The organism is Paenibacillus sp. PvR098, assembly GCF_017833255.1.
GTDB lineage: Bacteria > Bacillota > Bacilli > Paenibacillales > NBRC-103111 > Paenibacillus_G.
In genome coordinates, this window is record NZ_JAFIBU010000001.1 from 4,278,644 (window position 1) to 4,320,000 (window position 41,357).

43 protein-coding genes and 1 pseudogene (1 of these 44 cut by a window edge) are annotated in these 41,357 nt (G+C 48.3%); 30 read left to right on the plus strand and 14 right to left on the minus strand.

Annotation, left to right across the window (positions count from 1 at the left end):
• The 3 genes and pseudogenes from queF to JOE45_RS21225 all read left to right on the plus strand — a co-directional run.
• Positions 1-414 carry the 3' portion of a preQ(1) synthase gene (queF, locus tag JOE45_RS21215; protein ID WP_210022476.1) on the plus strand. The gene continues 81 nt to the left of window position 1, outside the view, so the window shows 414 of its 495 coding nt (coding positions 82-495); its start codon lies beyond the left edge, outside the window; its stop codon occupies positions 412-414.
• Between the two features lie 258 nt (positions 415-672).
• Positions 673-1,374, plus strand: a complete 702-nt coding sequence (locus JOE45_RS21220) for a YHYH domain-containing protein (protein WP_348632569.1) — start codon at positions 673-675, stop codon at positions 1,372-1,374.
• 96 nt (positions 1,375-1,470) lie between these two features.
• Positions 1,471-2,528, plus strand: a pseudogene (locus JOE45_RS21225) (transposase); the annotation flags it as partial.
• A gap of 120 nt (positions 2,529-2,648) precedes the next feature.
• On the opposite strand, the gene JOE45_RS21230 reads toward JOE45_RS21225, so the two are convergent.
• Both JOE45_RS21230 and JOE45_RS21235 read right to left on the minus strand, forming a co-directional pair.
• Entirely contained in the window at positions 2,649-3,497 is an 849-nt protein-coding gene (locus JOE45_RS21230; RefSeq protein ID WP_210022475.1) for a polysaccharide deacetylase family protein, read from the minus strand.
• A 133-nt stretch (positions 3,498-3,630) separates the two neighbouring features.
• Positions 3,631-4,104, minus strand: coding sequence for a ribonuclease H-like YkuK family protein (locus JOE45_RS21235; RefSeq protein WP_210022474.1), 474 nt, complete (start codon positions 4,102-4,104; stop codon positions 3,631-3,633).
• Between the two features lie 198 nt (positions 4,105-4,302).
• Here JOE45_RS21235 and JOE45_RS23930 point away from each other — a divergent pair, with 198 nt between their 5' ends.
• The 5 genes from JOE45_RS23930 (at position 4,303) to JOE45_RS21255 (ending at position 8,799) form a co-directional block, all read left to right on the plus strand.
• Complete coding sequence (locus JOE45_RS23930) at positions 4,303-4,434, plus strand: hypothetical protein (RefSeq protein WP_280874672.1); 132 nt, start codon at positions 4,303-4,305, stop codon at positions 4,432-4,434.
• A 160-nt stretch (positions 4,435-4,594) separates the two neighbouring features.
• Positions 4,595-5,074: a hypothetical protein gene (locus JOE45_RS21240; protein WP_210022473.1), complete on the plus strand. Its 480-nt coding sequence runs from the start codon at positions 4,595-4,597 to the stop codon at positions 5,072-5,074.
• A 16-nt stretch (positions 5,075-5,090) separates the two neighbouring features.
• Complete coding sequence (locus JOE45_RS21245; protein ID WP_210022472.1) at positions 5,091-5,789, plus strand: AIM24 family protein; 699 nt, start codon at positions 5,091-5,093, stop codon at positions 5,787-5,789.
• 94 nt (positions 5,790-5,883) lie between these two features.
• A complete protein-coding gene (locus tag JOE45_RS21250) occupies positions 5,884-7,749 on the plus strand; it encodes an MHYT domain-containing protein (protein ID WP_210022471.1) in 1,866 nt (621 codons plus the stop codon).
• Positions 7,750-7,908: 159 nt separating this feature from the next.
• The gene (locus tag JOE45_RS21255) at positions 7,909-8,799 is read left to right on the plus strand and encodes a metal-dependent hydrolase (RefSeq protein ID WP_210022470.1); all 891 of its coding nucleotides are present in this window, start codon (positions 7,909-7,911) and stop codon (positions 8,797-8,799) included.
• An 87-nt stretch (positions 8,800-8,886) separates the two neighbouring features.
• On the opposite strand, the gene JOE45_RS21260 is transcribed toward JOE45_RS21255, so the two are convergent.
• Entirely contained in the window at positions 8,887-10,347 is a 1,461-nt protein-coding gene (locus JOE45_RS21260) for a CAP-associated domain-containing protein (protein WP_210022469.1), read from the minus strand.
• Between the two features lie 189 nt (positions 10,348-10,536).
• Positions 10,537-10,683 carry a hypothetical protein gene (locus JOE45_RS21265; RefSeq protein WP_210022468.1) on the minus strand — a complete coding sequence of 49 codons (147 nt, stop codon included), beginning with the start codon at positions 10,681-10,683 and terminating at the stop codon, positions 10,537-10,539.
• Positions 10,684-10,850: 167 nt separating this feature from the next.
• On the opposite strand from JOE45_RS21265, the gene JOE45_RS21270 reads away from it, so the two are divergent.
• From JOE45_RS21270 to JOE45_RS21315, 10 genes are all read left to right on the plus strand, one after another.
• The gene (locus tag JOE45_RS21270; protein ID WP_210022467.1) at positions 10,851-12,326 is read left to right on the plus strand and encodes an aldehyde dehydrogenase; all 1,476 of its coding nucleotides are present in this window, start codon (positions 10,851-10,853) and stop codon (positions 12,324-12,326) included.
• 16 nt (positions 12,327-12,342) lie between these two features.
• Positions 12,343-13,128, plus strand: coding sequence for a 2-keto-4-pentenoate hydratase (locus JOE45_RS21275; RefSeq protein WP_210022466.1), 786 nt, complete (start codon positions 12,343-12,345; stop codon positions 13,126-13,128).
• 27 nt (positions 13,129-13,155) lie between these two features.
• Positions 13,156-14,040, plus strand: a complete 885-nt coding sequence (locus JOE45_RS21280; protein WP_210022465.1) for an acetaldehyde dehydrogenase (acetylating) — start codon at positions 13,156-13,158, stop codon at positions 14,038-14,040.
• Between the two features lie 19 nt (positions 14,041-14,059).
• Positions 14,060-15,088: a 4-hydroxy-2-oxovalerate aldolase gene (gene dmpG / locus JOE45_RS21285; RefSeq protein ID WP_210022464.1), complete on the plus strand. Its 1,029-nt coding sequence runs from the start codon at positions 14,060-14,062 to the stop codon at positions 15,086-15,088.
• 9 nt (positions 15,089-15,097) lie between these two features.
• Positions 15,098-15,880, plus strand: coding sequence for a 2-keto-4-pentenoate hydratase (locus JOE45_RS21290; protein WP_210022463.1), 783 nt, complete (start codon positions 15,098-15,100; stop codon positions 15,878-15,880).
• A 29-nt stretch (positions 15,881-15,909) separates the two neighbouring features.
• Positions 15,910-16,104, plus strand: coding sequence for a 4-oxalocrotonate tautomerase (locus JOE45_RS21295; protein ID WP_210022462.1), 195 nt, complete (start codon positions 15,910-15,912; stop codon positions 16,102-16,104).
• 157 nt (positions 16,105-16,261) lie between these two features.
• Entirely contained in the window at positions 16,262-17,548 is a 1,287-nt protein-coding gene (locus tag JOE45_RS21300; RefSeq protein WP_245247108.1) for an aromatic ring-hydroxylating oxygenase subunit alpha, read from the plus strand.
• Between the two features lie 25 nt (positions 17,549-17,573).
• Complete coding sequence (locus JOE45_RS21305) at positions 17,574-18,077, plus strand: aromatic-ring-hydroxylating dioxygenase subunit beta (RefSeq protein ID WP_210022461.1); 504 nt, start codon at positions 17,574-17,576, stop codon at positions 18,075-18,077.
• A gap of 39 nt (positions 18,078-18,116) precedes the next feature.
• Positions 18,117-19,016, plus strand: a complete 900-nt coding sequence (locus JOE45_RS21310; protein ID WP_210022460.1) for a VOC family protein — start codon at positions 18,117-18,119, stop codon at positions 19,014-19,016.
• 27 nt (positions 19,017-19,043) lie between these two features.
• Entirely contained in the window at positions 19,044-19,991 is a 948-nt protein-coding gene (locus JOE45_RS21315) for a substrate-binding domain-containing protein (RefSeq protein WP_210022459.1), read from the plus strand.
• 80 nt (positions 19,992-20,071) lie between these two features.
• Here JOE45_RS21315 and JOE45_RS21320 read toward each other — a convergent pair whose 3' ends face one another.
• Together JOE45_RS21320 and JOE45_RS21325 are read right to left on the minus strand one after the other, a co-directional pair.
• A complete protein-coding gene (locus tag JOE45_RS21320; protein WP_210022458.1) occupies positions 20,072-20,965 on the minus strand; it encodes a LysR family transcriptional regulator in 894 nt (297 codons plus the stop codon).
• 35 nt (positions 20,966-21,000) lie between these two features.
• The gene (locus JOE45_RS21325) at positions 21,001-21,936 is read right to left on the minus strand and encodes an amidohydrolase family protein (RefSeq protein ID WP_210022457.1); all 936 of its coding nucleotides are present in this window, start codon (positions 21,934-21,936) and stop codon (positions 21,001-21,003) included.
• A 113-nt stretch (positions 21,937-22,049) separates the two neighbouring features.
• Between JOE45_RS21325 and JOE45_RS21330 the strand changes: the two genes are divergently transcribed.
• The gene (locus tag JOE45_RS21330) at positions 22,050-22,817 is read left to right on the plus strand and encodes an IclR family transcriptional regulator (RefSeq protein WP_210022456.1); all 768 of its coding nucleotides are present in this window, start codon (positions 22,050-22,052) and stop codon (positions 22,815-22,817) included.
• A gap of 45 nt (positions 22,818-22,862) precedes the next feature.
• On the opposite strand, the gene JOE45_RS21335 is transcribed toward JOE45_RS21330, so the two are convergent.
• Positions 22,863-23,120 (minus strand): hypothetical protein, encoded by a 258-nt coding sequence (locus JOE45_RS21335; RefSeq protein ID WP_210022455.1) that lies wholly within the window; start codon positions 23,118-23,120, stop codon positions 22,863-22,865.
• Between the two features lie 138 nt (positions 23,121-23,258).
• On the minus strand, positions 23,259-24,077 hold the full coding sequence (locus tag JOE45_RS21340) for a dienelactone hydrolase family protein (RefSeq protein WP_210022454.1): 819 nt from the start codon (positions 24,075-24,077) through the stop codon (positions 23,259-23,261).
• 154 nt (positions 24,078-24,231) lie between these two features.
• Here JOE45_RS21340 and JOE45_RS21345 point away from each other — a divergent pair, with 154 nt between their 5' ends.
• From JOE45_RS21345 to JOE45_RS21375, 7 genes are all read left to right on the plus strand, one after another.
• Positions 24,232-25,590, plus strand: a complete 1,359-nt coding sequence (locus JOE45_RS21345) for an MFS transporter (RefSeq protein ID WP_210022453.1) — start codon at positions 24,232-24,234, stop codon at positions 25,588-25,590.
• Between the two features lie 308 nt (positions 25,591-25,898).
• Positions 25,899-26,618 (plus strand): class II aldolase/adducin family protein, encoded by a 720-nt coding sequence (locus tag JOE45_RS21350; protein WP_210022452.1) that lies wholly within the window; start codon positions 25,899-25,901, stop codon positions 26,616-26,618.
• 93 nt (positions 26,619-26,711) lie between these two features.
• Complete coding sequence (locus tag JOE45_RS21355) at positions 26,712-27,437, plus strand: isochorismatase family protein (RefSeq protein WP_210022451.1); 726 nt, start codon at positions 26,712-26,714, stop codon at positions 27,435-27,437.
• Positions 27,438-27,519: 82 nt separating this feature from the next.
• Positions 27,520-28,587 carry an ABC transporter substrate-binding protein gene (locus JOE45_RS21360; protein ID WP_210022450.1) on the plus strand — a complete coding sequence of 356 codons (1,068 nt, stop codon included), beginning with the start codon at positions 27,520-27,522 and terminating at the stop codon, positions 28,585-28,587.
• A 41-nt stretch (positions 28,588-28,628) separates the two neighbouring features.
• On the plus strand, positions 28,629-29,651 hold the full coding sequence (locus JOE45_RS21365; RefSeq protein ID WP_210022449.1) for an ABC transporter substrate-binding protein: 1,023 nt from the start codon (positions 28,629-28,631) through the stop codon (positions 29,649-29,651).
• Between the two features lie 75 nt (positions 29,652-29,726).
• Positions 29,727-30,527 (plus strand): ABC transporter ATP-binding protein, encoded by an 801-nt coding sequence (locus JOE45_RS21370; RefSeq protein ID WP_210022448.1) that lies wholly within the window; start codon positions 29,727-29,729, stop codon positions 30,525-30,527.
• On the plus strand, positions 30,528-31,334 hold the full coding sequence (locus JOE45_RS21375; RefSeq protein WP_210022447.1) for an ABC transporter permease: 807 nt from the start codon (positions 30,528-30,530) through the stop codon (positions 31,332-31,334).
• A gap of 104 nt (positions 31,335-31,438) precedes the next feature.
• Here JOE45_RS21375 and JOE45_RS21380 read toward each other — a convergent pair whose 3' ends face one another.
• Positions 31,439-32,011, minus strand: a complete 573-nt coding sequence (locus JOE45_RS21380; RefSeq protein WP_210022446.1) for an MFS transporter — start codon at positions 32,009-32,011, stop codon at positions 31,439-31,441.
• Positions 32,001-33,443: an FAD-binding oxidoreductase gene (locus tag JOE45_RS21385; RefSeq protein ID WP_210022445.1), complete on the minus strand. Its 1,443-nt coding sequence runs from the start codon at positions 33,441-33,443 to the stop codon at positions 32,001-32,003. Before JOE45_RS21385 ends, JOE45_RS21380 begins: the two co-directional genes overlap by 11 nt.
• A 201-nt stretch (positions 33,444-33,644) precedes the next feature.
• Between JOE45_RS21385 and JOE45_RS21390 the strand changes: the two genes are divergently transcribed.
• The gene (locus tag JOE45_RS21390; protein WP_210022444.1) at positions 33,645-33,833 is read left to right on the plus strand and encodes a hypothetical protein; all 189 of its coding nucleotides are present in this window, start codon (positions 33,645-33,647) and stop codon (positions 33,831-33,833) included.
• Between the two features lie 66 nt (positions 33,834-33,899).
• Here the strand turns inward: JOE45_RS21390 and JOE45_RS21395 are convergent, their stop codons facing one another.
• Complete coding sequence (locus tag JOE45_RS21395) at positions 33,900-35,429, minus strand: phospholipase D family protein (protein ID WP_210022443.1); 1,530 nt, start codon at positions 35,427-35,429, stop codon at positions 33,900-33,902.
• A gap of 234 nt (positions 35,430-35,663) precedes the next feature.
• Between JOE45_RS21395 and JOE45_RS21400 the strand changes: the two genes are divergently transcribed.
• The 3 genes from JOE45_RS21400 (at position 35,664) to JOE45_RS21410 (ending at position 38,098) form a co-directional block, all read left to right on the plus strand.
• Positions 35,664-36,605 (plus strand): S-layer homology domain-containing protein, encoded by a 942-nt coding sequence (locus JOE45_RS21400; RefSeq protein WP_210022442.1) that lies wholly within the window; start codon positions 35,664-35,666, stop codon positions 36,603-36,605.
• A gap of 209 nt (positions 36,606-36,814) precedes the next feature.
• Positions 36,815-37,606 (plus strand): alpha/beta fold hydrolase, encoded by a 792-nt coding sequence (locus JOE45_RS21405; RefSeq protein WP_210022441.1) that lies wholly within the window; start codon positions 36,815-36,817, stop codon positions 37,604-37,606.
• A gap of 33 nt (positions 37,607-37,639) precedes the next feature.
• The gene (locus JOE45_RS21410; protein ID WP_348632570.1) at positions 37,640-38,098 is read left to right on the plus strand and encodes a thiol-disulfide oxidoreductase DCC family protein; all 459 of its coding nucleotides are present in this window, start codon (positions 37,640-37,642) and stop codon (positions 38,096-38,098) included.
• A gap of 151 nt (positions 38,099-38,249) precedes the next feature.
• On the opposite strand, the gene JOE45_RS21415 is transcribed toward JOE45_RS21410, so the two are convergent.
• From JOE45_RS21415 to JOE45_RS21425, 3 genes are all read right to left on the minus strand, one after another.
• A complete protein-coding gene (locus JOE45_RS21415) occupies positions 38,250-39,146 on the minus strand; it encodes an alpha/beta hydrolase (RefSeq protein ID WP_210022440.1) in 897 nt (298 codons plus the stop codon).
• A gap of 152 nt (positions 39,147-39,298) precedes the next feature.
• Positions 39,299-40,528 (minus strand): ABC transporter permease, encoded by a 1,230-nt coding sequence (locus JOE45_RS21420; RefSeq protein WP_210022439.1) that lies wholly within the window; start codon positions 40,526-40,528, stop codon positions 39,299-39,301.
• Positions 40,525-41,274, minus strand: coding sequence for an ABC transporter ATP-binding protein (locus JOE45_RS21425; protein ID WP_210022438.1), 750 nt, complete (start codon positions 41,272-41,274; stop codon positions 40,525-40,527). The genes JOE45_RS21420 and JOE45_RS21425 overlap by 4 nt, the downstream gene beginning before the upstream one ends.
• Positions 41,275-41,357: the final 83 nt, after the last annotated feature.

Sequence of the window (41,357 nt, forward strand, 5' to 3'; positions counted from 1 at the left end):
GAGATGCTCGAATCGTTCGATAACAAGCATCCGTATCGCGACTATTTTGTCAAATTTAATTGTCCCGAATTCACGAGCCTGTGCCCGATTACCGGACAGCCGGATTTCGCTACCATTTATATCAGCTATATTCCGGATCAGAAGATGGTAGAAAGCAAATCGCTCAAGCTGTATTTGTTCAGCTTCCGCAATCACGGCGACTTCCACGAGGACTGCATGAACATCATCATGAACGACCTCATTAAGCTGATGGAACCCAAGTATATCGAAGTGTGGGGCAAGTTCACCCCGCGCGGCGGCATCTCCATCGATCCTTACTGCAACCACGGTCGTCCGGGAACAAAGTATGAGCAAATGGCGGAACACCGCTTGTTGAACCATGACTTGTATCCGGAAAAGGTAGACAACCGATAAGTGGGTATAAGGAACACGTATAAGGATGTTTTTATCGGTGGATCAGGCTCTCTATGCTTATTAATAATACCGAATCTAACGCGATATCATAAGCCGTGAGCCCGTCTTTGACGGGTTTCGCGGTTTTTTTAATATAAATTATGGTTGTGGGTCTGTTTGATCGATAAATGAAATGTAATACATTAATTAAAGTATTTTCTAAAGAATCATATTGTGGTATATTTTGGATGTTGAGTTATTATTAAGGAGTGTGTGTTAGTGAAAATATCAAAATTGACATGTGTCTTATTCATGCTATCTCTTTTGTTTTCATCTGTTTCTATTGCACATTCTGGTAGAACTGACTCCAGTGGGGGGCATAATTGCTCAGCAAAGTCCATTTCCAAAGGGTTATGTTCAGGTTATCACTATCATAATGGTGGTTCCTCGTCATCTAGTGGGAAATCATCTTCATCTACATCTACTTCGTCTTCGTATGATAAACCCTATTCTTCCCCTTCTTATACCACACCAATAGAAGTGATACCTGAAGGTTATGTAAAAGCTGCAATTCCATCTTTTAGTGTTGTGGTAAATGGGCAAAGTGTATCCAATTCTCTTACGAGGTATCCGGTTATTGAGTATAAAGATATTACCTATTTCCCAATGACTTGGAATTATACTCAAGCACTGGGCATTGAAACTAAATGGGACAACGAAATAGGTTTTGTCATTAGGAAAACTGACAATAAAGCTGCTGATTTGGTGCTAGACTATGGTTCTACCTCTTCAAAGCTTGATGCAAAAGGGCCTGATTTCAATGTGTTTGTGAATGATGTTTGGATTGATAATTCTAAGGAACAGTACCCTATTTTAGTGTTGAATGATGTCACATATTTCCCTATGACATGGTATTATGCAGTAGATGAACTGGGGCTTACAATTAAATTTGAAAACAATACTTTCTATATTTCCAAATAAATTGCTGCGAAATTTCTGTATATCTAACACAAAACATTAAATCTTAAATAGCGCACGGCAATGATGATAGAATATAAAGGCGTGCATGACGTTAACAAAACGCTGTTTGCCACCATTGAAGAAGCTGAAAAACAAGATGAACGAGCACATGGCAGCCAGGACCTCTGCGAACTAGGCGAATCTTCGAAGATGACTAGTGATAAGCTAGAGCTCGCCGTCAAGCAACTGGAAGAAAGACTGCAGGAAAAACCAAAGGACAAGCCGCTGAAGAGGGCCTTGCGCATACTACGAAAAGACCTCCTTCCTCGCCTTCAAAAGTATGAAACGCATGAAGAAATTTTAGGGAACCGGAACAGCTACAGTAAGACCGACAAAGACGCCACGTTTATGCGGATGAAAGAAGATCACATGCGAAACGGTCAGCTCAAACCGGGTTACAATGGGCAGATCGGTACGGAAAACCAATTCATCCTCGGCTACACGGTACACCAGCGGCCTACAGATACGCGCTGTCTCATCCCACATCTCGAAAAAGTAAAAACGCTGCTGCCGGGCACCGTCATCGCCGACGCAGGATACGGCGGCGAAGAGAACTGCGACTATTGCGAGCACAATAAGGTCGAAGCTATTGTCAAATACAGCACCTATCACCGTGAAAAAAGCAAGGCATGGCAAAAGGACATTAGCAAAATCGACAACTGGACCTATAACACCGAACAAGATACGTGGACATGCGCGGCTGGGCAACCCCTCATTTTCCGGAGAGTAAGCAAAGAGAAAACGGAAAGTGGCTACGAAATCGAGTACCGTCATTACCGGAGTGAAAGTTGTGAAGGATGTCCGCTGAAACCGCATTGTACAAAAGCCCAGGGTAATCGCGAAGTCAAAATAAGCATGAAGTATTGCGATTAAAGAATCAGGCACGTGAAAAACTCAGTAGCGAAGGAGGCTACGCGCTAGCAGTTCGACGTATGATCGAACCGGAGCCTGTATTTGGTGACATGAAGAACAACCGCGGATTCAAAAGATTCCTGCTTCGAGGCTTACCCAAAGTAAGTCTGGAGGTCGGGTGGCTTTCGCTTGCCCATAACCTGCTGAAGAAAGCGGCAGTAGACGCAAAAAGCAAAGGAGTTAAGCACATGCAAGCTGCTTAACTCCTTTGCTCATTTAAAAGTTCATTTTTCCTGAATATCAGCCGTGTCCCGCGCGTCTTTAATTTTCACTTTTGGGACACCCTCTTTTTGTGCTTCAACTTGCTCATTCGGCGTCCGCCGCTACGGAAGGTGCATGACCCGTTCAATCCGAAGCATGATTTGTTTGTCCAGAACCTCCGGCTGGATTTTCGGATTGCCCGCGTTGATTCTTGGTATTTCCATCGGATGACTGGAGCGTGTCGCCATTTCGTTCACGATGGTAAACGCATAATGAAATCCGGCTTCTGTGATCAACTCCTGCGCAGTCTTGGAGAAAATCCCGAACGGGTAAGCGTAAGTATCAGCCGCATGGCTGCCGCCATAGATCTCATTCAGCTTGCTGGCACACGCTTTGCTGTCGCTCCGCACTCGTTCAACATATTGCTCCTCAGTCTCGCCGCCGAGTCTGCCGGTGAGGGCGGCTTGGTCGTCCTTTTTATAATGAAGATTGTCGGAATGGCATTGAAAGTCAAACATACCTTGGCGGTAGCTCAGCATTTCCCGAATCTGCTCCCTTGAAAGCGTTGGAATCGTCGGAGCCGTCGGATCGTCCAAATCCGTGGTGACAATGAAATTCACTGCCGGGATGTCGAGCTCCTTAAGAACGGGATAAGCGTAATTATAGAAGCTTTGATACCCGTCGTCGAACGTAACCAACACCGCTTTATCAGGGACCGGGGCTCCCTCGTAAAATTTCTGGAACTCGCTTAAAGTGATGAAGCGGTATCCCTTGGATTGAAGATAGCTCAATTGGTCACGAAAAAGCGTGCTGGACACGGTGCTTGAGCTTTTGTCCGTATCGTGCACATGGTGGTACATGAGAACAGCGACTTGGTTGCTGTAACGCTCCGTCACCGTAGGTCCCCAGGTATCGAAAGCGCTGATCAGGACGGCTGCGAAGAGCAGCGCGGCACATATTTTTTTGGTCATGAAGAATCTCCTTCATCGGGTTGGAAGAAAATAAAGCCTATAGTCAGTTATAGCGATTCTTGGACCGAATATCAAGCAGAGGCCATTTGCTATTTTTTTGAGTCTAATAGGTGGTCTTCTGTATTCTCTGGCTTCACTCCGCAAACCGGTCCGCCACCGAACTGGCGCCGAAGGATAACGGCTTGATTCGTGCTTCGTATCCAACGGAGGTGACCCAGCCGCAAATTTCCTGGATCAGTACCTTGGTCTCGCCTTTTTGACCGATGTCAATGTGAATCTCAAGCGGCCACGCTTGCAGAAGATCGCTCAAGCCGTTCTTGTTCAAATGTTCTACCAGCTCCAGGCTAAGCTCGGTTTCCCGATAAATCCGCGAACGCAGGTCGTGAAGCGGGCGGCTGGTTAGCTTGCGATAGAAGAAGCGGGCACCATTGCCGACCCGATGAATGATAAGCGCTGTGACAAGTGTAGTCGAACGTTTCGTTGTGTGCGAATCGGTGCCAATGACTAATTTGTAAGCTGCATTCGGGTCTTCCTTAACGTAAGCATGCAACTGCTCTACCATTTCTTCAACGGTAACGGAGCCCCATGTCGGGCTGACAAAAATCATAACTCTCCGCTCCTTCCGCATATAAAGAAAGCTTCTGTTATTTATTTTACTCCAAAAAGCGGCAAAATAGTTTTTTCTCAACCAAAATGTGGGTTTGCCCAATTGATTTTTTGAAAAATTCAGAGTGAGGCAGTATGTATTATCATATAATAACACTAAAATGTAAACGATTTCGGTTGGCAAAGGAGACTTGGCGCCATGGAGGGGAGATTGTCTGTCGGTTTGCTTGTCGGAATCATGCTCAGTATTCCGATGTGGCTGTCCTTGATCGGCTGGATACGGCTTATCGTGTCTGCTGTAGGCTTTTTGTCAAAGCTTCGCTTTATTTAATACATGACATTCAGTGTCTTACCTATCACGAACCGTGATTTCCGGATGGAAAGCACGGTTTTCTTCCATTTGAATAGGGGGATCCCCTGTATCTTTTTGTCAGAAAAAGATGTAAAATATATAATATATGCCGTTTTTTGTGTTAAAGGGAGGGACAAGCATGATCAGCGGAAACGAGACCTTCATTCGTAGAGTTGTTTGTTTATGGATAGGAATGATCGGACTGCTGCTGTTAGTGCTGCCTGTTTCGACCGTGCAAGCCGGCTTAGTAGATCGGATTAAAGATATATACGGGATGCCCGAGCAGTTAGGTCAACTCCAGGAGCAATATAATGATGCTAAGCAAACGCTCGAGCAGAACCGAGCGCAGCTCGAAGAGACGCTCAAGCGATCGGAGGAAGCGGCACAGCGCTATCAAGAGACCGAAGAACGTCTCCGGCAGGAGAACGAACAGCTTCGTGCCCGTAACGAGCGGCTAGAGGAGCTGATAGGGAAATGGGAGGCGGCTGAGCGAGCACAGGAAAGAAGAACTCGACAGATCGTCACTACGGCAATGACGGCTGCAGGGCTGGTGCTGCTTTATTTTGTGCTCACGCGATTGGTTCGGGTTGCGGTCTGGCGGCGTAACCGGAACGGTTAGCCCTGGGAGGTGCGGGATGAAGATTCACGTAGATGGAATGAGTGCGGAAGGACAAGCGGCGGCTGTAGAGCTCGAAGAGGATGAGTCCGTGTGTGTGCTTCATCCGCGTCAAATCATCGCGTTCCAAGGTCATTCGGTAAGTCGCGAAGATCGTCTGCTTAGCCTGTCCGGTATGTACAGTAAGAAGAAGTGGATCGAATCGCGGCTGTCCGGCCCAGCCCGCTTTGTGCTCGGAGTGCCGGTCGGATACAGCTTCAAAGCATTGGAGCTGCCTGACGATAGTAATTTGCTGTTCGATATCAAGCACGTTCTTATGTACAGTCAAGGCATGCAGCTGCAGAGCCGGCTGCAGAAGATCAAGCAAGCACTCGTCACCCGAGATTGGATTCGGATGAAATTTTCAGGCGGAGGCACCATCGGCCTGCTGTCATGCGGTCCGTTGTGTGAGCTTACCATCGATCAAGACCGGCCTGTATATGTGGATATAGGCTGTCTTGTGGCTTTTCCGGAAGATGCCAAGCTGCAGCTTTGCGTGTATGGGAATCCGCTCGCCAGCCAGCGGATGAATTACCATTGGGAGGTTACCGGAAGAGGAAAAATATTACTCCAGCCTGCTAGACCGGAACGGGGGATGATGGATCCTCTTCAAGGGGATTCTCTCCTTCGCCGCCTGCTGCGGGAGCTGCTTCCGTTTGGAAACGTCATGATTAAATGAATATGAAAATAAGCTGTTAAAAGCGGTAAATTACTGAACAGTGGTTGGAATCCTTCATCGGTTTCAACATAAAGCCCGGAATCGAGGTGTAGGCATGGAACATTTGCACGGAACCTATAGCTTCCCTCTCGTTGGTTTGTCGATCGTTATTTCGTTAGTCTCGTCTTATTACGCAATCACCCTGTGCGAGCGGGTCTTGACTTTTAACGGACGGGCAAGAGCGTTACGGATTTGGCGTGGCTCCGGCGTCATGGGGCTAGGAATATGGTCGATGCATTTTGTCGGTTTGCTTGCTTTTCAATTGCCTGTCGATGTTCAATATGATATCCCGTTTCTTATTTTATCCATGGTGCTGCCGGTGTTCGCCTCTTGGGCTGCGTTGTCCGTGATCTTGAGCCGTTCGGTATCCGGTTTTCATGTGTTTTTCGGGGGCTTGTTTATGGGGTTGTCCATTACGGGTATGCATTACACCGGTATGGCGGCGTTACGGCTTCCGGGAACCATTTCGTTTAACCCGTATTGGACGGGTTTGTCTGTCTCGATTGCCTTCATTACTTCCTTCGTGGTCCTGTATGTGGGGGGGGGCCGCCGAAGAGGGCGCAAGTCTTCCCGCTGGTCTAAGGTCGGTTCGGCCGCTCTGCTTGGGACAGCTATTGCCGGCATGCATTATGCCGGGATGATGGCAGCCGAATTCAAAACATATGTCTCTCCATCCGGTAGTGCCCAAAAGAGCGAGGAACTACTGCTTGCTTATTGGATTGGCGCCGCGGCTCTTCTGTTTCTGATGTTAATTTCCGTGATCCAGTTTATGGACAGAAGATTTGCTTTACGGCTTGCGGACTCGAACAAAAAGAGGTACGATTTTATTTTTGAACATAATCCCGATATGGTGTGTCTGTTTGATTTAGACGGTCGGCTCCTGCGGACCAATCCGGCAGCGGAACTTATCACGGGATATGACCGGGAGATGTTTCTGAGCCGTCCTTTCACCCGCTTCCTAAGCCGGAGGGACAGTATAAAAATCCGCTCCTGCTTCGCCAAGGTAGTGATGGGAACGCCGCAGACGGTCGAATGTACGATAAGGCATAAGTTGGGATACCCTGTACATTTAAGCACGACAATTGTTCCTATGATTGAAGGGGAGAAGATTGTAGATATTTATACGATTTCAAAGGACATCACGGAACAGAAAAAAACGGAGCAGCAGCTGCTTCAAGCTAAGAAGGAAGCCGAACAGGCGGCTAAAGTCAAAAGCGAATTTTTGACGGTGATGAGCCACGAAGTCCGGACGCCGCTCAACGGAGTTATCGGAATGAGCGAAATCCTAATGGATACGGAGCTGGATGAGGAGCAGCAGGAATATGTGAAGATTATCAGCAAGAGCGGCAAGGATCTGTTGTCTGTCATTAACGATGTGCTCGATTTCTCCAAAATCGAATCGGGAAAAATGTCGTTAAAGCCGGAGATTTTTCATCTACAGGGTTGTTTGAACGACACGCTGCGTTTGTTTATTCCCGAGGTACGGCAGCGCGGATTGAGTCTCGCGTTTTACGTGGATCCGGCTGTGCCGGAGATTATCATTGGCGATGAAGGACGGCTCAAGCAGGTGTTAATCAATTTGATCGGCAATGCCGTCAAATTTACGGAACATGGGAAGATTGAGGTGTCGATTCGCCAAGCCTACCGAAAGGGGGAGCAATTACAGCTTGAATTCATGATCCGAGATACAGGAATCGGCATTCATGAGTCGTATATTGCTGATTTGTTCCAGCCCTTTTATCAATTGGATTCCGGTGCAAGAAGGCATGGAGGTACGGGTCTGGGTCTTTCGATCAGCAAGAAGCTGGTGGAGCTGATGGGTGGGACAATTCGCGCGGAATCGGTCCCAGGGCAAGGCTCTACGTTCACCTTCTCCATTCAAGCGTACTGCAGTGAAGATAAAATCGCCGTTCAGCTATAGCTGAGCGGTGATTTTTTTGCGCTAAACAGCGGCTTCACTATAGAGCCAATGACTTGCATATGAAATGCAATCGTATCCATTTGTCTCCATAACCGTACATGAGCTATACTAAAGTAAGTAGATGTTCAGTCACGTCAAGAGGGGGAGAGACACGGCTAGATGGATACGATTACGCATACGCTGTTTGGTTTAACGCTATATGGCGCCGTAAATAAAACCCGCATGACACGCAGGGAGAAGCAGGCGCTCCTGTTCACGACCGTAACAGGCTCGCAAATTCCCGACATCGATGTGATCTCCGCTTGGTGGGATACGGCGGGGCGCTATCAGATGTGGCATAGGGGATTAACCCATTCGCTCTTCATGGTGCCGGTTTTTGCAGCCCTGATTGCTGGCATTGTCCGGCTTCTATGGAAGGTCAAGGGCTGGAACTGGTTTGTCATCGGCTTGATCGCCGTGTTCATCCACAGCACCAGCGATTTGTTCAACGCTTGGGGGACTGGCTATTTGGAGCCGTTCTCGACCGTGCGCATTACTTTCGGAACCATCCCGATCGTCGATTTGGTGTTCTGGGCGCTTATGCTCGGCGGATGGCTGTGGGTCTTTCTTCGCAAACGCAGCGGTCGGTTACAGGGGCCTTCGCACCGAGTTTACCGTACCGTATGGCTGCTGATCGCCCTGCACGTGGGATTGCAATCTGTCCAGGGCTATACACTCTATAAGCAGGTAGATCACCAATATGAGCAGGTGGCGCTTGCCGCGGATTTCGTGCCGGGGACGTTCACGGTTATCGGGAAGAATGGCGACACGATCGTCCTGTCCCGGGGAACGGTATGGACTGGCATTCATCCGGTGACCCAACTGAAGTCGAATGAAGATGCCGACTTGGAGACACTGTTTGCCACCAATCCGAAGGCAAAGACGCTGTACGAGTGGTCGCCGTTCGTTGTCATCGTGGAAGACGACAAGCGTCTTGGCTTGTACGATCCTCGCTTTTACCGGAACGGTCAATCATTTCTCTTCGAATACATGGAGAAGCAGGGGCTTTGATCTCTCCTGCAGAGCTATACCAACGAAACAACGCCTCTTTCCTGGCAGCATGCCAGGAAAGAGGCGTTGTTTCTGTTTCACAATGATTTAGGGCGTGTAAAAATTTTGTGTGTAATAGATGTTGAGTTTTCCGCCGAAGTGCACTCCGACACCCAAGCGCTTAAAGCTGCCAAGCAAATTTTTGCGGTGGCCTTCAGAGTTCATCCAGCCATGATGGGCGAAGATGGCGCTCGTTTGGCCTGCGGCAATGTTCTCGGCTGCAGCGCGGAATCTGAGGCCGTCCTGCTCCATTCGGTCAAACGGGCTAAGACCGCTTAGATTCGAATGGTCAAAGTAGCCCTTGGCGGCCATATCTTGACTATGTTTGCGAGCTGTGGAGGCTATTGCATCATCCCAGGCGAATGGCGCAAGCCCTAGCTTGGCTCTTCCCGCATTGGCAAGGTCGATGCTTTGACGCTCGTAAGCTCTTGCCAGCGCATCGCTGGCTTTGGGGTAGAAGGCTTCCAGCGAAATCTCCGTTGACTTGCCGATCACTTGGACTCCAGTGACGACATTGCTCCGATGCAGGTCGTAGAAGAAGGTGACATAAGCATCGCTAATCTCATAGGTTCCGTGCTCGCCTTTGCCGTAATTCGTCATGAAACGGGTGTTGCCTTTCAGTATGAACGAAACCGGGGTGCCGTACTGCTTATCCACTTCAGCTTTGCCTGAACCATCGGCTATTCCGCGGTCAGTGCGCCAATTGGCCGATGGAGAGTATAGCGCAACGACTTTATTTCCGCTAATGCCGATTTGCGCGTAGTCGTTGTAATCTTGGTTGTAAATATACCAGTGAAAGCCATACTCGCTTGCATCCTTGCGAGCGGGTGCTCCGAGCTTCTCTGTCACTGAATCGACGGTATCGCCGATCGCAATGCCTTTCACGGATATCGCAGCATTCGCAGCCGCTGGGATGCTAGGTTTGGACTGGGCAGGCGCTGCATGCAAGCGGAAGGAATTTTGCTTCATATTCAGAATGAACTGAACCGCTTCGGCACGGGTTAATTTGTCCACTGCTTTATAACCTTCGATCGTAGCGGCGGTTTTCCCTTGAGACAAGCCCTGGTCCAGCAAATAACGGATGGAATCGTTCAAGCCCATCGTGCCGTTTTGCGTGGCAGCGATTAATCTCGCCACATATCCCCGGTTGTATAAGCTTCGGTTAGCATTATTAAGAACAGGCCACTGCTGCCCCCATGCATAATTATAATAAGGCTCGTACCAAGCAGCGCCGGGTCCAGCAGTAGACACGGCCGTTTCCGGGTAAGCACGTAGAAGCATGGCGAGAAACTCAGGTTCGGAAACCACTTGGTCGGGACGGAAAGTGCCGTCCTCATATCCATTAACAATGCCGTTATCTGCTGCCCATGTGACGGCTTTAGAGCTCCAATGGCGAGATGTATCCTTGAAGCCGCTTAAGCCAGCAGCGGTGGATGAGGGGACAACGGATAGTAGGGTAGTAACCCCTAGGGTAACCGACAGGACATAAGACAACCATCGTTTATTCAAAACGCATTCCTCCTCTTCCCTATAGTGTTCGTGTCCACCTTACTATATTAGTCGGTTTTTATATTGTACATGTCAAGCGCAACCATTTTGTTATATAATTTCATTACCAACACATTATTGGAGGGGTAATCAAAGAGCCGCCTATTGCGCGGGGCAACAGGCGGCTCTTTGTGGCTTGCTCTTATAGCGTTAGCGCTTGTTCTTCTTGGCGGTATCGCTTGCTTTTGCGGCTTCGCGAGAAACGGTGTCTTCCGCCAGCTTGTCACCGAATTGATCCAGTCGGCTTGGACTGCTTGCAGGTCCGTCATTGTCCGGTTTACTGTTTCTTCCACTCATGAACGATCACCTCCATGTGATAGCGTGCCTAAACTTCCGCCAGATTATAACCATACATTCGAGTTCCATATAACAGAACGCGGACCTTGTGAGGGCCGGGCTTCGGATTTAAGATGAAACTATCCAAAACTATAACAGGTTTTACTATGCTGAGGAGGATGGTTTCAATGCAGACACAATCCGTGAGCAAGCCACAAACAAAGGCAATCGACTGCATGCATTTTATTGACGGGAAATACGTTCCATCATTGAATGGAAAGACGTTTGATAACATCAATCCGGCAACGGAAGAGGTGATCGGTAAGGTTGCTGAAGGAGGCAAGGAAGAGATTGATCTCGCCGTTGCCGCCGCCAAGAGAGCGTTAAACGGCCCTTGGAAGACCATGACGATGAATGAACGAATCGCTGTTCTCCGCAGAGTGGGGGACTTGATTCTGGAGCGTAAGGAGGAGCTTGCCGAACTGGAGTCAATCGATACCGGTAAACCTATTTGGCTTTCGAGCAGCATCGATATTCCGAGGGCCGCATATAATTTTCATTTTTTTGCCGATTATTTGCGTTCCGACGGGACGGAAGCATATCAAATGGATAACGTGGCTATTAACTACGCTATTCGCCGTCCGCTCGGCGTCGTGGGCTTGATCAATCCTTGGAACCTTCCGATGCTGCTGATGACCTGGAAGCTGGCCCCATGTCTGGCTGCTGGAAACACGGTTGTGATGAAACCGGCTGAGCTAACACCGATGACAGCGACGCTTCTCGGTCAAATTTGTAAGGATGCAGGAATTCCCGATGGCGTGGTGAACCTGGTGCACGGCTTCGGACCGGATTCCGCCGGCTCAGCTTTGACAGAGCATCCTGACGTCAACGGGATTTCGTTCACTGGCGAAACGACAACCGGGAAAATCATCATGAGTGCCGCATCGAAAACCTTAAAACGTTTATCTTATGAATTGGGCGGCAAAAACCCGAATGTTATTTTTGCGGATTCGAATTTGGACGAAGTGATTGAAACTACGATGAAGTCCAGCTTTATCAATCAAGGGGAAGTTTGCCTCTGCGGATCGAGAATTTATGTGGAGCGTCCTGCATATGAATCATTCTTGGAGAAGTTCGTAGCAAAAACCAAAGAGCTCGTTGTAGGCGATCCATTTGAAGCCAAAACGAAAGTGGGCGCTCTGATCAGTGAAGAACATTTTCACCGGGTAAACAGCTACATCGAGTTGGCCAAGCAGGAAGGCGGCACGATTCTCACTGGAGGCCAGAGACCGGAGGGGCTTGATAAAGGCTTTTATCTAGAGCCTACCATTATCGTAGGGCTGGATAGCAACTGCAGAACCGTAAAGGAAGAAATTTTCGGGCCGGTCGTCACGGTCATTCCCTTCGATACGGAGGAAGAAGTTTTGGCTCAAGTGAATGACACTCACTATGGATTAAGCGCTTCCATTTGGACTAACGACCTGCGCCGTGCACACCGTGTTGCCGGACAAATCGAAGCAGGCATTGTATGGGTGAACACCTGGTTCCTGCGCGATCTCCGCACTCCTTTTGGCGGGATGAAGCAAAGCGGCATCGGCCGCGAGGGCGGAAAGCACAGTCTTGAATTTTACTCTGAGTTAACCAATATCTGCATTAAGCTTTGATGAAGGAGGAATAGCGGTGAATGTGATTAAGAGCGTGTCATTCGCGGACCATCTGGCGCAAGCGGAGCAATCGGGAGCCGGCGTAGAGCCATTAACCGTTTTGGAGCCAAACATCACGATCGAAGAAGCCTACCATGTCCAATTAAAGACCATTGAACGAAAAGTCGAGGCCGGAGCCAAAATCGTCGGAAAAAAAATCGGCCTAACCTCGCTCGCCATGCAAAAACTGCTTGGTGTGGACCAACCGGACTATGGCCATTTGTTGGATAGCATGGTGGTAGAAAACCAAGGGGCAATTCCGTTCAACCGCGTTCTTCAACCTAAAGTGGAGGCGGAAATCGCCTTCAAATTAAAACGGGACCTGATCGGACCCCGGGTGACGGTGACCGACGTATTGCTAGCTACGGAATATGTGGTGCCTGCGCTTGAGATTGTGGACAGCAGGATCAAGGATTGGAAAATCAAGCTCCAGGATACGATCGCTGACAATGCCTCCTCCGGTTTATATGTATTGGGCGGTAATCCGGTGAAGGTGCATGAAGTGGATTTGGCGCAAATCGGCATGGTCTTGTATAAGAATGGTGAAATGGTGAATACCGGGGTAGGCGCGGCGGCTCTTGGCCATCCCGCCAGCTGCGTAGCGTGGCTCGCGAACAAATTATTCGAATTCGGTATCGTATTAAAAGCGGGCGAGGTCATTCTTTCCGGTGCGCTATCTGCAGCGGTCAATGCGGAGCCAGGAGATTCCTTCAGCGCACGATTGGCTCATCTTGGCGAAGTCAGCGTAAGGTTTACCGACTAAATCATGATGTAAGGGGGAAGGTACAGAATGTCTAAGGTGAAAGCGGCTATTCTAGGTTCAGGGAATATTGGGACGGATTTAATGATTAAACTTGGACGCTCCGAAATATTGGAGTTAACGGCGATGATCGGGATCGATCCCGAATCGGACGGCCTGCGCCGGGCTAAGGAAATCGGATGCCGGACATTTGCCGGCGGTTTAAAACAGTTTTTAGAGGAAGCTCCGGAATTAGCAGACATCGTGTTCGACGCCACCTCGGCCAAAACTCATATCCGTCATGCCAAAATGTTAAGAGAAGCGGGTAAGCTTGCCATTGACTTGACGCCGGCGGCTGTAGGGCCTTATGTCATTCCGTCTGCGAACCTGAACGCGCACATGGATGCGGACAATATTAATTTAATTACATGCGGAGGCCAAGCTACCATTCCTATTGTACATGCCATTAACCGTGTTCATCCGGTGAGCTATACCGAAATCGTAGCCACGATTTCAAGTGCGAGCGCAGGCCCCGGAACGCGCGCCAACATCGATGAATTTACAGAAACGACGTCTCATGGTCTTGAACAAATCGGTGGAGCCAAAAAAGGAAAAGCGATCATTATTATGAATCCTGCGGAACCGCCGATCCTTATGCGGGATACGGTATATGCGTTAGTGGAGGGGCAGATCGACGAAGCCGCCGTATCGCGCTCCATCACGGACACGGTAAGCTATATCCAATCGTACGTTCCGGGTTACCGACTTCGTACCGAGCCGATATACGATGGCAATAAAGTGACCGTGTTCCTGGAGGTGGAGGGAGCAGGGGACTATCTGCCGAAGTACTCCGGCAATCTCGATATTATGACGGCGTCTGCGGTTAAAGTGGCGGAAGAATTCGCTAAAAATAGAATAAGCCAATCTGCGGTGTAACGGGAAGGGGAGAATGAAAGTGTCACAACAACGCGATGTAGTGATAACGGAGGTTGCGCTTCGTGACGGGAGCCATGCTATTGCTCACCAGTATACGGTTGAGCAGGTCACGAGTGTAGCTAAAGCCTTAGATGAAGCGAACGTGCCTTTTATCGAGGTTTCTCACGGTGACGGACTTGCCGGCTCGTCCCTGCAGTACGGATTATCACGGACCAATGAAATGGAATTGATTGAGGCTGCCGTTTCGGTATGCCAAAATTCGAAAGTTGGCGTGCTCCTGCTGCCGGGCATCGGTACGATTAAAGATTTAAACAAAGCCGCCCAGCTGGGAGTTGGGATGGCTCGTATTGCAACCCACGTTACCGAAGCGGACGTATCAGCGCAGCATATTGCCAGATCCAAAGAATTGGGACTGACGACAGTGGGCTTTCTGATGATGTCGCATATGGCCCCGGTACAAAAGCTGGTGGAGCAGGCCAAATTGATGGAAAGCTATGGCGCGGATACGGTGTATGTCGTGGATTCCGCGGGGGCTCTTCTTCCTCATCAGGTGAAGGAGAGAATCAGCGCGCTCAAGCAAAGTCTTTCGGTCAACATTGGCTTCCATGCCCACAACAACCTGTCCTTGGCTATGGCCAATACGCTGGTGGCTATGGAAGAAGGGGCAACCTGGATTGACGGCAGCGTAAGATGCCTTGGCGCTGGCGCGGGCAATACGCAGACAGAGGTTTTGATTGCGGTATTGGATCGCATGGGCATTCAAACCGGAATTGACCTATATCAAATGATGGACCTTGCTGAGGAGATTGTCGCTCCAATTTTAACTACACCGCAGGAAATTACTAGAGACGGCCTGGTGCTCGGTTATGCGGGGGTTTATTCCAGCTTCCTTCTGCATGCGCAGCGTGCCGCCAAAAAATTCGGCCTGGATTCCAGGGATATTCTGGTGGAATTGGGCAAGCGTAAAGTGGTAGGCGGACAAGAAGATATGATTGTAGATGTCGCTTCAGAAATTGCCAAAAAGACAAATAAAGTAGCTTCGCTCTAGGAGGATGTTATGGATCGAAACCAATATATCAATATAGCCCAATTCTTGATCGATGCTGAAGTCGGTACAAGGGAAGTCACCCGAATCACCGCGGAGCATCCCGATCTGACCGTTGAGGAGTCCTACCGAATTCAAGAGGAACTCGTCGGTATTAAGCTTGGGCAGGGCTATCGCATCATAGGCCCCAAGATGGGGCTGACGAGCCACGCCAAGATGAAGCAAATGAATGTGGAAGAGCCGATTTACGGTTACATTTTTGATTACATGGTGGTCGATGGCAATGTGCTGCACCTGAACGAATTGATTCATCCGAAGGTGGAGGCGGAAATCGCTTTTATTCTCGGGGAGGATCTTGAGGGCCCAGGGGTTACCAACGAGCAAGTGTTCGCTGCAACAGAATATGTGGTTCCCGCTCTAGAGATTATTGACAGCCGATATGAAAATTTTCAATTTACTCTCCCGGATGTGATTGCAGATAATTCCTCTTGTTCGCGGGTGTTTATCGGTTCAACGATGAGAAAGCCGGAAGAATTGGAGCTGGATTTAGTAGGCGTTACCCTCTCGATTAACGGCGAACTGAAAGATATGGGCGCGGGCGCCGCCGTATTAGGTCATCCCGCTCAATCAGTTGCGATGCTGGCTAACATGCTGTCCCGCAGGGGACAGAAACTGAAGGCAGGCCAGGTCATCCTTACCGGCGGAATTACCGGTGCCTTGATGCTCTCGCTAGGGGATACGGTTACCGTCAAATGGGATGGTCTAGGAACGATGGAATTCAGAGTAGAAGAGTAGTCAAAAACATAACGGAGTTGAAATGAACGATGCCTATTGTAAATATTCAGATTCTTGAGGGACGTTCCCCTGAGAAAGTGAAAGAATTAATCATAGGGGTTACCGATGCCGTTGTTGATAAACTTGAGGTCAAAAGGGAGTCCGTCCGCGTACTGGTAACGGAAGTTCCCAAGACTCACTGGGGGATTGGCGGGGTTTCCGTTTCCGATATTCCAGGCAGATAAGAGAAGCCGCTCCTTGATAGGGGGCGGCTTTTCTCATGGTCATAAATTTTGTCAATGGGTGCCGATTGACACTTTCAATTGGAGCATTTGAGAGAACTGTCTTATTATTGAAATAGAGAAAAGACATTTGAACTTAAAGCTAGAGGAGGAAACTCAATTGCAATGTAAACGCTTTATCATCGATGATCCGGAACGCATGCTGTTTAAGGTAAGCCGTTCCGTTTTTACAAGACCGGAACTATTGGACAAAGAGAACGAAATTATCTTTAATAAATGCTGGATATATGTGGGACATGAATCAGAAGTGTCGAAAAAAGGCGACTTCGTCACAAGAAATGTCGCGGGCAGGCCGATTATATTTAATCGGGATAGCGGCGGTCAAGTGAATGCGTTTTTCAATACATGCTCCCATCGCGGAGCAATCGTATGTCGGGAAAGAGAAGGCAATTGCAAAACTTTCCGCTGCTTCTATCATGCGTGGACGTTTAGTAACAAAGGGGATAACATTGCGATCCCTGGAGAAGATTCATATCCGCCTGGTTGGGATAAATCCCATATGGGATTGCACAACGTTCCGCGTTTGGAAAGCTACAGGGGCTTCTACTTTTTGAATTTCGATAAACATGCGATTTCGTTGGACGAATATTTGGCCGGTGCTAAGGAATACTTGGATCTGATCGCAGACCAATCCGAAATCGATGAAATGGAAATTATTCAAGGTACCCAGGAGTATGACATGAAGGCGAATTGGAAGCTGCTTGTGGAGAACAGCTTTGACGACTACCATGTGGTGCCTACGCACATTACTTATTTGGACTATTTGAAGGATTCCGGTGTGGAGATCGCTCTTCCCAAAGGCCTGTTAATGCCGGCGCACGGGATCGGCAAGCCGCTTGGCAACGGGCATGCCGTCATCGATAACAAAACCTATAGGGGTCGGCCGATCGCACGGTGGATGCCCATCTACGGGGAAGATGCCAAACCGGTGATTGAGGAGAAGCGAAAAGAGCTTGTGCAGCGGCTGGGTGAAGAGAAGGGGATGCGAATAGCGGAAACAAACCGGAATCTCGTGATATTCCCCAATCTCGTCATCAATGATGGCTCCTCGATTACAGTCAGAACCTTCTTCCCGGTTAGCCATAATCAGATGAAGGTAACGGCTTGGGCATTGGGCCCCAAAGAAGAAGGCCCGGTAGCAAGAAGAGTCAGGCTGGACAGTTATTTAACCTTCTACGGACCGGGGGGATTTGCCACTCCAGACGATGTGGAGGCATTAGAAGTTGCTCAGCAAGGATACGAGACGTATCAAGAAGTCGAGTGGTCCGATATTTCACGTGGGCTGCACAAAGAAGAACAGCTGAATACGGATGAAATTCATCTGCGTACGTTCTGGAGAAGATGGAACGAATTAATGACAGGCGAGACGACACTGGGTACAAACTAAGTACATGCGGCTAGGAGGAGTTCATATGAGCGAGAGGACGACAACGCAAGATTTTGAACGATCTGACGTTGAAGATTTTTTATATCACGAAGCTTATTTGCTGGATGAATGGCGGCTGGACGAATGGGGAGAGCTGTTGACAGAGGACGCTTGGTATCTTGTCCCGCCCAATGATGTGCCAAAAGGCAATCCGGAAAACACGTTATTCCATGTTGCGGATAACATTGACCGTATTCGTTCGAGGATCAAAAGGTTGAAGAGCCGTCACGCCCACGCGGAGAACCCGCACTCCCGAACAAGAAGACTGATTACCAATGTTCGAATTACGGCTCGCGATAGCGAGATGATTTCCGCATCCGCCAACTTTATAGTGATGAGATACAGAAGGAATGAACAGATCAGGCAGTACGTCGGTGTGTATGAATATAAATTTGCAGTCGAGGACGGGCAACTGAAAATTGCCGAGCGCAAAGCAATATTGGACGCCGAGGAATTGGGGCAGCTGGGCTCGATAAGCATTTTGCTTTAACTCGTTAGTGAATACCTAGACGAAATAGGAGGGTTGAATATGATCCGTTATACAAAGCTTGGCTATATTGCGCTCAACGTGACGGATGTGCAGCAAAGCGTGAATTTTTACCGGGACATGGTTTGTTTGGATCAGGTTGGGGATATCAAGGAGGATATCGCCTTTCTATCGTCCAGTTCCGATTACCACAATCTGGTTTTGAATAAATCCGATAAACCGGGACTCAAGAGAATTGGGTTTGAAATGGAAAGCACGCAGCAGCTGGAGAAAGCTTTCGATCTTCTGGAGAAAGCCGGATGTCATCCGGTAGAGGTAGATAAAGCGGAAAGATCCCTGCTTAAAATCGATAAGGCGTTCCGGTTTAAAGATCCCAACGGAGTCACTTTCGAATTATATAATCGGATGATGCAAAGAGCCAAGCCTTATCAACCCGACCCGATTAAAGTGTTGAAGCTGGATCATATTGTGCTGCGTGTGCCTAATCTTCAGGAGACCGTACGTTTTTTCACAGATGTGTTGAACTTTAAAATATCCGACACCCGGCATAAACCGGATGGTGAAATGTACTTTGCCTTTATGCGCTGTTTTCCTAGCCCGTTTCATCACTCCTTCGGTATTTCGCAGGGCGATGATCTTCGCATGTTTCATATCGCCTACAAGGTAGCGGATATCAACGATGTGGGAGCAGCGAGGAATCGTCTTCTGAATTATAATGTACCGGTTATTTTCGGTCCTGGTCGTCACTTGGCCTCGGGTAGTATTTTTATGTATTTTCTGGATCCGGACGGCTTGACCTTGGAATATACGCTGGGCATGGAGGAATTTCCGGAGGAGAACCCTCGGGAGCCAAGAATGCTGGACAACTCGCTGCGCACCACGGATATGTGGGAAGGCGCGTCCGACCCGCGAATCGGGAAGGTCGGGCACGTAGAAGTGTAATTTAAGAACAAAGGAGTTGAACGAACATTGTCTAAGCGTAATTTGAAAATCGGAAGCACGTTTTACCTTCATACGATGGCGCTGCTTAACCATTCTATCGAAACGAAGGGATTCGATTATACTCCCGAAAATGTAAAAAACATTGATGAGTGCACCTTGCGAACGGTTAAAGGTGATTTCGATATCGGAGAAATGTCTTTGGCTACGTTTCTCAAGGTCCAGGAAAAGGATTCCAGCTTGAAGGCGCTGCCGGTATTTTCCCGAAAAATCCCTCAGGTTTATGCCTTTTGCTCCAAAGAATCGGACTTAAACAGCTATAAGGATTTAAGAGGGAAAAAAGTGGCCGTATTTCAGTACTGGGTTACCGCTTCGATCTGGCACAGATGGCTGTTGACACATCATTACGGAGTAGACACGAAGGATATCATTTGGTGCCCGCTTCGTAAGGATCGAATGGACAACATGCCTTACCCTGAGGACCATCAGATGAATTGGGAGTACTTGGGGGGGACACCCGAAGACCTGCTGCGCAGCGGAGACATCGATTGCTTCTTTTACGCCCGAAAGCCTGATCGCTTTGAAGGCCTGCGGTGGTTATTTCCGCCATCCCCCGAAGAACAGATTCAATTCGTTCAACATTCGGGAATCACTCCCATTACGCATGTGATGGCGATCAAAGATGACATCGTGCAAAGCTCTCCGGAAATCATTGATGAGATTATGGAGGTGTACGAGAAATCCAAGGCGTTGGGCTATCGGGAAGTGGCACACATGTCAAGCCTTTACCTGCCATTCGCCGATTGGCATCTGCACCAAACAGAATCCAGCCTGGGCGGCAGGGATTGGAACGAGAACGGCTGGTCCGAAAACAAGCCTATATTGCAAACCTTCTATCAAGCGTGCATTGAGCAGGGCTTTATCCAGCATCCGTATGATTTGTCGAACAGTTTTATCCCTTATGATTATGAGAAATAGCGTTCAAAAAAACGAACGATTGCTTACTAAAAAAGCCGGCTGCGGGATACCCCTCAGCCGGATGCTTTGAAACATGATCGCTATCGCTGCTTAAACAGCTTCTTTGTAGCACATACTACGGTTTCCTGAATCTCTTGCTGCAGCTGGGATCCGAGCACCAAATAAATTGGGGCTGTTGGAAGAGGCTGATTTATCGGCAGCTCGACAATCGTTCCGTTTCTCAATTCTTCGCTAACAATCATTTCTTGCAAAAAAGCAACGCCAAGTTCTTTTCTTACCATCATTTTGATCCAGCCCAGGTTGTTGATTTCCACCATCTGAACATCCTTTAAATTGTTTTTTTTCAAGTATTGTTCAATCAGCTGGGTGGTCAAAAACGGCTTGCTGTACGTGATAATACGTTCCTTCTTCAATTCAGTGGTAGAAATGGTTCCGGCTTGAGTTAATGGATGCTCCGGTGAACAGACCAATATCGTTTGTTCATTTACAATGTGAATGGCATTCAAGTCTTTGACTTCGGAAGCGGACTGGATATAGGCGAGACCAATATCTACGGTGCCTGAACGAATATCTTCAAGTATTTCTTTCGTCGTGCTGATGTTTACTGAAAAATCGATATGTGGAAAAATGCTATAAAGCGCTTTCAGTAACTCTGGCATGATTTCCACACCCATGTGATTGGGGCATGCGATGGTGATGGTTTTTTGTTCGTGTGATGATTCCTTTAAGGCCAACAGGCAGTTTGTAATATTTTCATAAGCTTCGCGGAAATAAGGCAGCACCTTTTCACCTGTAGGGGTGAGGATCACCTTTCGTCCGCTGATTCGGTTGAACAGGGAATTTTGTAATTCCTGCTCCAGCATTTGTATGCGAACGCTGATTGTAGGTTGGGTGACGAATAACGCTTCCGCAGCGGTGGAGAAACTGCCTTTTTCAACAACCATGAGGAAGGCTTCTATGTTTTTTAATTCCATGGGTAAGGGATCACCTCTGTTGTGAAGATAATGCATTAGCCGCTCATCAGGCTTTGAAAACCCGAGGTACCTTCGAATTGTGGGGGCCAAGCGCATAGATCAAAAGGAAAATCCGAACCAGGCACCACCTGCTCTTTACCAGCCAAGTCTATTAAATATTGTAAAGCATCCGTATTCCAGAGTACAGTATCAAACCAGAATCTTTTTAAATATTCAACCGGCGGGGCTTGAAGAACAGAGGAGACTGCTTTCCATTGCTCGTAACCTTTGTTCATACGACCGATTTGATAAGGTAAAAATCCTCCGCCATGTGCTAGCAGTAGTTTTACTTGAGGGAATCGGTCCAACCAGCCGCTTAATAAAATATCTGCGGAGCAAACGGTTGTTTCCCAAGGCACACCGATCAGATTGGGCATCATTCGATTCTGGAGACGAGGGTCCTCACAAAGAAGCGGGTGGATAAATAAAATGGCACCCAGGCGGTTTGCTTCCTCCCATAACGGGATAAAATCAGGGTGGGTCAGCATTTTGTCCGTAAGGCCAGGGCCGATAATGGCGCCTTTGAGTCCGGAAGACATGGCCCGATTCAATTCACCTGCGGCAAGAAGCGGATCGTTCAATGGCAGAGAAGCTAAGGCGTAAACCGAATCATGACGCCTGGACATGTTCGCTAACGCATCATTATAGACTTTAGATAATTCTTCAGTTATATCGCTGGTAAATTCGTAAAGAAACAACTGCGGTATCGGTGAGACTAACGACTGAACTACGCCTGCACGTTTTTGTTCCGAGAGATACAGGCTTTCTTGGACAAATGCTTCTTTTAATTCAAACGACCATTTTCCGTTAACCGTCAGAAATTCCGCCTTTGCCGGATCTTTTTTTTCCCATTTGGCGTTTACTCGAGCATGGTTGTCTCGGAGCCAGAGCATAACCTCGTCCGGAATAAAATGAGTGTGTACATCGTACATGAGATAAGCCTCCTGAGTAATAGGGTTATATCCTTAATGTAATACGCTGAACGGGTACGGTAAAGACGGCTGTTCCTGTATGTGAAATCAAACTAGCTAGGAGGAAACATTTCATGGCCAAGCAGCAAGAAACGTTATCTTCTGTGCATAATGCGCTCCGCATTTTACGGGTTTTTACCCATGAAAATCCGGAAATGGGAATCAGCGAATTGAGTGTGCGTCTGGGACTGGCAAAAAGCACAGTGTTCCGTTTGCTTCGTACGTTAAGCGAAGATCATTTGGTCGAGAAAAATAAAAAATCGCAAAAATACCATCTGGGATTGGCGGCATTAGAGCTAGGCTTCGCTGTGTATCATGAAATGGAATTACGAAAGGTTTCCCTGCCTTTCCTTGAACGCTTGACAAAAACCTTGCGAAAGGTTGTCCATATGGGAGTTTACGATAACGGAGAAGTCGTTTATATTTGCAAACTGCTCCCTGACGATCATTTAGGGACTATCACGCAGATTGGGCGCAGAGTTCCGTTGCACTGCACTTCTGTAGGCAAGATCTTGCTGGCGCATCAAAGCGAAAGCGAAATTTCGAGATTACTGCAGAACGAATTAATCGCGTATACGGGCAAAACAATAATCCATCATGATAGGTTGAGGAGCTGTATTGCCGATATTCATAAGAAAGGCTACGCCGTAAGCCATGATGAATTGAAAATGGGCGTCAGCTCCGTTTCGGTTCCGGTAGTTAACGACTACGGGGAAGTCATTGCCGCGATCAGCGTAGCCGGATCAACGGCACATTTTTACGATAGCCAGGTCCAGCAGTATATCCGCGAGTTGAAAACATGCAGCCGGATCATAACGGAACGGTTAGATATGCAGGAATAAAGTTTTCGAAACCCTCACCGTGCACAAAGTGCACCTTGAGGGTGATTATTTTTTCACGGGGGAAACCACAGCGGATTCATAATCCGTCTGATCACTTACCCAATGCTCCTCCGACAGAACGGACTGAACAACAGCTTGTTCCACCTCTGACTCCCCCCAGTTCAGCATGAGTTCGATTGCTTCCTCATTATCCATTACTTCAGTGAACAAGTTGTGGGCACTAAACCAATAGCTGCGTTTGCCGGTTAATTCATTATAGAAACTGACAGTACCCGGTCGGAATGGATGTTCAATGATTTTCATAACTGAATCCCACCTTTTTGCGAATCGTAATCCGTAATGGCAACGGTATATCTGTATATACAAAATAATAATAAGGGCAGTGCACCGGAGGAACAACCTGCCTGTTCTTTTATACGGAATGAGCCTGGGGTGATTCCATTATGATCCTAGATGTAGGTTGAGAAAACCCAGGGTACGAGAGAATGCATCTCTGGATGCTTGGATTCGGTAGGATTTGCGTGTGTCATTAAAGAAAGCGTGAGGGGTCTCATCGTAAACATGATATTCAAAGGGTTTGCCATTCTCTTTCATCACTTCGGCAAATGCAGGAATTTGCTCCGTAATTCTCGTATCCAGCTGTCCATAGAAACCGATGACAGGACACTGGATAGCCGAGATGGTTTCCGCTTCCGGTGGATTGCCGTAATACACGACTGCACATGACAATCGGGGATCATGGACCGCACCATAACCGGATAAAGCGCCGCCCATACAAAAACCTAATGCTGCGACCTTGGCTCCCCGGCTTGAAGCATATTGCTCCTGCAAAAACCGGCTTGTTGCCAAGATCTGTTCCAAGTGTTGAACCGGCGAAGTGGCGGCGAACATGGCCTCAATCGTTTCGACGATACGGTTCTGCTGCTCCTGAGAATAAGAGGAAAGAACCTTGTTCCTTGCATTCACATCACGCCATCCTGGGGGAGGCAGCTGGTCCATAAACACTTTGGCAGCTTCGATCCTCTCAGCTGTGAAATGGTTTGGACGTATTTCGTTTCGAGAGAACAGATCCGGTGCGAAGGCCGTATACCCTGCTCGGGCCAGCCTGTCGGTTACATCCTGAATGTGTTCGTCCACACCGAAAATTTCCTGCAGCACCATAACCGCTGGCAGACCAGATTCCGGCTGAGCCGGTTTGGCGGCATATCCAATATATTCCCCTTGTTCTCCATATTGTACCCATTCGGAAACAAAACCCATTTCATACATCCTCCTTTGAATTTCCTTAGTTTCTTTCATTATTTTACCATCATTGTTTGCGAATTGGCACTCAAAAGTTCATAATGAACTTAGCGTCGATCAGACATGACATGGGTAACTCATTCGATAGAGGATAAATAATGGAGGCTTGGAAATGGAACAAAGCGAAAAGAAACGCCGGCTTTTAATCATTGCCGTAGCTCTGGGATTTATCCTCAATCCTTTAAACACTACCATGATATCTGTAGCTTTTTCCCGTCTTCAAGAGGATTTTGGACTTTCCTTCATGGATATTTCCTGGTTGATTTCGACGTATTACTTGGCAAGTGCCATTAGCCAGCCGGTGCTAGGGAAGCTTAGCGATTTGTTCGGAAGAAAACGGCTGTTTCTCTTAGGTTTGCTGCTGGTTACCGGCTCTTCCATATTGGCGCCTCTATCCCCGGGATTTCATTGGCTGCTGGGTTTTCGTGTCATTCAAGCAATTGGGACTTCTGCGCTTTTTCCATCCGGAATGAGTATTGTTCGCAGCGTGGTTACGGAAAATCAAGCACGTGCGCTTGGGATTTTATCGGTGTTCTCCTCTACATCAGCCGCTTTTGGGCCCTCCATAGGTGGATTGTTGATTCATTACGGCGATTGGCAGGCTATTTTTTTAATTAATTTTCCTGTCATTCTTGTCTCGTTTTTCTTGGCTATAAAAGTCATGCCCGCAGATTCAAAGCAAAAGATGACAATGAAAATCGATCTTTGGGGGATTGTGCTGTTTTCTTTGCTGGTTTTTGTATGGCTGTTTTTTTTACTCTCCTTAAGTAACGGAGGGAACTGGTGGCTGCTCGGTGTCGGGTTAGCGCTAGGTTTTTGCTTTTATCGGTTTGAAATTCGTCAAGCCCAGCCTTTTATTGATATTCATTTCTTAAAAAATAACATGCATGTGACTCTGATCTACGTTCAATTCGTTCTGGTGAACATCGTGTTTTATTCCATCACCTTTGGCATTCCTATGTATTTGCAGAATGCCCGGCATTTTGATACACAACAAGCCGGGCTGTCGATGTTATTCCTCTCCGGCTTCGCCGTGTTGATTACACCCATTGTTGCAAGATGGCTGGATAACAGAGGTTCGGAGTATCCCCTGTTACTCGGGACACTGACCGTGATCGCAGGAATGCTTCTGTTCATGACGGTTCAAGATAACTCTGGACTGATCTGGTTCTTTGTCGCGCTGTCTTTTCTCGGAATAAGCACAGGAATCAATAATTTGGGCTTGCAAACCGCTTTATATTCCTTCGTCTCCACGGAAGAAACCGGCGCTGCTTCGGGTCTCTTAATGACTTCACGTTATATTGGAACCATACTTTCATCCAGCTTGCTGGGTAATGTCTTTGGTACGGAAATCGCTACAAACGAGCTTCACTCTATGGCGCTGGTCTGCGCACTCATTGGTGGGCTGATGCTGATTTTGACGATCCGGCTGCATCGAATGAACATGCAGAATCCTTCTGGCTCACAATAGAAGACGATAATGTAGGTGTATGGAACTTATAGATTTCCTTAATACGTTGGTATCGAAATAATCAATTTGAATGTGTGGTACTTATGAAATATCATTAGTGACATACTTGAAAATACAAATTCTCACATGACCTGGGTTAGAAAGAGAGCATGCCGTCCACCTGAATGTGAAGCGCTTACAATAACGGGTGAACGTTGCTAAGCTTATGTTTCAAAAATTCCGATTCAAAAGTCTGTAAAAATGAGGCTGTCGTATTCCCTTCGGGGTAACCGCTTCCATTTAATTAATGATGACAAAGGGGTGCTGGGATGAAAGGATTGGAAAGTATCGATCAAGCGGTTGTACAGGAGCTGAAAGAAAAAATTGCTTTGGGCTGTAAAATTTTGGCCAAGCTGGAGCTGTCGGATTATTTGGGACACGTTAGCGCCCGCATACCCGAAACGGATCTTGTGCTGATTAAGGCAAGAGGATTGGATATGGGGAATCTGTTGGATATGACAGCTGACAAAGTCGTCATAGTGGATTTAGAAGGAAGAAAAGTCGAGGGTGAAGGGTTGAATCCTCCTGATGAAGTCGTCCTTCATACGGAGATTTTCAAAGCTCGTCCAGATGTGATGTCGGTAGTCCATACCCATCAGCCGATCTCCACCGTGCTATGTGATTTAGGGATGCGCATTTTGCCGATGCAGGGCGTCATGGCTGCTATAGCAGCGAGAGAAATCCCGGTCTTTGAATCATCGCTTAAAATTGTGACACATGAGCAGGGCGCTGGTGTAGCGCAGGCTCTCGGGGACCACGTTGCCGTCCATCTGCGAAACCATGGAGTCTGTACAGTAGGGGACAGTATTGAGCAAGCGGTAGTTTTTGCGATATGGATGGAGTATCAGGCTAAATTAACCTGGCAAGCATCGATGGCAGGAACTCCTCGCGGCATGAGTCAAGAGGAAGCGGAGCTTCAGATTAAAGACGCTTTAGGACCGATGGCAAGCCGATGGAGATATTATTGCAGTTTGCTGGACACCAAGTAAGCTTGATGTGTGACATGACGTCAATCAAGCTCTTGCCCCATCAGGCTCTGAGAGGAGCATAATGGCTATTATCAATTATGGGGGGTATTGGACATGCGGGTATGGGATGATTTTTTGACTGCAAGAGATAAACAGGTTTTTGGGAGTTCCGGTTACGGGGTAAAGGCAGCGCTTGGAAAAAGACCTGCTGTATTAGTGGTGGATGTTAATTATGCGTTTTGCGGACATCAAGACGAACCGATTATGGAATCGGTGAAGACATGGCGCACCAGCTGTGGAGAAGAAGGATGGAAAGCCATTCCTCATATCCAAACATTACTTCGTGATGCGCGTGAAAAACACATTCCTGTATTTTATACCACTGGCAAAGACAGGAGGCCCGATGGATTTGATGCTGGTGGATGGAGACGAAAAAACAGCCGTTCGGACGAGGGTGGAGGTATTCCTGGGATTAGAGGCAATGATATCGTCAAGGAGATTGCGCCTCTAGCAAGTGAAATCGTTATCGAGAAGCTGAAGCCAAGCGCATTTTTTGCAACCCCGCTGATCGGATTTTTAACGGATTTGCAGGTCGATTCCTTGCTGATATGCGGAACCACGACAAGCGGTTGTGTAAGGGCAAGTGTGATTGATGCTTTCTCATATAATTATAAAATAGCCATTGTTGAGGAATGTACCTTTGATCGAGGTCAGGCATCGCACGCAATGAACTTGTTCGATATGAATGCGAAGTACGCTGATGTTATCGGCATTCAGGAAGCCGTCGATTACATGAGAACGGTAGAAAAAGGGTTATACGATCACCGCATCCAGTTTTGAATTGTTCCCCTACGAATAGGATTGGATATATCTTTTTCGCTTAATTGATTGCGCTTACAATTATATTTAAATGGAGGGCCCTATGACAAAAATCCAAAGTAAACCTAAAGTTGTTTTTTTCATGAGCCTTATTCTTAGCGCAATATTCACTTTGGCAGGCTGCAGCAATGGAGCAAATACAACGATAGATTCGCAAGGTTCAGGCTCAGCAAACCAAACGACGCCTGAATCACAAAGTGCAGATCCAATAAAGAAAATGCCCGATCAAATGACGAAGATCAAGGTGGGCATCCCGACGACCAATATCAATTTTTTGCCTTGGCATATAGCCGATCAGAAGGGGATATTCGACAAATATAATCTTGATGTGGAATTTACAAGAGTAGAGGGCGGCGTTGTTGGGTTAAGAGGGCTTCAAACAGGCGACTTTGCTTTTCTCGGAGGACTGCCAGAACCGGCCATTACCGGAGTTTCGGAAGGAGCGAATGTAAAGGTCATCGGCGCTTTAACAAATCAATCGATGTATACGATCTTCGTCACCCCGGATATCCAAAATATTGAGGATTTAAAGGGGAAGGCAGGAGCGGTTTTACAGCCTGGCAACGGAACAGATGTCATATTGCGCTGGTGGTTGAAACAGAAAGGACTTGAGCCTAACAAAGACGTACGCATCATTTCCGCGGGCGGTGTATCGGCTCGGGTACAGGCTCTGCTAACAGGGCAGGCGCAGGTGACCTTGCTCAGCCCTCCCACTGATTTGCAAGCAGAGGCAGCCGGGTTGAAGAAAATTGGTTTAATGCGTGACGAGCTGAAAAGCTATAACCATGACGCTATTTCCGCCAACGGAACTCTATTGAAAGATAATCCGGAAATAGCCCGGGCATTTATGGCAGCAACCGCAGAAGGCATAGCTTTTGTTAAAGACCCGGCCAATCGTTCCGAAACGGTTCAGATCGGCAGTAAGGTTTTAGACACAAAGGAACAGGATTTTGTCAAATCACTGGAGTTTGCTCTACCTTCCTATGGGGATAAAGGAAAGGTGAATTTGGATGGTATCAAATGGGCCATCGATACAGCTAAAGAGGCGGGAACGTTGACCAAGGACATAAAGGTCGAGGATGTGGTAGATGAACAATATTACATTGAATAAGTCCTTGTAGTGCTACGTAGATCATGTCAGGGGGGATCCAATTGAGAAGAAGAAAAGGCTTTTCCGTTATGTTAATCGCATTAATAGCTCTTGTGTCTGTATTAACCGCCTGTGGAACGAACACGACACCAGACAGCAGCCAGAATGCAAGTGAGCAAAATCAAAAAACCATGCCGGATCAAGTCGTAGAAGTAAATATAGCCACGGTATCCAATACGATCGATTTTTTACCATGGCATGTAGCAGCCCAAAAAGGTTTTTTTGAAAAGCATAACTTAAAGGTGAATATTAAATCGGTGGACGGCGGGGTTGTTGCCTTGCGGGGCCTGCAATCAGGGGACTTTCAATTTATTGCAAGCCTCCCGGAATCGATCATAACTGCTGTATCTGAAGGGGCGAATGTAAAGGTTGTTGGGACATTAAGCAATAAAACCTTATTTTCTATGTTTGTTGCTCCCGAAATTAACAAGCCTGAGGATTTAAAAGGGAAGGCCGTGGCTGTGTTACAACCGGGCAACGGCGTGGACATTATTACGCGTTGGTGGCTGAAACAGCATGGTCTTGAGCCCGATAAAGATGTCCGGATAGTTTCCGCCGGAGCAACACCCGCCAGATTAACCGCTTTAAGAAACGGTCAGGTGCAGGGAACGCTGCTTCAACCGCCCAACGACGTTAACGGCGAGAAGGCTGGAATGAAACGGTTAGCGGTGATGAGCGAGGAGCTGTTGAATTATAATCAGGATGTCATAGCTGCAAATGGAACCGTTATTAAAGATCAGCCGGAGGTTGTTCGCGCTTTCATGGCGGCCACCGCTGAAGGAATCAGCTTCATTAAAGATCCTGCGAATCGCGAAGAAGCCATCAAAATCGGCGTAGAATCGCTTGGCACGGATGAGGAAGTTACGACGAAGTCGTTTGATTTTGCTTTGGACGCCATCCCGGAGAAGGGGAAATTAAATATAGAAGGCATGCAGTGGGCCATTGATGCGGTCAAGGAGATTGGTGGAATCAAAAACGATCTGCCGGTGGAACAAGTTGTTGATGACAAGTACTACGCTGAATAAATCAGGCTAGGGGGGGGGACCGCCCCGCCCCTAGCTTTTCAAAGAAACGATAATTTTGGACAAAGGAGTAATATGATGACAGCAGCCGCGCCGTTAATGAACTTTGAAAATCTGAATGTCATATATAACCAGGGTGAACCCAATCAGGTTCACGCGCTTCAGGATGCTTCGGGAGAAATTTACGAAGGTGAATTTATTTCTATTATCGGACCCAGCGGGTGCGGTAAAAGCACGCTGCTTCACACATTGGATGGGTTAATTCGTCCGGTGACTGGTTCCATTCATATTAACGGACACCGTGTTGAGGGTCCGGGCGGAGAAAAGGCTATGGTTTTTCAAGATTTTGCATTGATGCCATGGCATACCGTTTTTCAAAATGTGGCTTTTGGGTTAAGGCTGCAAGGCAAATCGGAAAAGGATATACGCGATCATGTGATGCATTATATCCGGATGGTTGGGCTTGAAGGGTTTGAAGGTAAATATCCTCATCAACTGTCAGGGGGTATGAAGCAGAGAGTGGGAATTGCACGCGCTTTTGCGGTGAATCCCAAAATATTATTAATGGATGAGCCGTTCTCCGCTATTGATGAGCAAACACGCGAGATCATGCAGGAAGAAGTATTAAAAATCATGTTCAATGAGAAAAAGACCGTTATTTTCATAACACACTCCATTGATGAAGCCGTATTTTTGTCCAGTCGGATCTTTCTCATGACCGTTCGTCCCGGCAGAATCATTGAAGATTTAAAAATTGACATCCCTTATCCTAGGACGTTAGAAACCAAATTACTTCCCAAATACCAAGAATACAAATCTCAAATCTGGAATCACCTCAAAGGGGAAGTCACTAGACAGTATCAGAAGGGGGAAGTATAGATGGCAAAATTGGAAACACTTAGCTCGGCTGTATCCACTCCGATTGCCCAGAAAAAATCGAAAATAACCCCTGCCTGGACTTATCCGTTTGTCACCATAGCCAGTATTTTAATCGTATGGGAAATCTGTGGACTGGTGGGTATGATCGACCCTTTTATGTTCAGCTGGCCCAGTAAAATTATGGTTCAAACCTGGGGTTTTATTATTAACGGCAGCGTATTCGGGCATTTGGCCATAAGCGGTTTGGAAGCGGGGATTGGACTGGCCATGGCGATGATCGGGATCCCTTTGGGGTTAGCCTTAGGATACTGGAGAAAGCTTGAGTATTCCTTCGATCCCATCATTACTGCGCTCTATACGACACCTGTAGTGGCATTAACGCCGCTGTTTGTTTTATGGTTCGGTTTGGATATTTTATCAAAAATTATGATGGTTTTTACTATGGCAGTTTTTCCTATATTAATTAATACGATGGCGGGGGTAAAAACAACCGACCCGTCTCTGATGAAAGCTGCCCGCTCCTATGGAGCCAATGAATTTCAAATGTTTAAGGAAGTTATCTTCCCATCCACGTTTTCTTATATCATTACAGGAATTCGTTTGGCCATTGGGCGTGCGCTTATTGCGGTTGTCGTAGCTGAGATGCTGGCAGCAAATAAAGGAATAGGGTATGCCATCCGGCATGCGTCCGAACTATTCCGTACCGCAGAATATTTGGGTTATGTCGGCGTTTTGATGGTCTTCTCCGTACTGCTGACGCAATTGCTGAAGGTGTTTGAACGTAAGATTGCCCCTTGGCGGAACTGATTGGATATCTTTTGAAAGGAATTCACTCCATCGCGGTTTCCGACCCAAAACACGATAAAAGCTCCGGAAGAGACATCCTTTCCGGAGCTTTTATCGTGTTTTTTCTACCTTTTATCGTCCATACGAAGCAGCAGAAGTCCGCTCACGAACATCCATAGCGAGCCGATATAGAAGATCAGATCGAGCGTGAAGAAATCGATCAAAAAGCCCCCCGCTATGACCGCCAGCCCCGAGAACAAGCCTACCCAGCCGTGATAGGAGCCGATTTGCCGCCCCCGGCCCGGGCCTTCCGTGACATCGGCCAGCAGCGCCTTTTCGCCGGTTTTTTGCATAGCTCCGCACAGCCCCATCAGTATCTGCAGTACATAGACCTGCCAGATTCCCGTCACCACGGGGAAAAATAAGAACAGCGCAGCCATTCCCCAAGCGCTCCAAAGCAGCAGCGTTTTCCTGCCGTATCGATCGGACCAAGCGCCGAGCTTGGTGTGGAGCAGGGAGGAGCTGATGGTAAATAAGCCGTAAGCCAGGCCGTATTCAGTAAATCCAGCTCCGATCTCTTTGATAAAAATGAGGTAAAACGGAAAGACTAATCCGCTTCCGAACAGCGCTGCGCTTTGAGACATCATCAGGCTGCGAATGGCGAGCTCGCGACTTCTGAGTAATGGGTTATCTTCCATAATGGGCATACCTCTCGTAAAATAAATTTTGGAAAAGCCCGTCCGGATCATAATGTCGTTTCGCGCCAAAGAAGCTGTCCGTGTTTGGGTATACCTGCCTCATTTGCTCTGGTGTCGGATAGGACTGGTAGGTTAAATAATAGGTGCCGCTGTTACGTATCACCGCATCCACAAGCTGCTGCGTGATTTTCTCGGTATGTACTTGCCCTTGGTCCGACAGCTTCTGGTTGATTAAGATCACAACGGCATAACCGTCATGCCTTGCATAAGAGAGATGAGCTTCATCATTACTCCGGATATAACGGACCGTAGCGTTCAGCAGATTGACCTTCTCTTGCCGGACGATCGTTCTTAGTTCGTCTACAAAAGCGGGGAAACGGTCTGCGGGCACGAAATACTCCTGCAGGATGTCCGTATCCGTGGGGGATCGATGCTCCAGAAACTCGATCTCAGGCCGCATTGCGTTGTTGCGCGTGATCAGCTCTCCCTTAGGGGCATCGGCAAACATCTTTTTTTGAACTGTCCAGATGAAGTTTTTGCCCCAATCCCATTTGCGCGACAGACCGAACAAAAACTTGTTGCGCTCCACAAAACGCTCCTCTTGTAACTCTGTTAGAGCAGGTACTGCTTTCTCATCAGTCCTTGTATATGTGGTTACATACATTTCGTTCAGCAAGCTGTCCGGAGCTACGGACAATCGCGCGATGGCCAGCTCGGCTTCGGGTTTGGACAGTATTTCGCTGTGGAACCAGTCCGGGAACGAACGGTAATCGGTCATGAACGTATCGATCCGGTAGATCGGATTATCTGTGACCCTGAGGTCCACATCGACAATGACGCCGAACAGACCGAAACCGCCGATGACGAGGCCAAACAGTTCTTCATTCTCTTCTCTGCTTACGTTCCGCAGGGCGCCGTCCGCCATGAGCAGTCGGAAGCTTTCCACTGTCTCAATCACCGGGCCGTGGTGAAGGTCCCGTCCGTGCACATTCGAGCTGAGCGATCCGCCGATCGTGAAGATATTAGAGGACTGCATAACACGGACCGACAGGTTATAGGGATTCAGATAGTTCTGAACGTCGGCCCATGTCGCACCGCTTTGTACGCGAAGTATGCGCCGCTTTTCGTCCAAGTGTACCATCCGGTTGAAAGGCTTCATGCTCAGTACAACGGCGTCCTTGTAGAATGTATGGCCGCCTTGGCTGTGGCTAGCCCCGGCAATGGAGATAGGCAGTCCCTGCCGGGCCGCTTCGCGAACCGTCTCCTGCAGGCTCTTGAGATCATTCGCCGGGACGATTTTGGTCACCTTGCGGGATTCAATCCGGCTTACATCCGTCATCAACAGATCGGGCCCGCGGGAACCGTTTATGTATACCGAGGCCGTGAACAACAGCAGATACGCAGCGATAAAAAGCAGATACCTATTTTTCATCAAGGGCTCTCTGTTCCTTTCCGGATAATCAGGCTCATGAGAAAAGCTTATCATAAGATCGGTTAAACGAAAAATGTGTAATTTAGGACAAATTGAGGGGGGATCGTTGAAAGTACCTTTACAGCCAAGATTCGACGCTGTTGCTGCCGATTCCAATTGCAGAAGGCGCGTCTTACTTCTCGGCGGGAGGAATGGGCTGCTATGAAGGAACAGCATATTTGGATTTTCGAACCAGTAAACGAGTTCGCTCACGAAAGTAGTAACGACGGAGTAGAAGACCGGGCGCTGCAATACACGCTAAGCGCAGTCGTAGAGGAAGCGGATTACGACAAAGCTGTCGAGATGATCCACCGGGAACAACGGGCAAGTTGCATCGTTAGAATAACGTGATCTGCATGAATAAAGGGAAGGTCCGGATATCATCCGGGACCCTTCCCTTTATTTGCTCGAGCTTGCTTAATAGGTTGTAAATCCGAGCGTCTCTTGCAAACGGTAGAGCCATTTTTTGAGCGGGACCGTCTTATCCTTGAATGCATTGAAATCCAGCGTGTACTCCGCATCTTTGTTGGTCCACAAACGCTCGAAGTACTGCAGTACTTCCGCTGACAGCTCGCTGTCCGCAGGAGCTTCGATCATTAGGTTGGATTCCAAATTCAAATCATCCAAATTTCGTTTCGTTAAATTGGCTGAACCGCTGTGGATAACGGTTTGGGAAGGACCGGCAATCACGGTCATCTTGGCGTGGTATTGTTCATCGGCCGTATTGAACCACCGGATTTGGATGCGGCCCTCTGATTGTTCCTGCAGCTGTGCGGCTACGGGGCGATTCGGCATGCCGATCTTCTCGTTTCCGAACGCATTTTCGTTGGGGTCGAGGATGAGTCGCACATCCGCTCCACGGTCCGAAGCTTCCAGCAGCCCATCCACGACCTTGGGGTCAGCGAGATAGAACATGCCCATCCACACGGTATCCCCGGTTCCAGCTTGAGCTAAGGACTCAAGGACGTGCTTGTACACCATCCCTTCCGTCAGCAGACGTACCGTTATGTCACCGCTTTTTTCTTCTTCACGGACAGGATTAGACGGCAATTCCGGGCCCCCGGACATGTTAGATACCGCCTGCTCACTGGCTAGTACATCGGTAATGATGCCGCCACTCACCGCGAAAGCGGCATTGGAATGTAAGGCGCTGGCATCGTGAATGTTGGCTGAAGAAATAATGGCTGTTTGCTCCGTAGCGATCACTTTGCGGTGATTCGCTTTTACGTTAAACAGCTTCAGGTAGGAGCGGACGGTAATATCGGGCGCCGATTCGGCTAGCGGGTTTTTCAGCCAACCGCTCCCCGACTCGCCGAACCAACGAAAAAAGGTACGCCACAGCCCTGAGTAGATTGGGGTAGAGTCACGTAAACGGTCCAGATACGTGATCACTGTTGCAATACCGGCTGCCTCCATTTTTTGCAGCTCAGGTGAAGGGTGCGAGCCGTAGGTGGTGTTGATCTCATCGGTAATGAATACAATCTCCAGCTCCGGACGCTCCTGCTTTCTGGCAATCAGCTTGTCCGTCAGCGTGGCACTGAGCGGAGGAAAAGATTGGCCTTGATCGACATACCCGTTAAACAGGAACATGTCGATCACAATAAAGGACTCCGCTTCATCAATTGCCTGAAGGATTCGGTTATAAATCGTCTGCTCGGTCACGGTTGCCCCGTCCTTAGGATAAGTGAGGTCATACAAAAACTCGATGTTTTCTACCTGATGCGGAGCACCCTCGTAAGCAATTCCTTCGGGAAGCGTCTTATGCGTATTTACAATGATGACGGCCACAATCGTCAGTATAAGCAGCAGCAGGATCCAGAGTCGCAGTTGATGGACGACAGGCTGTTTTCTGGCAAGCTTCTCAGGCTGTGTTGTTGAGTTCCGGCTTCGGTGCGTCTGCCGTTCCTCCCCCCGGCCTGCAGGACCTTGTATCGGATGATGTTCCATGGCAATCGCTCCGTTCAGCTGTAATTTGTAGGCGCGTCGGTTTGAGGATTTTTGCGAGCGCCCGTAAAAGAAATTAAAGCAAAATGTAAACATTGACGCAGCGATTAGAGAAGAAGGCGGGGATACGAATTCAGCAAAGGGCGATGTAGGAATAACGCGGTGCAACCTTTTTACGAACAGTTACGTTTAGAAGGTAACTCCGGAGTTAATATAAAGCAGAGGTGGATGGATCTTATGTCGATCAAAAAAATAATTACGATTTTATCGGCGACGGCGCTTTTAGGCAGCCTGACGGCCGGGTCGTCTTTTGCGTTCGTTGATTTGGATCAGGATCATAAAACTCCGATTATGACATTGAAGGAGCGGGGAATCGTAAGCGGCATGGACGGTAAGCATTTTGTTCCGATGGGCAAAGTCAGCTATGCTCAAGCGGTTCACATGCTGGTCAATGGGCTGGATATCAACATCAACGCTATGCTGTTCGTCAAGGCTCCGCAAGCTACGGATTATTATACGAATATTCCTAACGATGCCTGGTACGCCCAGTCTTTTGTGAATGCTCACTTGAACGGGCTGCCGATTCCGAAGGATGTCGATCCTAACGGCACCATTACTCGCGAGCAGTTTGCTGATCTGATGATTCATGCTATGGATACGAAAGGAACATACCCTGTTATCAAAATGCTGATTATTTTCGAAGATGAGAAGGAAATCGATGCGAAGCTCAGCTACAGCATACAGCGGATCGTTCTGCACCAGATCGCCAAGGTAGGAGAGGATCGTAAGTTTTATCCGAAGCGAGAGATGACTCGCGGGGAAGCGGCGGTATGGGTGCACAATGCGATCCGTCTCGTCGAGTCGCATGCAGAGCATCCGGCGCAGCAGGAACAGGTCAAGGTATCGGTTGAACAAGCGAACGACGATGTCAACAAGGTTGTCCTTTCCCGAGGTCAGAAGCCGACCGCAGGCTACGGTATTACCATTGACGCTATTCGATTCGAACACGACGGCCGAGCGATCATCACCTATTCACTGACTGATCCGAAGCCGGACAGCATGAACGCGACGGTCATTACGGAGCCTAAAGCAGAAACGTATGTTTCCTCCAAATATAAGCCGGTAGCAGAACCTAGCGGGTTCACCGTGGACTCGGTTGTCGACGAGTTGGTAAAATAAATAGGACGACGAGATTGTTTTTACGGGCCGGCCGATGACTAACGAATGCGTTAGGAGGGTCGGTTTTTTTCATGGCAGGGGGTGCCCAATACGGATTCATCGAGGAAAGTCTCGGGTAAAACGGGTATAATAGGTTTAAGAAACAGACACATACTAAACTTATTGTTGCTGCTGATTACATAAAGATGAGATGAATGGAGTGACTCGGGATGGATAAGCGTTATGAGGACGTAAACGGAGTCAAGCTGGGTTATTTCGAGCAGGGAGAAGGGACACCGGTGGTGCTGCTCCATGGATTTTGCGGAAGCTCGTCCTATTGGGAAGAGGTGATTCCGATGCTGGAAGGAAGCTGCCAGTTGATCGTGCCGGATCTGCGTGGACATGGTGATTCCTCAGCGCCGGAAGGTACGTATTCAATGGAGTCGATGGCAGAAGACATTGTGGGACTGCTGGAGAAGAAAAATTGCGGCAAAGCCGTCGTGCTTGGACATTCATTGGGCGGTTATGTGACGCTGGCGCTCGCTGAGAAGCATCCGGAGAAGCTGCTGGGTTTTGGGCTTGTGCATTCCACGGCGTATCCCGATGATGAGAAGGGAAAGGAAGGCCGGCTAAAAGCAATAGATACGATAAAAGAGCAGGGGCTTCCCGTATTTCTAGAAGGCTTGATCCCCAAACTATTTGCCCCGTCTCATGTGGAGTCGATGCCGGAAGCAGTTAACAAAGCCAAACAAATCGGTTTGGGAACGAGTCCGGAAGGGGCGGTTCGTACGCTGGAAGGCATGCGCACAAGGACGGACCGGAACGACGTATTGTCCGGCGCAAAGGTGCCCGTACTGCTGTTGGCCGGAGCGGGGGATCAGCTCATTGCGCCGGAGAAAACCTTTTCCGTGAGTGGAGAACATATCATCGCCAAGACACTGGAAGGCGCTGGTCATGTGAGTATGATGGAAACGCCTCAGGAGCTTGCGCAAGCGGTACGGGATTTCACGGCTAAGCTGTAGCAGTAACGTCGGAAGGAGTGGAGAAGTGTCTGCATGGGAGATCAGATGAAGGAGCTAACGCAAGAGGAGCATACGTCCCAGGGGATGGAGGACGGAAATCCGCTCATTTTTTATGATGGAGTGTGCGGTTTTTGCCAGCGGATCGTGCAGTTTATTCTTCCGCGCGACCGGAATGCCCGATTTCGGTTCGTCGCCATCCAATCGGATACCGGCAGGAAGCTGCTCCTTCATCATGGCATGGATCCGGATGCGCTGAGCACGTTCGTCCTTCTGGATCGGGGAAAGGTTTATACGCGGTCAACCGCGGGACTTCGGGTATTCCGGGGACTCGGCGGCGGTTGGCCGATGCTGTACGCTTTTATTGCTGTGCCAAGGCCTGTGCGGGATGCGGTATATGATTGGATCGCACGTCATCGGTACCGCTTCTTCGGTCGAAGCGATGCATGCATGCTTCCTGATTCGAAGGTGAGGGAACGCTTCCTCGACTATTAAGTAAGGAGCTGCCGTTCACATTCTCACAGAATGCAGCGGGATAACCTTATTCCTCCCAAAATCCCCATTTTCGATATTATCTTGATTGTTGTAACTTAAAGCAGCTGTTTCCATAGGGAACAGCTGCTCTTGTACGGAATGGAACGGACCCTTACAGTTTCTCCAAAAATGCTGTGATCCGTTCTATATATTCTTCTTTTAAAGGGGGATAGTTTTTGGCGTGCCCTTCCGCAGATGTAGCCCACAATTCAAAACGATCTTTGTGTTTTTCCCAAAGCGATTCGCTGTTTGAGATCGGAATGGAAGCATCCTTGGTGCTGTGAATGAAAAGTATCGGTCGCGGGTAAATCCGGTCTACTGCTGCGAATCCGTCCACTTGGTCAGGATCCACACCGATCAGTCCCGGCAATATGCCCAAAATGAGCGGAGTGAATGGAAAATGAGGCAGGTTAGACCATACGGGAAGGTTATCCTCTAAATACATTCCTAGATGGTTAAAAGGACTGTCGGCCACGATACCGGATACGCTAGGCTCCTCTGCTGCCGCGACAATGGACGTACTGGCTCCCATCGAATATCCCAGTAAAGCGATTTTTCCCGGGTGATTGGCTATTATCCAATCGACGGCTCCGAGCACATCATATTTTTCATCAAATCCGATGGTGGTCTTGCTGCCATCCGACTCTCCCGAGTTTCGGAAATCGAACATCAATACGCTATAGCCTCGGTCCGTAAGGTTCTTAGCCAAATCTAGCGCCTCAGCGCTTTTTTGCAGCCGATTCGTGTTGTACCCGTGCGTCATGATGACTCTGGGCTTCTCTGAAAGGTCCCCTTCGATGGTTTTACCCGGCAAAAACCAGCCTTTTAAATTCATTTCGTCTACCCGGCTCTTAAATTGAACGTTCTCATAGGCCAAGCCTAATCGATCCGGTGAGTCGTCCAGCGCGGCCGGGTTGGTATGAGTTAGCTGCCAGCCCACATAAGTGGCAATTCCTGCGCAAGCGAGAGCGATAAAAAGAAGAAGTCCGGCCGCCGTCCACAGCCACATCTTTTTCCGTCTGCCGCGTGCCCTCGGCGCTTTTGTTATTAACGGGGTTGTTCTCATGCAGAGTTCCTTTCTGCTGTATGGCTTTGATCAACATTCATCTCTCATTATACGTTAAGCCGAATACGTGCAAAAGAATAAAAGCTCCGGCTTTTTTAGTGCTTCCGCTTTATTTTACCGTACAAATAAGAAACTCCCCATCCAACTATAAACAGCACCGGCGCATATAAAGGATGAGGCAACGCCCAAAACGCAGGAATGGTTAAGACCGTCGTACAAGCGGAATATATTCGAAATCGGACGCTGTGGGCCGATTGGATGCGTAGGTCCGCAGGCAGAGGATAGATGAAGGACCAATCCGAATGACGGTATGCTTTTTGCAGTTCTTTTAGCTGGATGGCCAAAAGGCCTGTAAACAAGATAAACAGAAAACTTGTCATCAGTATGCCTCGGGAAAAGGAGATGAGCACCGTTCCCAGCACGGTTAGCCGCAAAGTAATTCCGAACCATTCGGAGCGCAGCCATACTAAGGTGTACATATAACGATACGTGTCTTGAGAATCAAATCGGAATCCACCGAGCAAGCGCAGCAGCTTCATTGGGGCCGGCATTGGCCGCGGACGGCTTTGCACCTCGGATACATCAATGAATTGGTTCAACAATCGAAAGATGAAAGCTCGATGTTTTTTTTCTGTATCAATCAGCCGCGGCCAATGGATGCTCTTTTTATCAATCCAATGTAATACTCCGAATATCAATAGCAGCGCCGTAGAGACGACGAACGCCCCGGTCCAAAGCGGCAAAAGAAGAAGCAGGTATGTCAGTCCTCCGGCAATCAGCCAGCGAAGCGCTGACCAGGCCAACGTGTACCGATGCTCCGTCCATTTGAGCTCCTGCCAACGGCTTACGAGCAGAACTTTTTTAAGTGCGGCAAGCACCAGCAGGATAACGATAAAGCTTGTTCGATTTTCTTCTGCTGCTACGGCATACATTGGCCACGCTGCCGTCCAGACGGCAAGTAGGGCAAGCGACTGCGTCCAAAACGCACGGGATGCAGCCTTCTGCATATAGGCGGACATCTCCGCCTCCATTGGAACCATGTAGATCAAATCCGCTTCTTTAAGATACGTTCGGATCGGAGACAAGGCCAGACAAGGAAGCAGCACAAGGGCAGCGAGCTCCCGAAACGGGAAACCGGCGGGAGCTTCCGACAAGATCCGGGTATAGAAATAAGAACCGGCCAGCATCAGAAGGACGATCGTGAGTGCTGCGCTTTGCAGCGCATAACCGATAAAAGGCCGAATTTCGAGCAAGAAATCATGCGTTCGTTTGTTCCAGAGACGGCTGGTATCTTTGGATGACTTAGGAGGCTCCTTCTTGTTCATTCGACCTTCACATCCCGGGTTACCAAGCTGCAGAAGATATCGTCTAGGGATGCAGCCGGCATGCCTGCCTGGTGACGTAGCGCGTCCATATCACCTGCCGCTGTCAAACGTCCTTGATGGAGTAAAAGGAAACGATCGCCGTACCGCTCGATAGTGGATAGGATATGGGAGCTGATCAGTATAGCCGCTCCGTTGTTCTTTACCTTTACCATCAATTCCAGAAGCGACCGAATACCGAGGGGGTCCAAGCCGAGAAAGGGTTCGTCAATGATATAAAGCTCTGGCTGCACAAGAAAGGCGCTCATGATCATGACCTTTTGTTTCATGCCTTTGGACAAATGCGCCGAAAGACGGTTTTGATAAGGCTTCATTTGGAATTCTTCGAGAAGCACGGAGGCCCGCTGCTCGAAATCGTCTATCTTTAATCCGTAAGCCATCGCTGCCATTTCCAGATGTTCTTTTACCGTCATCTCTTCATATAGCAGGGGGCTTTCCGGGACGTAGGCGTACGTGCGGCGATAGGCTGTAGGATCAGTCTCCAAGCGTTGTCCGTTCAAACGGATTTCACCCGAATGCGGCTGCATCAAGCCTAGAATATGTTTAATCGTCGTGCTTTTCCCGGCTCCGTTAAGGCCAATCAAACCAACCATCTCTCCGGGGCGTACCGAGAACGTCAGGTCATGTAGTACCGGTTTTTGCCGGCTATAGCCACCGGTTAGCTTTTCTACCCTCAATAATAGTTCCATGAAAGCAAATCACCTCGACTTCTATTGTACCTTGTTTAAGCGTGAAAAGAAAAAAGTGGATACGGCTTCGTTCTTCAGGAAAA

Excerpts from the sequence above, each read along its gene's own strand:
- JOE45_RS21230 (WP_210022475.1), bottom strand. The coding sequence starts at position 3,497 with ATGACCAAAAAAATATGTGCCGCGCTGCTCTTCGCAGCCGTCCTGATC.
- JOE45_RS21235 (WP_210022474.1), bottom strand. The coding sequence starts at position 4,104 with ATGATTTTTGTCAGCCCGACATGGGGCTCCGTTACCGTTGAAGAAATG.
- JOE45_RS23930 (WP_280874672.1), top strand. The coding sequence starts at position 4,303 with ATGGAGGGGAGATTGTCTGTCGGTTTGCTTGTCGGAATCATGCTCAGT.
- JOE45_RS21240 (WP_210022473.1), top strand. The coding sequence starts at position 4,595 with ATGATCAGCGGAAACGAGACCTTCATTCGTAGAGTTGTTTGTTTATGG.
- JOE45_RS21245 (WP_210022472.1), top strand. The coding sequence starts at position 5,091 with ATGAAGATTCACGTAGATGGAATGAGTGCGGAAGGACAAGCGGCGGCT.
- JOE45_RS21250 (WP_210022471.1), top strand. The coding sequence starts at position 5,884 with ATGGAACATTTGCACGGAACCTATAGCTTCCCTCTCGTTGGTTTGTCG.
- JOE45_RS21255 (WP_210022470.1), top strand. The coding sequence starts at position 7,909 with ATGGATACGATTACGCATACGCTGTTTGGTTTAACGCTATATGGCGCC.
- JOE45_RS21265 (WP_210022468.1), bottom strand. The coding sequence starts at position 10,683 with ATGAGTGGAAGAAACAGTAAACCGGACAATGACGGACCTGCAAGCAGT.
- JOE45_RS21270 (WP_210022467.1), top strand. The coding sequence starts at position 10,851 with ATGCAGACACAATCCGTGAGCAAGCCACAAACAAAGGCAATCGACTGC.
- JOE45_RS21280 (WP_210022465.1), top strand. The coding sequence starts at position 13,156 with ATGTCTAAGGTGAAAGCGGCTATTCTAGGTTCAGGGAATATTGGGACG.
- JOE45_RS21290 (WP_210022463.1), top strand. The coding sequence starts at position 15,098 with ATGGATCGAAACCAATATATCAATATAGCCCAATTCTTGATCGATGCT.
- JOE45_RS21295 (WP_210022462.1), top strand. The coding sequence starts at position 15,910 with ATGCCTATTGTAAATATTCAGATTCTTGAGGGACGTTCCCCTGAGAAA.
- JOE45_RS21305 (WP_210022461.1), top strand. The coding sequence starts at position 17,574 with ATGAGCGAGAGGACGACAACGCAAGATTTTGAACGATCTGACGTTGAA.
- JOE45_RS21310 (WP_210022460.1), top strand. The coding sequence starts at position 18,117 with ATGATCCGTTATACAAAGCTTGGCTATATTGCGCTCAACGTGACGGAT.
- JOE45_RS21320 (WP_210022458.1), bottom strand. The coding sequence starts at position 20,965 with ATGGAATTAAAAAACATAGAAGCCTTCCTCATGGTTGTTGAAAAAGGC.
- JOE45_RS21325 (WP_210022457.1), bottom strand. The coding sequence starts at position 21,936 with ATGTACGATGTACACACTCATTTTATTCCGGACGAGGTTATGCTCTGG.
- JOE45_RS21330 (WP_210022456.1), top strand. The coding sequence starts at position 22,050 with ATGGCCAAGCAGCAAGAAACGTTATCTTCTGTGCATAATGCGCTCCGC.
- JOE45_RS21335 (WP_210022455.1), bottom strand. The coding sequence starts at position 23,120 with ATGAAAATCATTGAACATCCATTCCGACCGGGTACTGTCAGTTTCTAT.
- JOE45_RS21340 (WP_210022454.1), bottom strand. The coding sequence starts at position 24,077 with ATGGGTTTTGTTTCCGAATGGGTACAATATGGAGAACAAGGGGAATAT.
- JOE45_RS21345 (WP_210022453.1), top strand. The coding sequence starts at position 24,232 with ATGGAACAAAGCGAAAAGAAACGCCGGCTTTTAATCATTGCCGTAGCT.
- JOE45_RS21350 (WP_210022452.1), top strand. The coding sequence starts at position 25,899 with ATGAAAGGATTGGAAAGTATCGATCAAGCGGTTGTACAGGAGCTGAAA.
- JOE45_RS21355 (WP_210022451.1), top strand. The coding sequence starts at position 26,712 with ATGCGGGTATGGGATGATTTTTTGACTGCAAGAGATAAACAGGTTTTT.
- JOE45_RS21360 (WP_210022450.1), top strand. The coding sequence starts at position 27,520 with ATGACAAAAATCCAAAGTAAACCTAAAGTTGTTTTTTTCATGAGCCTT.
- JOE45_RS21370 (WP_210022448.1), top strand. The coding sequence starts at position 29,727 with ATGACAGCAGCCGCGCCGTTAATGAACTTTGAAAATCTGAATGTCATA.
- JOE45_RS21375 (WP_210022447.1), top strand. The coding sequence starts at position 30,528 with ATGGCAAAATTGGAAACACTTAGCTCGGCTGTATCCACTCCGATTGCC.
- JOE45_RS21380 (WP_210022446.1), bottom strand. The coding sequence starts at position 32,011 with ATGGAAGATAACCCATTACTCAGAAGTCGCGAGCTCGCCATTCGCAGC.
- JOE45_RS21385 (WP_210022445.1), bottom strand. The coding sequence starts at position 33,443 with ATGAAAAATAGGTATCTGCTTTTTATCGCTGCGTATCTGCTGTTGTTC.
- JOE45_RS21390 (WP_210022444.1), top strand. The coding sequence starts at position 33,645 with ATGAAGGAACAGCATATTTGGATTTTCGAACCAGTAAACGAGTTCGCT.
- JOE45_RS21395 (WP_210022443.1), bottom strand. The coding sequence starts at position 35,429 with ATGGAACATCATCCGATACAAGGTCCTGCAGGCCGGGGGGAGGAACGG.
- JOE45_RS21400 (WP_210022442.1), top strand. The coding sequence starts at position 35,664 with ATGTCGATCAAAAAAATAATTACGATTTTATCGGCGACGGCGCTTTTA.
- JOE45_RS21405 (WP_210022441.1), top strand. The coding sequence starts at position 36,815 with ATGGATAAGCGTTATGAGGACGTAAACGGAGTCAAGCTGGGTTATTTC.
- JOE45_RS21410 (WP_348632570.1), top strand. The coding sequence starts at position 37,640 with ATGGGAGATCAGATGAAGGAGCTAACGCAAGAGGAGCATACGTCCCAG.
- JOE45_RS21415 (WP_210022440.1), bottom strand. The coding sequence starts at position 39,146 with ATGTGGCTGTGGACGGCGGCCGGACTTCTTCTTTTTATCGCTCTCGCT.
- JOE45_RS21420 (WP_210022439.1), bottom strand. The coding sequence starts at position 40,528 with ATGAACAAGAAGGAGCCTCCTAAGTCATCCAAAGATACCAGCCGTCTC.
- JOE45_RS21425 (WP_210022438.1), bottom strand. The coding sequence starts at position 41,274 with ATGGAACTATTATTGAGGGTAGAAAAGCTAACCGGTGGCTATAGCCGG.